The sequence below is a fragment of the Pseudoxanthomonas mexicana genome, from assembly GCF_046736355.1.
Classification (GTDB): Bacteria; Pseudomonadota; Gammaproteobacteria; order Xanthomonadales; family Xanthomonadaceae; genus Pseudoxanthomonas_A; species Pseudoxanthomonas_A mexicana_B.
Genome location: NZ_CP157201.1, coordinates 3,459,892 through 3,517,562, shown reverse-complemented (window position 1 = coordinate 3,517,562; position 57,671 = coordinate 3,459,892). Strand labels below are relative to the sequence as shown.

The following is a 57,671-nucleotide window of genomic DNA, read 5'->3' as shown; positions in this document are numbered from 1 at the left end:
GCACGTGCGCGACGATGGTCTTGCCGATGTTGGCCTGCCAGATGCGCACCACGCAGGTGCCGTTCTCCGGCAGCCGCGCCGGGTCGACATAGCCGGCATGGATCGCGAACGCGCCGGCGGCGGTGGACAGGTTGCCGCAGTTGCCCGACCAGTCGACGAAGTCGGTGTCGATGGACACCTGCCCGTACAGGTAGTCCACGTCGTGATCCGGTTGGCTGGCCGGCGAGAGGATCACGCACTTGCTGGTGCTCGACGTCGCCCCGCCCATGCCGTCGGTGTGCTTGCCGTAGGGATCGGGCGAACCGATCACGCGCTGGAACAGGCGGTCGCGCGCCTGACCCGGCACCCGCGCGGCTTCGGGCAGGTCCTCCAGCCGGAAGAACACGCCCTTGGAGGTGCCGCCGCGCATGTAGGTGGCGGGGATTTTCAGTTGCGGGGCGTGCTTCGTCGTCGTGCTCATGGTTCGTCTCCGGTGCCGCCGGACTTCGGCATCCTGCGGGCTTTCCTGGTCGTGGCTGTCTTGCGCGCGGTCGCGGCTCGCATCGTCTCCGCCGTCGCGCGCAGATCCTGCAGATACCTGGCGTCCGCCGCCTGTTCGGCCCGCAACCGCCGCTGCTCGGCAAACGCGTCGTACTGGCGCTCCGCCCACTGCAGCGCGTCGGCATGCCGGGTCTTGCCGGCATTGTCCAGCACCGGCAGTTCGGTGTCGCGCAGGAACTTGTCGAGGAACGCATGCCAGTCGGTCAGGCGGATGTCCTGCCGGCGCATGGCGCGGAATTCGGCCTGGTCCAGGAACATGACGGTGATGCGGTTGAGGGTGTCGATCTCCTGCGCATCCAGGTAGTTCTTGGCGGCGCCTACGTCCTGCTTGAGCACGCGGCTGCCCTTCCAGGCGGTCAGGCCCATGTTGGGCCGGGCGGCATCGGCACGCCGGTGGACGATCTCCGCCGCGGTCAGGCCGGTGGCGGCGTAGTGCATCTTGTTCTGCATGATCGCGAAGAAGTGCTGGCTGTCCTGCTCGCCCTCGCGGTAGTCCACCGCCATCGCGAAGATTTCGCGGATGCGCTGGTACGCTCGCGCCTCGCTGGCGCGGATCTCGCGGATACGGGCCAGCAGTTCGTCGAAGTGGGAGGCCGGGCCGAGGTTGCCCTTGAGCCGCTCGTCATCCAGCACGAAGCCCTTGACCAGGTATTCCGCCAGCCGCGCCGTGGCCCACTGGCGGAACTCGGTGCCGCGGGTGGAGCGGACGCGGTAGCCGACGGCGAGGATGGCTTCCAGCCGGTAGTGCTTCGGTCGGCGGGAGACCTTGCGCCCGCCCTCCTGGCGAACTTGTAAGTAATCCTTACAGGTTGCCGCCTCCTCCAGTTCCCCTTCTGCATAGATGGCTTTGAGGTGCTGGGTGATGTTCTGCGGCGTGGTCTGGTACAGCTCGGCGATCCGGGCCTGGGTCAGCCATACGGTGTCGCCCGCCAGCAGGACGCGGATGCCTGCCGAGCCGTCGCCGGCCGGGTAAATCAGCAGTTCGCCTTCCGTGGCGGGAGCGAGGTCCTTGGGCATGGTGGGTGGTCTCGTTGCTGGTTTTCTCTCCACTTGCGTGAGAAGCAAATGGTCGGAGAAGCGAATCTGCCGCCAGTGGCACAGGTTGAAGCCGATAGCAGCATCGTTTTGGACCTTGCATATGGCAAGGATTGCTATCGGGAGTGTGCGTTGTGGCGAAGATTGGGGGCAAGCGAATAGCCACCCCCTCGTCCTCCCCTTGCCGATGCGCGGCAAGGGGGGGAAGCCGGGTCAGGCGGTCTTGTTCGCGTCGAGGAAATCCTGCGCGAACCGCTGCAGCACGCCGCCGGCCTCGTAGATGGAGACTTCCTCGTCCGAGTCCAGCCGGCAGGTGACCGGCACTTCGACGGTCTCGCCGTTGGCGCGGCGGATCACCAGGGTCAGGTCCGCGCGCGGCCTGCGCTGCCCAATCACGTCGAAGGTCTCGGTGCCGTCGATGGCGAAGCTGTGGCGGTTCTGGCCGGGCTTGAACTCCAGCGGCAGCACGCCCATGCCGATCAGGTTGGTGCGGTGGATGCGCTCGAAGCCCTCGGCGACGATCGCCTCCACGCCGGCCAGGCGCACGCCCTTGGCGGCCCAGTCGCGCGAGCTGCCCTGGCCGTAGTCGGCGCCGGCGATGATGATCAGCGGCTGCTTGCGGTCCATGTAGGTCTCGATCGCCTCCCACATCCGCGTGACCTCGCCCTCCGGCTCGATGCGCGCCAGCGAGCCCTGCCTGACCTGGCCGTCGATTACCGCCATCTCGTTGACGAGTTTAGGGTTGGCGAAGGTCGCGCGCTGCGCGGTCAGGTGATCGCCGCGGTGGGTGGCGTAGGAATTGAAGTCCTCCTCCGGCAGGCCCATCTTGGCCAGGTATTCGCCGGCCGCGCTGTCCAGCAGGATCGCGTTGGACGGCGAGAGGTGATCGGTGGTGATGTTGTCGCCCAGCACCGCCAGCGGGCGCATGCCGCGCAGGGTGCGCTCGCCGGCCAGCGCGCCTTCCCAATAGGGCGGGCGGCGGATGTAGGTGCTCTGCGGCCGCCATGCGTACAGCGGCTCGGCCGCTTCGCCGTGCTCCACGCGGATATTGAACATCGGCTCGTAGACCTTGCGGAACTGCTCCGGCTTGACCGACGCGCGCACCACCGCGTCGATCTCGGCGTCGCTCGGCCAGATGTCCTTCAGCGTCACCGGGTTGCCGTCGGCATCGAAGCCAAGCGCGTCCTTCTCGATGTCGAAGCGCACCGTGCCGGCGATCGCGTAGGCGATCACCAGCGGCGGCGAGGCCAGGAACGCCTGCTTGGCGTAGGGATGGATGCGGCCGTCGAAGTTGCGGTTGCCGCTGAGCACCGCGGTGGCGTACAGGTCGCGGTCGATGATCTCCTGCTGGATGGCCGGATCCAGCGCGCCGCTCATGCCGTTGCAGGTGGTGCAGGCGAAGGCGACGATGCCGAAGCCGAGCTTTTCCAGTTCCGGCAGCAGGCCGGCTTCCTCCAGGTACAGCTGCACGGCCTTGGATCCGGGCGCCAGCGAGGTCTTCACCCACGGCTTGCGCAGCAGGCCCTTCGCGTTGGCGTTGCGCGCCAGCAGGCCGGCGGCGATCACGTTGCGCGGGTTGGAAGTATTGGTGCACGAGGTGATGGCGGCGATGATCACCGCGCCGTCCGGCATCAGGCCCTGCGCCTCCTCGGCCTTGCCGGCGACCAGCTTGGCCTCGTCGGCGATGCCGCGCTCGGCCAGCGCGCGGGTCGGCAGGCGGCGGTGCGGGTTGGACGGGCCGGCCATGTTGCGCTCCACGCTCGACAGGTCGAAGTGCAGCGTGCGCTCGTACTGCGCGCCGGCCAGCGCGTCGGCCCACAGGCCGGTGGCCTTCGCATACGTTTCCACCAGTGCCACCTGCTCGTCGCTGCGGCCGGTCAGGCGCAGGTAGTCCAGGGTGTTGTCGTCGATGAAGAACATCGCCGCGGTCGCGCCGTACTCGGGCGCCATGTTGGAGATGGTGGCGCGGTCGCCGATGGTCAGCGCGGAGGCGCCTTCGCCGCGGAACTCCAGGTAGGCGCCGACCACCTTCGACTGGCGCAGGAACTCGGTCAGCGCCAGCACGATGTCGGTGGCGGTGATGCCGGGCGCAGGCCTGCCGGCCAGCTCGACGCCGACGATGTCCGGCGTGCGCATCCACGAGGCGCGGCCCAGCATCACGTTCTCCGCCTCCAGCCCGCCCACGCCCACCGCGATCACGCCCAGCGCATCGACGTGCGGGGTGTGCGAGTCGGTGCCCACGCAGGTGTCGGGGAAGGCCACGCCGCCCTGCACGTAGATCACCGGCGACATCTTCTCCAGGTTGATCTGGTGCATGATGCCGTTGCCCGGCGGGATCACGTCGACGTTCTTGAACGCGCGCTTGGTCCAGTCGATGAAGTGGAAGCGATCCTCGTTGCGGCGATCCTCGATGGCGCGGTTCTTCGCGAATGCCTGCGGGTCGTAGCCGCCGCATTCCACCGCCAGCGAGTGATCGACGATCAGCTGCACCGGCACCACCGGGTTGACCTGCGCCGGGTCGCCGCCCTGGTCGGCGATGGCGTCGCGCAGGCCGGCCAGGTCCACCAGCGCGGTCTGGCCGAGGATGTCGTGGCAGACCACCCGCGCCGGGAACCACGGGAAGTCGAGGTCGCGGCGGCGTTCGATCAACTGGCCCAGGTAGGCGTCGCGCATCGCCAGGTCGGCGCGGCGGACGATGTTCTCGGCGTGCACGCGCGCGGTGTAGGGCAGCGCGTCCCAGGCGCCGGGCTTCAGGGCGTCGACGGCGGCGCGCGCGTCGTAGTAGTCCAGCGAGGTTCCGGGGAGCGGCTTGCGGTAGGCAGTGTTCATGGCTGGCGTAGGCTGGGCGTGGGGAGCCGCGCGTGGTGCGCATCGCGCGCAACGGCGCGGCTCGCGGGGATTCCGAAGGACGGCGCGGGCATGCTGCGCATGCGCTCCGCGGCCGTGGCGAACCGTGATCTTGCCCGATCCCGGGGCCCGGGCGCATGCGCCAATAGTCCATAAGTCATGCCGCGGACAGCCGCCGCGCTCGCCTATGATGCAGGCAGCCGTGGTGCGCCCCGGTCCCGCCGAGCGCGGGGTCCGAAGGCGTCGCGCGGACAGGGGATCCCGCCCACGCGGCCCCCGAGCAAGCGATCGATGGCCGTCCTGCCCGCAGGCGCGGCCGAACCCGGCAGTGCGTCGCGGCCCGCCAAGGCGCACGCGCGCACGGCCTTTCCAGCCCTGGAGATAGCGTTGAAAAAGTCACTTCTGTCCGTTGCCACCACCCTCGCCCTGACCCTGGCCGCGCCGCTGGCCGCCCATGAACGGCACGATTGCCTGGATGGCGACGCCTGTACGCTGCTGTCGCTGTTCCAGGCCCCCGCCGCCAGCGGCGCCGGCGCCGCGCAGACGATCGAAGCCAAGCGCTACGGCAGCTGGGGCATCGACACCGCCGGCATGGATCGCAGCGTCAGGCCGGGCCAGGATTTCTTCCGCTACGTCAGCGGCACCTGGGCCGACACCACCCAGATCCCCGCCGACCAGTCCAGCTACGGCTCGTTCCTGATGCTGCGCGAGCTGTCCGAGGCGCGCCTGCGCACGCTGGTCGAGAGCTACCCGGCCGGCGATCCGGCCAGCGGCGACGCAGCCAAAATCGCCGCGCTGTACGCCGGCTTCATGGACGAGGCGGCGATCGAGGCGCTCGGCGCCAAGCCGCTGCAGGCGCCGCTGGACGCCATCCGCGCCGCCGGCGACAAGCAGGCGCTGGCACGGCTGATGGGCGCCAGCCAGGGCGATTTCGGCCGCGCCTTCTTCGGCATGAACGTGGGCGACGACCAGCGCGACCCGGACCGCTACACGCTGTACCTGGGCCAGTCCGGCCTGGGCCTGGGCGATCGCGAGATGTACCTGCGCGACAACTTCGCCCCGCAGCGCGAGCGCTACCAGGCCTACATCGCGCAACTGCTCGAACTGGGCGGCTGGCCGAATCCGGCCGACAACGCCAAGGCGATCCTGGCGCTGGAGACGCGCATCGCCGAGGCGCACTGGACCCGCGCCGAGAGCCGCAACCGCGACAAGACCTACAACCCGGTCGAGCGCACCGCGTTCGCGACCTACGCGCCGGGCTTCCCGTGGGCCGAGTACTTCGCCGCCGCCGGCGTCGAGCAGGCCCCGCGCGTGGTCGTGCGCCAGTCCACCGCGATCCCGAAGATCGCCAAGATCTACGCCGACGCCGACCTCGCCACGCTGCAGGCCTGGCAGGCCTTCCACACCATCGACAACGCCGCGCCGCTGCTGTCGCGCGCCTTCGTCGACGCGCACTACGAGTTCCGCGCCAAGTTCCTGTCCGGCCAGCCCGAGCAGCGCGAGCGCTGGAAGCGCGGCGTGGCCTTCGCCGAAGGCACGATGGGCGAGGCGATCGGCCGCGACTACGTCAAGCTGTACTTCCCCGCCGAGGCCAAGGCCAAGATGGACGAGCTGGTCGCCAACGTGAAGGTGGCGATGGGCACGCGGCTGGACGCGCTGGCGTGGATGGGCGACGCCACCCGCGCCGAGGCCAAGGCCAAGCTCGCCGGCTTCGGTCTGAAGATCGGCCACCCGGAGAAATGGCGCGACTACAGCGGCCTGACCGTGGTCGCCGGCGACCTGTTCGGCAACGCGCAGCGCTCGCAGCGCTTCGAGTGGGACTACCGCCGCGCGCGCATCGGCCAGCCGGTGGACAAGGGCGAGTGGAGCATGACCCCGCAGACGGTCAACGCCTACTACAACTCGGTCAAGAACGAGATCGTGTTCCCGGCGGCGATCCTGCAACCGCCGTTCTTCGACCCGTCGGCGGATCCGGCGGTGAACTACGGCGCCATCGGCGGCGTGATCGGCCACGAGATCATCCACGGCTTCGACGACCAGGGCCGCAAGTCCGACGGCCAGGGCGTGCTGCGCGACTGGTGGACGGCCGACGACGCGGCCAAGTTCGAGGCGCAGGCGGCCAAGCTGGGCGCGCAGTACGAGGCCTACACCTTCCCGCAGCTGCCCGGCATGCACATCAACGGCCGCGTGGCGATGGGCGAGAACATCGGCGACCTCGGCGGCCTGACCATCGCGCTGGAAGCCTACCGCCGCTCGCTCGGCGGCAAGCCGGCGCCGGTGATCGAGGGCTTCACCGGCGAGCAGCGGCTGTTCATGGGCTGGGCGCAGGTGTGGCGCACGCTGTGGCGCGACGATGCGCTGCGCCAGCAGCTGGTCAACGGCACCCACTCGCCGGGCCACATCCGCGCGTTCGCGCCGCTGCGCAACCTCGACGCCTGGTACGACGCCTTCGGCGTGGGCGCGGCCGATCCGCTGTGGATCGCCCCGGAGGATCGCGTCCGCATCTGGTGACACGCGCGTTGGCCATGCCCGGGATTTGTAGAGCGGAGCTTGCTCCGCTGCTCCCGGTTCCGAAGCCCAGACGGAAAAGCAGCCGAGCAAGCTCGGCTCTACAACAATAGGCCGCGCAACCGCCCTGTAGAGCGGAGCCTGCTCCGCCGCCCGGCGTCCCGCACAGGGTCCAAGCGCCGCCGAGCAAGCTCGGCGCTACAGGGCGATGTAGAGCGGAGCTTGCTCCGCTGCCCTGCATCCCGCGCAGGGCCCAAGCGCCGCCGAGCAAGCTCGGCGCTACAGGGATGATGTAGAGCGGAGCTCGCTCCGCTGCCTTGCATCCCGCACAGGGTCCAAGCGCCGCCGAGCAAGCTCGGCGCTACAGGGCGATGTAGAGCGGAGCTTGCTCCGCTGCCCTGCATCCCGCACAGGGCCCAAGCGCCGCCGAGCAAGCTCGGCGCTACGGGGATTGATGTAGAGCGGAGCTTGCTCCGCTGCCCTGCATCCCGCGCAGAGCCCAGGCGCCGCCGAGCAAGCTCGGCGCTACAGGGGTGATGTAGAGCGGAGCTTGCTCCGCTGCTTTGAGCCCACGGATCCCCAAAGATCCCGGCCGGCTTGATCCAGATCAAATCAAAAGCAAATGGGAATCATTATCGTTTCAGGAAGCTTTTGACAGCGCGCCAGGTAATGGCCCAGCCCGCGCTTCTCTCCGAAACCGATCTGGAGTTCCCTCGCGATGCACCGATCCTCCCTTTGGCAGCAGCGTCCGCTGGGCCATCCCGCGCATGCGCGCACCCTTCCTCCCTCCCGCCTGCTGAAACCGGCCGTCCTGCTGGGCGCGCTGCTGGCGACGCCGGCCTTCGCCGCCGCCGACGTCAAGGACCTGGACGCCATCATCGTCACCGCCACGGCCACCGAGCGCAGCGTGGACAGCGCGCCGGCCAGCGTGACCGTGGTGACCGGCGAGGAACTGCGCATGCGCCCGGCGCGCGACGTGCTGGACGCGGTGCGCGATGCGCCGGGCCTGAACGTCCGCGCGGTCGGCAGCCTCGGCCGGCGCGTGGTCAGCATCCGCGGCATGGAGAGCCGGCACACCCTGGTGCTCATCGACGGCGAGCGCATCGCCGCCACCGACCAGGTGTTCGGCCTGAGCGATCTGCAATTCGGCTGGATCCCGCTGGAGGCGATCGAGCGGGTCGAGATCGTGCGCGGGCCGCTGTCCTCGCTGTACGGATCCGACGCGCTGGGCGGGGTGATCAACATCATCACCCGCGGCGACGCCAGGCAGTGGCGCGGCAGCACGCGCATCGGCTACGGCCACCTGCCCGAGGACGACGGCGGCGAACTGCGCCAGGCCAGCGTCTACGCCTCCGGCCCGCTCGGCCAGGACTTCAGCCTGACCGTCAACGGTGCCTGGCAGGAACAGCAGCCGCTGCCGGAACCCTCCGACGCGCGCCTGGCGCAGCGCGAGGGCCAGGAACAGACCACGCTGCGCGCGCGCCTGCAATGGCGGCCGGGCGAGGCGCACAAGCTGGCGCTGACGGTGATGAAGGGCGACGAGGATCGCTGGTACGGCACCCGCAGCGGCGCGCTGTTCTACCGGCAGTCCTACGACTTCGACCGCACCCATGCCGGCCTGTCCTACGACGGCGAGCTGGGCGGCGGCCACCTGCGCCTGCGCGGCTATACCGCCACCATCCACCAGCGCCAGCACAACACCGAGGGCGTGGCGCCCTCGCCCGAGCAGGAAGCCGGCGAGAAGGCGCTGGACGGCCACTACGGCCTCGCGCTGGGCGAGCGCCACCACCTGACCAGCGGCTTCGAGGCGCGCGCCGAGCGCCTGCAGCATCCCTCCTTCGCCGGCGGCGAGGAGGAGGCCAGGCAGTACGCGCTGTTCGGCCAGGACGAGTGGCGCATCGGCGAGGCGTTCGACCTGGTCTATGGCGTGCGCTGGGACAAGCACGAACTGTTCGGCAGCGAGTTCAGCCCGCGCATCTACGCGGTGTGGAAACCGGCCGAGCACTGGACGCTCAAGGGCGGCTACTCGCGCGGCTTCAAGGCGCCCATGCTCAAGCAGATCTCGCCCGACTACCGCTTCGACGGTCCGCACAGCTTCATCGGCAACCCCGACATCCAGCCGGAGATGAGCGACAACGTGGAGCTGTCGCTGGGCTATTCGCGCGACGCCTTCTGGGGCCGGGTGACGGTCTACCGCAACACCGTCGAGGACCTGATCAACAGCGTCTGCGTCGAGCGCTGCACCCTGCCGCTGCGCCGCCTGTACCGCTACGAGAACGTGGACGACGTGCGCATCCGCGGCGCCGAGGCCGAGTTCGGCGCGGAGCTGCCGGCGGGCCTGCGATTGACCGCCAGCCATGCCTACAACGACGTGCGCGACGAGCGCAGCGACCAGCGCCTGGCCGAGCGGCCGTTGCAGTCCGGCAACGCGCGCCTGGACTGGACCAGCCCGGGCCAGGCCTGGCAGGTCGAGACGCGCTACGAATACACCGGCCGGCAACGGGTCTACCCGGCCGCCAGCGGCGCGGCGCTGTTGCAGCAGCCTTCCTACGGCCTGTGGAACGCGGCGGTGCGGCGGCGCTTCGGCGAGCGCGCCAGCGTGCAGCTGGGCGTGGAGAACCTGACCGATCACCGGGTCGAGGACGGCGGCGCGCCGTACAACTATCGCGAGCGCGGGCGCTTCGTCTACGCGATGCTGAGCCTGGGTTTCTGATCATGATGCGGCACGCGTTGCCGACAAGCATCCTGCGTGGCGGCCTGCTGCTGCCCGTCCTGCTGCTGTCTCTCCTGCTCGGAAGCGGGCAGGCGGGTGCGCAGCAGGCCCCCGCGCGGGAACCGGCGCCCGGCGCGGCGCGGCTGGCGCTGGTGGGTAGCGGTTTCTTCCCGCAGGGCAAGCTGGCGCTGTACCGGCAGCAGGCGGCCGCCGCCGGCGTGGCGCTGGACTACCATGCCGCGCCGCTGGCGGCCGACGCGCTGCCGGAGGCGCTGGCGCGCATGCGCCAGGCGGATCTGGTGCTGGTGGAAGTGCCGCCGGTGCAGATGTACCGCGACGATCAATTGGCGCAGCAGCTGGCGGACCTGCCGCGCGTGCTGCTGGTCGATCGCGACGGCGAACGCGCGCGCGGGCTGGACGACGAGGCGGCCACGCGGCTGGCGGCCTACGCGCGCAACGGCGGCGAGCGCAACCTGGCCGCGCTGATGGACTACCTGTCGCGCTGGCGCGCCAGCGGCCGCGCGCCGGCCGACGCGATGCCGCCGCTGGTGATGCCGAAGACCGGCCTCTACCATCCGGACTACGGCGATCTCGCCTTCGCCGATCTCGACGCCTACCTGGCCTGGCTGGGGCCGAAGGTGAAGCCGGGCCAGCCGGTGGTCGGCATCGCGATGTTCGCCTCGGCGATCGGCTCGGATTCCACCGCGCACATCGACGCGCTGATCCGCGGCGTCGAGGCGCGCGACGGCATCGCCGTGCCGTTCTTCCGCGACACCGACGCCGGCGCACCGGTGGAGGCGCTGCTGATGCGCGGCGGCGAAGCCTTCGTCGACGTGGTGGTCAACTTCGAGATCATGTACCGCGGCAGCATCGGCCAGGACTACGCGCGGCTGGACGTGCCGGTGTTGCAGGCGATCACCTACTGGGACGGTCCGGAAGCGGCATGGCGGGCCGATCGCCAGGGCATCTCGCCCGGCGCGACCTCGTTCTACCTGGCCATCCCCGAGCAGGCCGGCTTCATCGATCCGCTGATCGTGGCGGCCGGCAAGTCGCGCACGCCGCCGCAGCCGATCCCCGCGCAGATGGACTCGCTGCTGGCCAAGGCGTTGAACTACGCCGCGCTGCGGCGCACGCCGGCGCCGGACAAGCGCGTGGCGATCGTGTTCTACAACTACCCGCCGGGCGAGAAGAACCTCGGCGCGTCCGGATTGAACCTGCCCGAGAGCCTGGCGCACACGCTGGCGGTGCTGCGCGCGGCCGGCTACGACGCCGGCCACGAGACGGCCGCGATGCTGCTGCCGCGCCTGCAACGGCTGCTGGCCCCGTACTACCGCGACGGCCAGTGGGAGGCGCTGGAAAGCGAGGGCCTGCTCGGCCTGCTGCCGGTGCGCGAATACCGGCGCTGGCTGCAGGCGCTGCCGGAAGCGGTGCGCGCGCCCATCGTCGCGCGCTGGGGTGAGCCGGAGGCCGGCGCATTCGTGATCCGGCGCGGCGGCGAGGACTACTTCGCCATCCCGCGCCTGACCCTGGGCCACGTGACCCTGCTGCCGCAGCCCACCCGCAGCGGGGCCGGCGGCGGCGGCGACAGCGGCGCGTCCTACCACGACACCGGCACGCCGGTGGATCACCACTACCTGGCGACCTACCTGTACCTGCGCGAGCCGCTGGCCAGCCACGCCATCGTCCACTTCGGCACCCACGGCACGCAGGAATGGACCTACGGCAAGGAGCGCGGCCTGTCGGTGCACGACAACCCGATGCTGCTGGTCGGCGACGTGCCGGTGGTCTACCCGTTCATCGTCGACGACGTCGGCGAGGCCCTGCAGGCCAAGCGGCGCGGCCGCGCGGTGATCGTCAGCCACCAGACCCCCGCGTTCGGCGCGGCCGGCCTGCACGGCGAGCCGCTGCGCATGCACCAGTTGATCGAGGAATACCACCAGCTCGATCACGGCGCGGTGCGCGAGCAGGTGCGCAGCGAACTGACCGCGCTGGCCGCCGACGGCAGCATCGCCGGCGACCTGGGCTGGTCGCGCGCGCGCATCGAGGCCGGGTTCGACGACTTCCTGATCGCACTGCACGAATACCTCGATGCGCTGGCCGGGCAGGCGCAGCCGCAGGGCCTGCACACCTTCGGCGCATCGGCTTCCGGCGAGCGCCGCACCGACACCGTGCGGCTGATGCTGGGCCAGCGCCTGGATCAGGCGTTGGGACTGGCGAGCGAACATGCCGCCAGCGTGGACTACCGAGAACTGGCGCAGGAACCCGGCCGCGCCTGGCTGCAACACCACCTGCGCGAGGGCCAGCCGCTGGCCGGCGGCGCGCCCCAGGCCGAGCGCGATCTGCTGCAGGCCGCGCGCCGCGCCGACGCCTCGCTCGACGCCACCCACGAGACGCAGGCGCTGCTGGCCGCGCTGGCCGGCCGCTACAGCGCGCCGGGCCTGGGCGGCGATCCGCTGCGCACGCCGGAGAGCCTGCCGACCGGCCGCAACCTGTACGGCTTCGACCCGATGCGGGTGCCGTCGCGCGCGGCCTGGCAGGCCGGGCAGGCCGCATTGGATCAACTGCTGGAGGCGTACCGCGCCGAACACGGCCAGGCGCCGGAGAAGCTGGCGTTCTCGCTGTGGGGCGTGGAGACCATGCGCCACAACGGCATCCTCGAGGCGCAGGTGTTCGCCGCGCTGGGCGTGCGGCCGGTGTGGGACGAGGGCGGCCGCATCAGTGGCGTCGAATTGATTTCTTCCGCCGAACTCGGTCGTCCCCGCGTGGACGTGGTGTTGTCGGCCACCGGCCTGTACCGCGACCAGTTCCCGGTGGTGATGCAGCGGCTCAACGAGGCGCTGGCGCTGGCCGAGGCCGCCGAGGGCGGCGACAACGCCATCGCCCGCCACACCGCGGCGGTGCGCGCACGGCTGAAGACGCAGGGGCTGGACGACGAGGCGGCGGATCGCTACGCGCGCACCCGCATCTTCTCCAGCGCGCAGGGCAACTACGGCAGCGGCCTGGGCGGCAAGGTGCTGCGTACCGACGCGTGGGACAGCGACGCCACACTGGCCGAGTCCTACCTGCAGCGCATGCAGCACGGCTACGGCCCCGATCCGAAGCACTGGGGCGAGATTCCGAAGGGCGTCAACGCCTACGCCGAGCAACTGCGCGGCACCCAGGCGGCGGTGCTGTCGCGATCGTCCAACCTGTACGGCATGCTGACCACCGACGATCCGTTCTCCTACCTGGGCGGGCTGTCGCTGGCGGTGCGCCACCTCGACGGCAAGGCGCCGGCGCTGTTCATCTCCAACCTGCGCGATCCGGTGCGCAGCAAAGTGGAGAGCGCGGCGCGCTTCCTCGCCGCCGAGTTGCAGACGCGCCAGTTCCATCCCGGCTGGATCCGGCAGATGCAGCAGGAAGGCTACGCCGGCACGCTGGAGGTGGTGTCCTCGCTGGACAACTTCTGGGGCTGGCAGGCGGTCGACCCCGGCATGGTGCGCGATCGCCAGTGGCAGGAATTCCACGACGTCTACGTGCAGGATCGCCATCGACTCGGCATGCGCGAATGGTTCGAGCGCAGCAACCCGCACGCGCTGGCGCAGATCGTCGAGCGCATGCTGGAGGCGCACCGCAAGGGCTACTGGCAGGCCGACGAGGCGACCCTGCGCAGCCTGGCGCGCACCTGGAATGAACTCGAATCGAAGCTGGACCTGCTGCCCGGCAGCAGCCAGCTGCGCCCGCACGTGGCGCGGCTGTCGGCCGGATTCGGCCTGGCCGCGCCGGCGCGCGCTGCGCCGGCCGCGGCATCCGCGCGCCCGCAATCGCGCGCCGCCGATGTCGCCGCGCCGCCACCGCCGCAACGACAACAGCAACAACCCGCCGATACGCCGCCGCCCGCACCGGCGATGGCGCGCGTGCAGGGCCTGCGCCTGCGCGCCAGCACGCCCGCGCCCACGCCGGCCCCTTCGCCGTGGCTGTGGTGGGGGCTGCTGCCCGCCGCGCTGGCGTTCACCGGCGGCGCCTTCGCGCAGGCGCGCGGCGTCCGCGCCCAAGTCCTCCTTACCGTCAACGCTTCCCGTCTGGAAACCGCATGAACCCCATCGAGAACTTCCTCTATCACCTGTCCGGCTGGTTCCTCGCGCCGGTGCTGGCGATCATCGTGTTCCTGTTCCTCTACGCCTGCTACGCGCTGGGCGCCTTCCTGGTCGAGGCCGTGCAGCGATACGGAGACAAGCGCACGCACGCGCTGGAGCGCCACTGGCGCGGCAGCGGGGACGGGATGGAGGATCTGGAACTGTGGATCCTGCGCAGGCTGGAGCCGCTGCGCATCGGCACCCGCACCGCGCCGATGCTGGGACTGGTGGCGACGATGATCCCGATGGGACCGGCGCTGGCCGGCCTGTCCGACGGCCGCATGGACGAGGTCGCGCGCCACGTCAGCGTCGCCTTCGCCGCGGTGATCGTCTCGCTGCTGGCGGCCTCGGCCATCTACACCGTGCTGGTGGTGCGCCGGCGCTGGCTGCTGCAGGACCTGCGCCGCATCGAGAAGCTGATGCAGGAGGCGCGATGAGCGCGCGCCATCGCTACCTGGGCGAGGAGGACCAGGACGATCCGATCCTGTCGGTGGTCAACCTGATCGACGTGTTCCTGGTGATCATCGCGATCCTGCTGATCGCGCTGATCCGCAACCCGTTCAATCCCTTCAGCCAGGAACGCGCGGTGATAGTGGTCAATCCCGGCGAGGCGCAGATGGAGATCGTGGTCAAGGACGGCAAGAAGCTGGAACGCTACAAGGCCAGCGGCGAGATCGGCGAAGGGCAGGGCATGCGCGCCGGCGTGGCCTACCGGCTCAAGGACGGCAGTATGATCTACGTGCCGGAAGGCGAGGGCGCGCCGTGAACCGCGATGCGCGGGCGCGGCATCGGCGATAATGCCGGCGTGAACGATCGCCCGCGCATCCAACCCGTCCCCGCCGCGCCGCCGCGGCCCGGCCCCGAGCTATGCAGCGAGGAGGAAGTCGTGCGCCTGGTGCACGATTTCTATGCGCGCGTGCGTCTCGACGCGCGGCTGGGTCCGATCTTCGAGGCGCGCGTGCACGACTGGCCGGAGCACCTGGACCAGCTGGTCGCCTTCTGGTCGGCATTGCTGCGCGGCACCCGCCGCTTCCGCGGCGCGCCGATGCCCAAGCACATGGCCATCCCCGGCCTGTCGGCGGAACTGTTCCTGCGCTGGCTGGAACTGTTCGCGCAGACCACCGCCGAATCCGGCAACCCGGCCCTGCGCGCCGAGGCCGACGAGGCGGCATGGCGCATCGCCGACAACTTCTGGCAGCGCTACCAGATGCAGCAGGATCCGTTCGCCACGCCGTCGCCGCTGCGGCAGCGCAGCGTGCTGCCGATTCTCGGCGGGTAGCCCGGGCCGGCGCGGGATTTCCCTCATCCGGCCTTCGGCCACCCCGTATCAGGTACGGGGCAGGCCCTTCTCCCGCAAGCGGGAGAAGGGAGGTTGTGGAGACGTCTCTGGGTTCCCCTCTCCCGCCTGCGGGAGAGGGGTAGGGGCGAGGGCACGCGGCGAAGCCGCATCCAGTAGACGTTACGGGCATATAGCCTGGTTCGGCGCGGGGATTTCCCTCATCCGGCCTTCGGCCACCTTCTCCCGCAAGCGGGAGAAGGGAGGTTGTGGAGACGTCTCTGGGTTCCCCTCTCCCGCCTGCGGCAGAGGGGTAGGGGTGAGGGCACGCGGCGAAGCCGCATCCAGTAGGCGTTACGGGCATATAGCCTGGTTCGGCGCGGGGATTTCCCTCATCCGGCCTTCGGCCACCTTCTCCCGCAAGCGGGAGAAGGGAGGTTGTGGAGACGTCTCTGGGTTCCCCTCTCCCGTTTGCGGGAGAGGGGCAGGGGTGAGGGCACGCGGCTAAGCCGTGACACAGCCCGTCCCCGACCAGGCCCGCCCCGCGGTGCGGCGGCAGGAGGCGGGCTCCCCCCGCCGGGCGCCCCCCACTTGATCCAAGTCAAACTACATATGGTTGTTTTGTGGGATGGTTTCCACAACATATTGTGGATAAGTGGAAAGGTATGGAAACGACTTCCTCCCCCCGCAAGACCTCCCCGGCGGCCCTGATCGACCCGGTCGCGTCGATAGACGAGTACCTCACCCGAGCCGACTGGCGGGTCAACGCCAACGCCAACCAGGGCTACTCGCTGGGCGGGCTGATCCTGAACGTGTCCGGCAAGGTCACCGCCAACTACTGGCTCTCGCAGGTCTACCCGCCGGAGGTGGGCCGCGCCCACCGCGAGGGCGACCTGCACATCCACGACCTGGACATGCTGGCCGGCTACTGCGCCGGCTGGTCGCTGCGCACGCTGCTGTACGAGGGCTTCAACGGCGTGCCCAACAAGGTCGAGGCCGGCTCGCCCAGGCACCTGTCCTCGGCGGTGGGGCAGATCGTCAACTTCCTCGGCACCTTGCAGAACGAATGGGCCGGTGCGCAGGCGTTCTCCTCGTTCGACACCTACATGGCGCCGTTCGTGCGCAAGGACGGGCTGTCCTACGACGAAGTGCGGCAGTGCATCCAGGAGCTGATCTTCAACCTCAACGTGCCCTCGCGCTGGGGCACGCAGACCCCGTTCACCAACCTCACCTTCGACTGGGTCTGCCCGGCCGACCTGCGCCAGCAAACCCCGTTCATCGGCGGGCAGGAGATGCCGTTCACCTACGGCGAGCTGCAGGCCGAGATGGACCTCATCAACCGCGCCTACATCGAGGTGATGACCACCGGCGACGCGCGCGGGCGGGTGTTCACCTTCCCGATCCCGACCTACAACATCACCGCCGACTTCCCGTGGGAATCGGAGAACGCGCAGCGGCTGTTCGAGATGACCGCCAAGTACGGCCTGCCGTACTTCCAGAACTTCATCAATTCCGAACTGGACCCGGGCCAGATCCGCTCGATGTGCTGCCGCCTGCAACTGGACCTGCGCGAGCTGCTCAAGCGCGGCAACGGCCTGTTCGGCAGCGCCGAGCAGACCGGCAGCCTGGGCGTGGTGACGATCAACTGCGCGCGCCTGGGCTACCTGCACCGCGGCGACGAGGAAGGGCTGTACCGGCGGCTGGACGAACTGCTGGAACTGGGCATGCGCAGCCTGGAGATCAAGCGCGAGGTGATCCAGAAGCTGATCGACGACGGCCTGTTCCCGTACACCAGGCGCTACCTGGGATCGCTGCGCAACCACTTCTCGACGCTGGGGGTGAACGGGGTCAACGAGATGATCCGCAACTTCACCCGCGACGCCCACGACATCACCAGCGAATGGGGCCACGCCCTCGCGCTGCGCATGCTCGATCACATTCGCGCGCGGATGGTCGAGTTCCAGGAGGACACCGGCCACCTCTATAACCTCGAAGCCACGCCGGCCGAAGGCACCACCTACCGCTTCGCCAAGGAGGACCGCCGGCGCTGGCCGGACATCCTCCAGGCCGGCAGCGGACAGCAGCCTTACTACACCAACTCCTCGCAGCTGCCGGTCGGCTTCACCGACGATCCGTTCGAGGCGCTGGAGCGGCAGGAGGCGCTGCAATCGCGCTACACCGGCGGTACCGTGCTGCACCTGTACATGGGCGAGCGCGTGTCCAGCGGCGAGGCCTGCCGCGAGCTGGTACGGCGCGCGCTGGGCCGCTTCCGCCTGCCGTACATCACCGTCACGCCCACCTTCTCGATCTGCCCGGTGCACGGCTACCTGGCGGGCGAGCACGAATTCTGCCCGCGCTGCGACGAGCGGCTGCTGGCGGAACAACAGGCGGCCGCCGCGCCGCGACCCGTCGCCGTTCCATCACCCAAGGAGATGCACGCATGAGCAACCCGGCTTCCCACACCCACAATGCGCACGCCACGCTGGACGACGCGCAGCGCCAGCGCTGCGAGGTCTGGACCCGCGTGATGGGCTACCACCGCCCGGTGTCCAGCTTCAACATCGGCAAGCAGGGCGAGCACGCCGAGCGCCGCTTCTTCAGCGAACGCGCCTGCGCCGCGCCGGTGGCCGCCGCCGCATGATCCGCGTCGGCGGGATGACGCCGCTGACCAGCATCGACTTTCCCGGCCGGCTGGCGGCGGTGTTGTTCCTGCAAGGCTGCCCGTGGCGCTGCGGCTACTGCCACAACCCGGAACTGCTGCCGGCGCGCGCCGCCGGCGGCATCGCCTGGACGGCGGTGGAAGCCTTCCTCGAACGCCGCCGCGGCCTGCTCGACGCGGTGGTGTTCTCCGGCGGCGAACCGACCTCGCAGGCCGCGCTGCCGGAGGCCATCGCGCGGGTGAAGGCGCTGGGCTACCGGGTCGGCCTGCACACCGGCGGCATGTACCCGGCGCGGCTGCGCCGGATCCTGCCGCTGCTGGACTGGGTGGGCCTGGACGTCAAGGCGCCGCGCGACCTGTACGACCAGGTGACCCGGCGCGACCGCAGCGCCGCGCCGATCGATGAATCGCTGCAAGCCCTGCGCGACAGCGGCGTCGATCACGAATGCCGCACCACCTGGGAGCCGGGGTTGTTCCCGCTGGCCGATCTGTACCGGCTGGCCGACGAACTGGCCGCGCGCGGCGTGGAACGCTGGATCGTGCAGGAGTGCCGCGGCGAGGGCTGCCTGCCGATCGCCTCGGCCATGCCGGATCTGGCGCGGCTGCATCGCCAGTTCAGGCATTTCTCGCTGCGCCGCGGCTGAAGGGCGCGGCGCGGGGGCAGGGCCGCCTGCAAGGGTGTAGCATCGCCGACGCAAGCCGGAATCCGCCGCTGCCGCTGCCGGCGCGGGTTCCTCCATCCCCACTGCAACGGGAGGCGCGAGGCGATGTCCAACCCGGATCCGCACAAACAAGGCAGTCCGCTGTGGAGGGTGTTCTGGCTCTACGGCGTGGCCGCGAGCAGCCTGCTGTGGGCCTTGCTGCTGTGGATGCTGGCGCGGCCGGCGCAGGCGGGCGTGATTGTCGCGTTGCTCGGCCTGCTGCTGGCCTACACCGCCTGGATCGTGATCGCGGTCTGGCGCGCGGCGCCGCGCGCCGCCGATCCCCGCTATGGCCTGCTCGCCCGGGCGCTCACGGTGACCTGGGCGATCAACACGGTGCTGCTGGTCTTCTTCCTGGGATTGCAGCGGCTGGCCTGAACGGCGCGGCTCCGTGCATGCGGCCGTGGCCTGCCCGAATGGGGTGGGGTTGATTTCGATCAAACCCCGCCGGCAAGCCGGCCGATAAGCTGCCCGCCCATGAAAGGCATACCAGCGATGGCACTCCGGTGCGATGCGGCGGGCATGCGCCCCGCCACCGTCCCGGACCCGTCGACCATCGGCATGCCGATATCCCCGGGCGCCGGACCGGTGCCGGGCGTGCTCGCCGACAGCCACGGCCGCCGCTTTCCCTACCTGCGCCTGTCGCTGACCGAAGCCTGCAACTACCGTTGCAGCTACTGCCTGCCCGACGGTTACCGCGCCACCGGCGGGGCCGGCTTCCTGTCGCTGGAGGAAATCGTCCGCCTGGTCCGCGCCTTCGCCGCGCTGGGCATGACCAAGGTCCGGCTGACCGGCGGCGAACCAAGCCTGCGCAAGGATCTGGTGCCGATCATCGCCGCGATCTCGGCGGTGCCCGGCATCGCCCGGATCGCGCTGACCACCAACGGCTGCCTGCTGCCGGCGCGCGTGCGCGGCTGGCGCGACGCCGGCCTGACCGCGCTCAACGTCAGCCTGGACAGCCTGGACGGCACGCGCTTCCACGCCATCACCGGCCACGATCGCCACGCCGAGGTGGCCGAGGGCGTGGATCTGGCGCTTTCGCTCGGCTTCGAGGCGGTCAAGATCAACACCGTGCTGCTGCGCGGCCTGAACGACGACGAGCTGCCCGCCTGGGTCGACTACCTGCGCGATCGCCGCACCGCGGTCCGCTTCATCGAATTGATGCGCACCGGCGACAACCGCGAATACTTCCTGCGCCACCACCTGCGCGCGGAAACGCTGGAGCAGGCGCTGATCGAACAGGGCTGGCAACTGCGCCCGCGCCCGGCCGATGGCGGCCCGGCCCGCGAATACGGACGCCCGGGCCATGCCGGGCGCATCGGCATCATCGCACCGTACTCGCGCGACTTCTGCGCCGGCTGCAACCGGCTGCGGGTCACCGCGCGCGGCGACCTGCGGCTGTGCCTGTTCGGCGAATGGGGCATCCCGCTGCGGCCGCTGCTGCAGGCCGACCGCGATCACGACGCGCTGGTGGCGCGCATCGCCGGGCAACTGGGCGCCAAGGCCGACGGCCATCGCCTGCACCAGCAACAGACCGGGCTGCTGTCGCACATGGCGGCGGTCGGCGGATGAACCTGCCGCTGACGAGGCCGTCGGCGGGCCGGCCACGCCGCCATGATGCAGGTCGGACTATGCTGGCGGCCCCTGCCGCCACCGCCATCGAAGGAGAAGCGATCCCATGATCGGCCACGAGCAAGCCCTGGCCATCCTGCTGGCGCGTTCGCGCCGGCTGGAAAGCGTGAGCCTGCCGGTCGCCGAGGCGCTGGACGCCGTGCTGGCCGAAGCGGTGGCAAGCCCGCAGGCGCTGCCGCCGTTCGACAACGCGGCGATGGACGGCTTCGCCGTGGACAGCGGCGGCCGGGCGCTGGAGGCGGGACTGGAAGTGGCCGTCGGCGGCGAACAGGCGGCCGGCGACGGGCGCGCGCGTGCCGAGGGCGGCGCGTGGGAAATCATGACCGGCGCGCGCATCCCCGACGGCCTGGACACGGTGGTGCCGGTGGAACAGGTGGAAGTCCTCGGCGCGGAGCAGGGCGGCGCGCTGCGCACCCGCATCCGCCTGGCCGCGGCCGCGGTGCCGGGCCAGCACGTGCGCCGGCGCGGCGAGGACGTGGACTGCGGCACGGTGGTGATGCGCGCCGGCGAAAGACTGCAGGCGCCGCACCTGGCGATGCTGTCCGCGCTGGGCGTCTCCCACGTGCAGGCGGTGCGCCGGCCGCGGGTGGCGATCATCGCCACCGGGCGCGAGCTGGTGGCGGACCCGGCGCAGGCGCTGGCCAGCGGCCAGATCCGCGACAGCAACAGCCCGTTCCTGCATGCCCGGCTGGCCGCCGCCGGCGCGCAGGTGATCTGGCGGGTGGTGATCGGCGACGACACGATCGCCTTCCAGGGCGCGCTGGACCAGGCGCTGGCGATGGGCGCGGACGTGATCGTCAGCACCGGCGCGGTGTCGCAGGGCCGCTACGATTTCGTGCCTTCGGCCCTGCGCGAGTGCGGCGCCGACATCGGCTTCCACAAGGTCAGGATCCGCCCCGGCAAGCCGCTGCTGTTCGCCACCCTGCCGGGCGGGCAGCTGTATTTCGGCCTGCCGGGCAATCCGGTCTCGACGGCGGTGGGGCTGCGCTTCTTCGTCGAGCCGGCGCTGGCGGCGATGCTGGGCCTGCCGGCGGAGGTTCCGCTGCGGGCGCGGCTGGAAGCGCCCTGGCACGCGCGTTCGGGCCTGCGCATGCACCTGCACGCGCGGCTGTGCTGCGATGCCGAGGGAAGGCTGGTGGCGACGGTGCTGCCGCAGCAGCAGTCGTTCCGGCTGCTGCCGCTGCTGCAGGCCAATGCCTGGGTGGTGGTTCCCGAGGCCGGCGGCGAGCTTGCCGCCGGCCAACTCGTCGATGTCTATGGGCCGGGCCATTGGCAGCCGCCCATGCTGGAGGTGTGCACATGAAGGTGAAGGTCCGTCTTTTCGGCGCGTTCCGCGATCTCGGCGCCGTCCCGCTGGTCGAGGTCGAACTGCCGCAGGACGCGGTGGTGGCGGATCTGCGCGATGCGCTGCACCGCCGCTGGAGTGCGGAACAGGCCGGCTTCAATCCCGGGCTGCTGCGCTGCTCGGCGTTCGCCGACGAGACCCAGGTGCTGCGCGAGCGCGAGCCGCTGGCCGACGGCGCGACGGTGGCGATCCTGCCGCCGGTGAGTGGAGGCTGAGATGGAACGCAACCGTTGTCTCGTCGTCGACGTCCAGGACGGCCGCCTGGATCCTCAGGACGCGCTGGAGTTCGTTTCCGATCCTGGGCATGGCGGCATCGCGATGTTCGTCGGCCGGGTCCGTGACCTCAACAAGGGGCAGGTGGTGACCGGGGTGAGCTACGACATGTTCGAGCCGCTCGCCCTGGCCGGTTTCCGGCGCATGGCCGAACAGACCCAGGCCGAGTTCGGGCCGGCGGCGAAGCTGTACGTCGCCCATGCCAGGGGAAGGCTGGGCGTGGGCGATCTCGCGGTGATCGTGGCGGCGGGAACGCCGCACCGCGACGAAGCCTTCCGCGCCTGCCGGCAGTTGATCGAGGCGGTCAAGCACGGCAGCCCCATCTGGAAGCGCGAGCATTACCAGGACGGCAGCAGCGAATGGAGCGAGGGCTGCTCGCTGTGCGGCCACGACGACGACGCGGCCGCGCCGGACACTCACGCTCCCCGCGACGCATAGCGCGCACGAAGCCGCCGGCGCGGTGCGTTGACGTGGGCCACCGCCCGCGCCCGCGCCGCAGTTGCGCAGGATTGGCCGTCGCCGGCACTCGCGTTTCCGCGCACCTGTGCCCATCACGCGTCCGCACGCCGTGGCCAGGCGTACCCGTCGGCGTAGCAAGGATTACGTAATCGCGCGTCGCACGGCTTGCGCGGCCGAACGTTAGTGATTCCCAATGCGTTTGCGCGCCCGACACGCCTGGCCGCGCGGCGGCAAGCCCGCCAGATACCGGATTGCGGCTCCTTGACTTGGATCAAGAACGAGGCTGATCCGGGAACCGGATTGATTTCAATCAATTCGCATGCGTGAACGCCTATCTAGATTCACCGCCTACAGCATTGTCGGCGGCTCGCTGGGTGCCGGCAGCAACCCTTCCTCCAGGAGAGCGACATGAGCGTCCCGGCCCCCGGCGCCACCCGCAAGCGTTCACCGTTGATCCATGACTGGCATCCGGAGGACATGGCGTTCTGGGCCGACTCCGGCAACCGCATCGCCAACCGCAACCTGATGATCTCCATCCCGGCGCTGCTGCTGGCGTTCGCGATCTGGATGATGTTCTCGGCGGTGACGGTCAACCTGCCGCAGATCGGCTTTGCCTTCAGCACCGACCAATTGTTCTGGCTGGCCGCGCTGCCGGGCCTGTCCGGGGCGACCCTGCGCATCTTTTATTCGTTCGTGATCCCGATCTTCGGCGGCCGGCGCTGGACCGCCATCGCCACCGCCTCGCTGCTAATACCGGCCATCTGGCTGGGCGTGGCGGTGCAGGATCCGACCACGCCGTACTGGCACTTCGTCACCATCGCCATCCTGTGTGGACTGGGCGGCGGCAATTTCGCCTCGTCGATGTCCAACATCTCCTTCTTCTATCCCAAGTCGCGCCAGGGCTATGCGCTGGGCATGAACGCCGGCCTGGGCAACCTGGGCGTGTCGGTCACCCAGTTCGTCATCCCGCTGGTGATCACCGGCGCGCTGTTCGGCCCGCTGCTGGGCGGGCCGCAGGCCAAGGTGGACGGCGGCTCGATCTACCTGCAGAACGCCGGCTTCGTGTGGGTGCCGTTCCTGGTGCTGTGCACGCTGGCGGCGTGGTTCGGCATGAACGACCTGGCCTCCACGCGCTCGTCCTTCAACGAGCAGGCGGTGATCTTCCGCCGCAAGCACAACTGGCTGATGTGCTGGCTGTACATCGGCACGTTCGGCTCGTTCATCGGCTTCTCGGCCGGCTTCCCGATGCTGATCAAGACCCAGTTCCCGGACGTCAACCCGATGGCCTACGCCTTCCTCGGGCCGCTGGTGGGCGCGCTGTCGCGCTCGCTGGGCGGCTGGCTGTCCGACCGCGTCGGCGGCGCGCCGCTGACCTTCTGGGTGTTCGCGCTGATGATCGCGTCGGTGTTCGGCGTGCTGCACTTCCTGCCCGACCACGGCAGCGGCGGTGATTTCCGCGGCTTCCTGGCCTGCTTCCTGGCGCTGTTCGTGCTGACCGGCATCGGCAACGCCTCCACCTTCCGGATGATCCCGGTGATCTTCCGCACGCTGCACGAGCGCTGGTCGGCCGGCGGCGACGAGGCCGCGCAGACGGCGGCGCGCCGCCAGGCCGGCATCGAGTCGGCCGCGGTGATCGGCTTCAGTTCGGCCATCGGCGCCTACGGCGGCTTCTTCATCCCCAAGAGCTACGGCAGCTCCATCGCCATGACCGGCGGGCCGGAGATGGCGCTGTACGGCTTCATCGTCTTCTACGTCACCTGCCTGGCCATCACGTGGTGGTGGTACTTCCGGCGCGGCGCCGAGGCGCCCTGCTGAAGGCAACCACGCAACACCCGACACCCAAGCCAAACCAACACGAACAGCCAAGGGGAGATCCACCCATGAGCCATCTTCTGGACCGGTTGCAATTCTTCCGGCAGGACGCGACGACCTTCTCCGGGGGGCATGGCGTCACCCGGACCGAGAGCCGCCAGTGGGAGGATGGCTACCGCGCGCGCTGGCAGTACGACAAGATCGTGCGCTCCACCCACGGGGTGAACTGCACCGGCTCGTGCAGCTGGAAGATCTACGTCAAGAACGGCCTGGTGACCTGGGAAACCCAGCAGACCGACTACCCGCGCACGCGCGCCGACCTGCCCAACCACGAGCCGCGCGGCTGCCCGCGCGGGGCCAGCTATTCCTGGTACCTGTACAGCGCCAACCGCATCAAGTACCCGCTGCTGCGCGGCGCGCTGGCGAAGATGTGGCGGCAGGCGCGCAAGACGCTGGCGCCGGTGGAGGCCTGGGCCAGCATCGTCGAGGATCAGGCCAAGGCGCGCGAGTACAAGAGCCGGCGCGGCATGGGCGGCTTCGTGCGGGTGAGCTGGGAGGAGGCCAACGAGATCATCGCCGCCTCCAACCTGTACACGGTCAAGCAGTACGGTCCGGATCGCGTGATCGGCTTCTCGCCGATCCCGGCGATGTCGATGGTGTCGTACGCGGCCGGCGCGCGCTACCTGTCGCTGCTGGGCGGCGCCTGCCTGTCGTTCTACGACTGGTACTGCGACCTGCCGCCGGCCTCGCCGCAGGTGTGGGGCGAGCAGACCGACGTGCCGGAATCGGCCGACTGGTACAACAGCCGCTACATCATCGCCTGGGGCTCCAACGTCCCGCAGACGCGCACGCCCGACGCGCACTTCTTCACCGAGGCGCGCTACAACGGCACCAAGACGGTGGCGGTGACGCCGGACTACTCCGAGGTCGCCAAGCTCACCGATCACTGGCTGCATCCCAAGCAGGGCACCGACGCGGCGCTGGCGCAGGCGTTCGGCCACGTCATCCTGCGCGAGTTCCACGTCGAGAATCCCTCGCAGTACTTCACCGACTACTGCCGCCAGTATTCGGACATGCCGCTGCTGGTGCGGCTGGAGAAGCGCGACGACGGCCGCCTGGTGCCGGAGCGCTTCCTGCGCGCCAGTGATCTCGGCGGGCTGGGCGAGAGCAACAACCCCGAGTGGAAGACGCTGGCCTGGGACGAGGTCAGCGGCGAGCTGACCGTGCCCAATGGATCGGTCGGCTTCCGCTGGGGCGAGAAGGGCAAGTGGAACATCGAGGAGAAGGACAGCGCCGGCCGCGCCACGCGCCTGCGCCTGAGCCTGAAGGATCACCACGACGCCATCGAGGCGGTCAGCTTCCCTTATTTCGGCGGCATCGAGCACGACAAGTGGACGGCTTCCACCGGCTTCGACGAGGTGCTGGAGCGCAACATCCCGGTGCGCAGGCTGCAGCTGGCCGACGGCCGCGAATGGACCGTGGCCACCGTCTACGACCTGCTGCTGGCGCAGTACGGCGTGGACCGCGGCTTCGGCGGCGGCAACGTCGCGTCCAGCTACGACGACGACGTGCCGGGCACGCCGGCCTGGCAGGAGCGCATCACCGGCGTGCCGCGCGCCGACGTGATCGAGATCGCGCGCGAGTTCGCCCGCACCGCCGACAAGACCCGTGGCCGCAGCATGATCATCGTCGGCGCGGCGATGAACCACTGGTTCCACAACGACATGAACTACCGCGGCCTGATCAACATGCTGGTCATGTGCGGCTGTGTCGGCCAGACCGGCGGCGGCTGGGCGCACTACGTCGGGCAGGAGAAGCTGCGCCCGCAGACCGGCTGGCAGCCGCTGGCGTTCGCGCTGGACTGGAGCCGGCCGCCGCGGCACATGAACGGCACCTCGTACTTCTACTTCAACTCCGACCAGTGGCGCTACGAGAAGCTGGACACGCGCGAGATCCTCTCGCCGCTGGCCGACGCGTCCAGGTACAGCGGCAGCCTGGTCGACTTCAACCTGCGCGCGGTGCGCATGGGCTGGCTGCCGAGCGCGCCGCAGCTGGACCGCAATCCGCTGCAGGTGGTGCGCGAGGCCGAGCAGGCCGGCATGGCGCCGGCCGACTACGCGGTGGCGCAGATGAAGCAGGGTACGCTGGACTTCGCCTTCGCCGATCCGGACGCGCCGCAGAACTTCCCGCGGGTGATGTTCATCTGGCGCTCCAACCTGCTCGGTTCCTCCGGCAAGGGCCACGAGTACATGCTGCGGCACCTGCTCGGCACCCGCCACGGCTTGCAGGGCAAGGACCTGGGCGAGCGCGGCGCGATCAAGCCGGAGGAAGTGAAGTGGCGCGACGAGGCGCCGGAAGGCAAGCTCGACCTGCTGGTCACGCTCGACTTCCGCATGTGCACCACCGCGCTGTACTCGGACATCGTGCTGCCGACCGCGACCTGGTACGAGAAGAACGACCTCAACACCTCGGACATGCACCCGTTCATCCACCCGCTGTCCAAGGCGGTGGATCCGGCGTGGGAATCGCGCAGCGACTGGGACATCTTCAAGGGCATCGCCCGCACCGTCAGCGGCATGGCGCCGGGCGTGCTCGGCGTGGAGAAGGACCTGGTGCTGGTGCCGACCCTGCACGACACGCCGAACGAACTGGCGATGCCGCTGGGCGTGACCGACTGGAAGAAGGGCGAGTGCGAGCCCATCCCCGGCCGCACCATGCCGTCAATGGCGGTGGTCGAGCGCGACTATCCCAACCTGTACAAGAAGTTCACCTCGCTCGGCCCGCTGCTGGACAAGCTCGGCAACGGCGGCAAGGGCATGAACTGGGATACGAAGGAGGAGGTCGAGTTCCTCGGCGATCTCAACCACCGCGTGCGCGAGGAAGGCGTCAGCCAGGGCCGCCCGTGCATCGAGACGGCGATCGACGCCTGCGAGGTGATCCTGCACCTGGCCCCTGAGACCAACGGCCACGTCGCGGTCAAGGCGTGGGAGTCGCTGGGCGGCTTCACCGGCCGCGAGCACACCCACCTGGCGGTGGGCAAGGAGCACGAGGCGATCCGCTTCCGCGACGTGCAGGCGCAGCCGCGCAAGATCATCTCCTCGCCGATCTGGTCGGGCCTGGAGGACGAGCACGTCAGCTACAACGCCGGCTACACCAACGTGCACGAGCTGATCCCCTGGCGCACGCTGACCGGCCGCCAGCAGTTCTACCAGGACCACGAGTGGATGCTGGCCTTCGGCGAGGGTTTCATGGGCTACCGCCCGCCGGTGGACACCAAGACCATCGCGCCGATCCTGGGCAAGAAGCCTAACGGCAACAAGGAGATCGTGCTGAACTGGATCACCCCGCACCAGAAGTGGGGCATCCACAGCACCTACAGCGACAACCTGATCATGCAGACGCTGTCGCGCGGCGGGCCGATCGTGTGGCTGTCCGAGGACGACGCGCGCGAGGCCGGCATCGAGGACAACGACTGGATCGAGCTGTTCAACGTCAACGGCGCCATCGCCGCGCGCGCGGTGGTCAGCCAGCGCGTGATGAACGGCATGGCGATGATGTACCACGCGCAGGAACGCATCATCAACACGCCCGGTTCGGAGGTGACCGGCACCCGCGGCGGCATCCACAATTCGGTCACCCGCGTGGTGGTCAAGCCGACCCACATGATCGGCGGCTACGCGCAACTGAGCTACGGCTTCAACTACTACGGCACCACCGGCACCAACCGTGACGAGTTCGTGATCGTGCGCAAGATGAACAAGGTCGACTGGCTGGACGGCGAACCCGTGCCCGCCGGGTCCGCCGCCAAGGAGGTGCTGTGATGAAGGTCCGTGCCCAGATCGCGATGGTGCTGAACCTGGACAAGTGCATCGGCTGCCATACCTGCTCGATCACCTGCAAGAACGTCTGGACCAGCCGCGAAGGCGTCGAGTACGCCTGGTTCAACAACGTCGAGACCAAGCCCGGCGTCGGCTACCCGAAGGAGTGGGAGAACCAGGACAAGTGGAACGGCGGCTGGGTGCGCACCGCGGCCGGCAAGCTGGTGCCGCGCGCCGGCGGGCGCTGGCGGATGCTGTCCAAGATCTTCGCCAACCCCGACCTGCCGCAGATCGACGACTACTACGAGCCGTTCGACTTCGACTACCAGCACCTGCACGAGGCGCCGGACGGCAAGCACCAGCCGACCGCGCGGCCGCGCTCGCTGATCAGCGGCCAGCGCATGCAGAAGATCCACTGGGGGCCGAACTGGGAGGAGATCCTCGGCACCGAGTTCGCCAAGCGCGCCAGGGACAAGAACTTCGACGACGTGCAGAAGGAGATCTACGGCGCGTTCGAGAAGACCTTCATGATGTACCTGCCGCGGCTGTGCGAGCACTGCCTGAACCCGGCGTGCGTGTCGGCCTGCCCGTCGGGCGCGATCTACAAGCGCGAGGAGGACGGCATCGTCCTGATCGACCAGGACAAGTGCCGCGGCTGGCGCATGTGCGTGTCGGCCTGCCCGTACAAGAAGATCTACTACAACTGGAAGAGCGGCAAGTCGGAGAAGTGCATCTTCTGCTACCCGCGCATCGAGATGGGCGAGCCGACGGTGTGCTCGGAGACCTGTGTGGGCCGCATCCGCTACCTCGGCGTGATGCTGTACGACGCCGACCGCATCGAGGCCGCGGCCTCGGTGCCGGCGGAGAAGGACCTGTACCAGGCGCACCTGGACACCTTCCTGGATCCGTTCGACCCGGCGGTGATCGAGGCCGCGCGCAAGGAAGGCATCCCCGAAAGCTGGCTGGAGGCGGCCCGCGAGTCGCCGGTGTACAAGCTGGCCATCGACTGGAAGCTGGCGCTGCCGCTGCACCCGGAATACCGCACGCTGCCGATGGTCTGGTACGTGCCGCCGCTGTCGCCGATCCAGTCCGCCGCCGAGCGCGGCCGCATCGGCATGAACGGCGAACTGCCGGACGTGGCCTCGCTGCGCATCCCGGTGCGCTACCTGGCCAACCTGCTGACCGCCGGCGACGAGGCGCCGGTGATCCGCGCGCTGGAGCGGATGATGGCCATGCGCGCCTGGCGCCGCGCGCGCAACGTGGACGGCGTCGAGGACCTGGCGGTGCTGGAGCAGGCCGGGCTGACCGTGGCCCAGGCCGAGGACATGTACCGCTACCTGGCGATTGCCAACTACGAGGATCGCTTCGTCGTTCCCAGCGCGCACCGTGAGTACGCCAACGACGCCTTCGGCGAGCGTGGCGGCTGCGGCTTCAGCTTCGGCAACGGCTGCAGCGGCGACAGCCCGGCGGATCTGTTCGGCCAGCGCAAGTCCACCGCCTACGCGGTGCATCCCAACCGCCAGGAAAAGCACGACGAGGTGGCCGGATGAGCCTGCTCAAGCTGCTCAGCGTGCTGCTGGACTATCCGCGCGAGGAACTCTGGGAGCACGGCGCCGAACTGCTGGAAGCGGCCGACGAGCCGGCCCTGTCCGGATCCCGCCGCGCCGAGCTGGAATGGTTCGTGCGCGACCTGCTCAGGACCGATCCGCTGGAGGCGCAGGACCGCTGGCTGTCGCTGTTCGATCGCGGCCGCTCGATGAGCCTGCTGATGTTCGAGCACATCCACGGCGAATCGCGCGATCGCGGCCAGGCGATGGTCGACCTGGTCGAGGCCTACCGCAGGAACGGCTTCGAGCTGGCGGCCAGGGAACTGCCGGACTACCTGCCGCTGCTGCTGGAATACCTGCAGCAGCGCCCGCAGGAGGAAGCCCGCGACTGGCTGCAGCATCTGGGTCCCATCCTCGGCCTGCTGGCCGCGCGCGCCGAGGAGCGCAAGAGCCCCTACGCGATGCTGTTCGAGATGCTGATCGAATACGCCGACGGCAAGCTCGACCTGCGGGTGATGCGCCAGCGCGCCAGCGAGGAATCCCGCGACGACACCCCCGAGGCGATGGATCGGCTGTGGGAGGAGGAGGCGGTCCGCTTCGGCGCCGAGGCGCCCGGCGAGGACTGCCCGCCCGCCGCCCGCACGATCGCCCGCCCCGCCGCCACCCGACAGGTGCAGCCATGAACCCGCTCAACCAGTTCGCATTCCAGATCTATCCCTACATCGCGCTGGCGGTGCTGTTCATCGGCAGCTGGGCGCGCTTCGACAAGTCGATGTACACCTGGCGCACCGGCTCCAGCCAGCTGCTGTCGGACAAGGGCATGCGCGTGGGCAGCAACCTGTTCCACATCGGCATCCTCGCCATCCTCGGCGGCCACCTGGTCGGCCTGCTGACCCCGCACGCGCTCTACGAGCACTTCATCACCGCGCCGCAGAAGCAGTTGATGGCGATGGCGGTCGGCGGCCTGTTCGGCGCGATGTGCTTCGTCGGCATCTCCATCCTGCTGGTGCGCCGGCTGGCCAACCCGCGCGTGCGCGCCACCGGCACCCGCGGCGACGCCCTGGTGCTGCTGCTGCTGTTCGCGCAGCTGGTGCTGGGCATGATCAGCATCGTGGTCTCGGCCGACCACATGGACGGAGGGGTGATGATGCAGCTGGGCGAATGGGCGCAGCGCATCGTCACCTTCCGCTGGGGCGCGGCCGACTACATCGCCGACGTGCACTGGGTCTACAAGGCGCACGTGTTCCTCGGCATGACGCTGCTGCTGATCACGCCGTTCACCCGCCTGGTGCACGTGTGGAGCATCCCGCTCGGCTACCTGTGGCGGCCCTACCAAGTGGTGCGCCGCCGCCAGCGCCCGCTGCGCTACGGCCCCAGGAGCTGAAGCCATGCGCCGCATCGAGCCGGAACGCCGCAGCCTGCCCATCACCGTCGTCGACCTGCCGGCGCCCGCGCCGGCCGCCGCCCACCACGGGCATCAGCATGATGAGGAGGCCGGCGAGGGCGAGCGCACGCTGGGCCAGCCGGCGCCGTGCCTGCTGTTCGTCGGCGACGCCGGCATCAGCGAGGCCGAGATCGCCCGCGAGATGCAGTTCCACCGCGCGCCGCGGCCGGAACAGGCGCGCGCCGACGCGGCGCGCGCGCTGGTGGTGCGCGAACTGCTGCGATGCGAGGTCGAGCGGCTGGGCCTGGACGGCCAGGTCCGGCCGGCCGCCGGCGAACCGATCGAGGAAGCCCGCATCCGCGTGCTGCTGGAGACCCAGGTCGAGGATCGCAGGCCGGACGAAGCCGACTGCCTGCGCTACTACGAGCACAACCGCGCGCGCTTCCACGCGCCGGATCGCATCCGCGTGCGCCACATCCTGCTGGCCGCGCCGGCCGATGACGCCGCCGCCCGCTTCAAGGCGCGCGCCGAGGGCGAGCGCCTGATCGCCGAACTGCAGGCCAACCCGGTGCTGTTCGCCGACTTCGCCCTGCGCCATTCGCAGTGCCCGTCGAAGGACCAGGGCGGCGAGCTGGGCTGGCTGCAGCGCGGCCAGACCACGCCGGAGTTCGACCGCCAGGTGTTCCGCCTGCGGCAGGGCCTGGCCGGCTTCCCGGTGGAATCGCGCTGGGGCTACCACGTGGTCAGCGTGGACGCGATCGAGGCGGGCGAGCCGCTCGGCTTCGAGCAGGTGCGCGAACAGATTTCCGACTACCTCGAACTGCAGGTGCGCCAGCAGGAACTGCAGCACTACCTGCTCGCGCTGCAGGAGCGCTACGGCGTGCGCGGCCTGCAGGAGATCGAGGCGCTGGCCGCCTGACGCCGCCGCGGGCGGCGGGGCGGTTTTCCTTTCCAGATTCGCTACGGGGACACGAACATGCAGGACCTCACCGGCGTCACAGGCGGCCAGCAGCAACGGGCGCTATGGCTCAGTACCTTCGCCTTCACCGTCTGCTTCGCGATATGGATGATCTTCTCGATCATCGGCATCCAGATAAAGCAGCAGCTCGGCCTCAACGACACCCAGTTCGGCCTGCTGATCGCCACGCCGGTGCTCAGCGGATCGCTGATCCGCATCTTCCTCGGCGTGTGGGCCGACCAGTTCGGCGGCCGCAAGGTGCTGACCGGGGTGATGCTGTGCGGCGCGGTCGCCACCTGGCTGCTGACCTACGCAAGCACCTACACGCAGTTCCTGATCGCGGCGCTGTTCGTCGGCATCGCCGGCGGCTCGTTCTCGGTCGGCGTGGCCTACGTGTCCAAGTGGTTCCCGGCCAGCAAGCAGGGCACGGCGCTGGGCATCTTCGGCGCCGGCAACATCGGTTCGGCGGCGACCAAGCTGCTGGCGCCGATGGTGATGGTGGCCTACGGCTGGACCACGGTGGCCAAGCTGTGGGCGGTCGGGCTGGCGGTGGCGGGCGTGCTGTTCTTCCTGCTCAGCCAGGAGGATCCGTCGCTGGAGGAGCGCCGCCGCACCGGGGTCAAGCCGATGCCGTTCTCCGAGCAGATGGCGCCGCTGCGCAACCTGCAGGTGTGGCGGTTCTCGCTGTACTACTTCTTCGTGTTCGGCGGCTTCGTGGCGCTGGCGCTGTGGCTGCCGCGCTACCTCATCGGCGCCTACGGCATGGACGTCAAGACCGCCGGCATCATCGCCGCCTGCTACTCGATCCCGGCCAGCCTGTTCCGCGTCGTCGGCGGCTGGATGTCGGACCGGATGGGCGCGCGCACGGTGATGTACTGGACCTTCGGCGTGTCGGTGGTCTGCACCTTCCTGCTGGCCTATCCGGACACCCAGTACGTCGTGCGCGGCATCGAGGGCGACATCGCCTTCCGCCTGGCCATCGGCGTGGTGCCGTTCACCGTGCTGGTGTTCGTGCTCGGCTTCTTCATGTCGCTGGGCAAGGCGGCGGTGTACAAGCACATCCCGGTCTACTACCCGCAGCACGTCGGCGCGGTCGGTGGCGTGGTCGGCATGATCGGCGGCCTCGGCGGCTTCATCCTGCCGATCGCCTTCGGCGCGATGAACGACCTGATCGGCGTGTGGACCAGCTGCTTCATGCTGCTGTTCCTGGTGGCCGCCGCCGCGCTGGCGTGGATGCACTTCGCCATCCGCCGCATGGAGCGCCGCCGCCATCCCGGCCTGGTTCAGGAGACGGACCTGCCGGAGATCATCGAGGCGGCGGGCAGCGTGGCGCGGCGATGAAGCTCACCGGTTCCCAGGCCCTGCGGCGATTGCGCGAGGGCAACCGCCGCTTCCACGACGGGCTGATCAGCCTGGATTCGCTGGCCAGCCACGTCAGGCGGCGCGAGCTCAGCGAATCGCAGGATCCGATCGCGATCGTGCTGGGCTGCTCGGACTCGCGCGCGCCGGCGGAGATGGTGTTCGACCAGGGCCTGGGCGACCTGTTCGTGATCCGCGTGGCCGGCAACATCGCCGCGCCCTCGCAGATCGCCAGCATCGAGTTCGCCGCCGCCGCGTTCGGCACGCGGCTGGTGGTGGTGCTGGGGCATTCGGGCTGCGGCGCGGTGCGCGCCACCCTCGACTGCCTGTGCAGCGACGCCTGCTGCTCGCCGGCGCTGCACGCCATCGTCGATCGCATCCGGCCGGCGGTGGAGCCGCTGCTGGACGCGGAGGGCATGGAGCAGCGCGCCCGGTTGATGGCCGCCTCGGTGCGCGCCAACGTGCGCGCCTCCATCGCGCAGATCCGCAACGGCTCGGCCATCCTGCAGTCGATGATCGACGCGGGCGAGTTGCTGATCGTCGGCGCGGAGTATTCGCTGGACAGCGGGCAGGTGGATTTCTTCGAGAATCCCGAGGGCGATGATGACGGCGCGCGGCTTGCCGCGTTGCACGCGCCCGCCCCCCAGGCCACGCGCGCCTTGTCGGCCTGAGAGGCTGATCGGCGCCGATTTGGTCTTCGCGTCATCCCCGCGAAGGCGGGGACGACGTCAAGGTTTTTCCCAGCCGATGAAGGCCCAGCGCCGCGCCGGCATCAGGATCGGTCCCCGGCCGATGCGCTCGTCGTGCCACCGGTGCAGCCGTGCGATCTCGTCCGCGTCCAGCGCGCCCAGCGACCAGGCGACCCGCCGCAGCAGTTCGTCGAAACCGGTGATCGCGGCCGGCTCGCCGCCGTCGATGTAGTCCACCCGCGCGTGGATGCCCATGCCGTGCAGGATGTTGAGGATGTAGATGTAGTCGGGCAGCGGCAGCTGGCGGCGGCCGAGCACCGGCAGGATTTGCGGATCGACGAAGTGGCCGCCGACGCGATGGGTCAGGTAGACGCGCCGGCGTGCCTTGGCGTGCAGCTTCGCCAGCGCGGCGGCCATGTCCTCGACCTGGGTCGAGCGCGATGCGATGGCGATGTCGCACTCGGGCACGTCGTTCCAGTCGTCCTCCCAGGCGCACAGGCGCGCGTCGATGTTGCCGGCGCCCTGCGCGCGCGCGCCCTCGCGCAGCGCCTCCAGCATCGCCGGGCTGTAGTCCAGCGCGACGATGTGGCGCAGCCGCGCCGCCAGCGGCAGGCTCAGCGCGCCGTTGCCGCAGCCCACGTCGAGCAGGCTCTCGCAGCCGGACAGATCCATCCGCGCGATGAAGGCCTCCGCGTAGCCGCCGTGCGCCAGGCGCTTGCCGACGCTGCCGGCGCGCGCGTTCCAGTCGCCAGCGGCCTTGGGACCGCGGGCGGTGGCGGCCATGTGGTCGCGGTAGAGGCGGGCGAAATCGATGGCGGCGATGGTCATGGCGCGGCCGCCGGTGCCGCCTAGGCGGATTCGGCGGCCGCTTGCCTGCCGGGCTGCGGCACGGCGGCCGATGGGGCCGGGTCGATGCGGAACACCGACACCACCTCCTGCAATGCGTGCGCCTGATCTTCCAGGCTGTGCGCGGCGGCGGAGGCTTCCTCGACCAGCGCGGCGTTCTGCTGGGTGGTCTCGTCCATCTGGGTGATGGTCTGGTTGACCTGCTCGATGCCGACCGACTGTTCCTGCGAGGCGGCGGAAATCTCGGCCATGATGTCGGTGACCCGCTGCACCGAGGCGACGATTTCGCCCATCGTGGTACCCGCCTGGTTGACCAGCACCGAACCCTCGGCGACCTTGCCCACCGAGTCGTCGATGAGTTGCTTGATTTCCTTGGCGGCGCTGGCGCTGCGCTGGGCCAGCGTGCGCACCTCCGAGGCGACCACGGCGAAGCCGCGGCCCTGATCGCCGGCGCGCGCGGCTTCCACCGCCGCGTTGAGCGCCAGCACGTTGGTCTGGAAGGCGATGCCGTCGATGACCGAGATGATCTCGGCGATCCTGTGCGAGGACTGCTCGATGTCGCGCATGGTGGCGACCACCTGGCCCACCACCTGCCCGCCCTGCGAGGCGACGCCGGCGGCGCCGATGGCGAGCTGGTTGGCCTGGCGCGCGGAGTCGGCGTTCTGGTGGACGGTGGAGGTCAGTTCCTCCATCGAGGCGGCGGTCTCTTCCAGGTTGGCGGCCTGCTGCTCGGTGCGGCGCGACAGGTCGTTGTTGCCGGAGGCAATCTCGCCGGCGGCGGTATTGATCTGTCCGGAGGCGTGCTGGATGCGGCCGACGATGTCGGTGAGCTGGGCGACGGTGGCATTGGCGTCGTCGCGCATGCGGGCGAACACGCCGTGGAAATCGCCTTCCATGCGGGTGGTGAGATCGCCGTGGGCCAGTGCGTTGAGCAGCCGCGAGACTTGTTCGGCGCTGGAGGACACCGTGTCCACCAGTCCGTTGACGCCCAGGGCGAGCTGGCGAAGCATGCCCTGCATGCCTGTCACCGGGACGCGCAGGCCGAAGTTGCCCTTGCGGGCCGCCTCGAGCAGCGTGGTGATCTCGGCTTCGACCACCGTCTCGGTCGTCACGTCGTGCCACTCCACGACCGTGGCGACCCGCTGCCCGGCGGCGTCGAACACCGGATTGATCAGCAGCGAGAACGCCTGCGAGCCGAAGCGCAGGCGCGCCTGGTGGGTGCCGGTCAGCGTGTCCAGCACCGCGATCTGCCGCTCGGGCTGCACATGGAACTGATCCACGCAGCCCCCTTCCACCTTGCCGGCATCGAAATCGGGCAGCGTCTTGCGGATGTCGTCCTGTGCCTGTTCGAGCAGCGCCCGCATCGCGGGGTTGAGGTAGACGATCCGCCTTTCGCGATCGGCGATCATCACGTTGGCCTTCACCGCATCCAGCGCATTGCGGATGCGCAGGTTTTCCTCGGCCTGCATCTTGAGTTGCTGGACCTCGTAGCCCTGCCGGATCTGCATCGACTTGATGACCCGCGCCAGGTGTCCCTGCATGCCTTCGCCGGCGATGTCGATCTCGCGGGTGTAGTCGCCGCTGGTCATCGCCTGCAGCGTCGCGGCGAGGGAGGCCAGTTCGCCGTCGCGGCGGCGCAGCTCGCGGACGGCGAAGAAGGCAAACGCGCCGGTCAGCAGGAGCGCCGGCCAGATCGTCGATCCGATCGACCCCTTGGCCAGGCCATAGCCGGCCAGTGCCGCCGCCAGGACGATGGCGACCATTCCCGCGGCATACGAGGCTTCATGCCGCCGCGCCCCGGCCAGCAACCGCTGCAGGCGCGCGAACGGCGAGGTGCGGACGACCTGGCCGTGCTCCACCGCGAGCCCGGGATCACCCTGGTTGATGGCCGCATAGGCCTGCTCGGCGGCCGCGATGGCCTCCCGCGAAGCCTGGCGCCGGACCGACATGTAGCCGACCAGCTTGCCATCCGTATGGCAGGGCGTGGCATGGGCGTGGACCCAGTAGTGGTCGCCGTTCTTGCAACGGTTCTTGACCATCCCCACCCACGGCAGGCCCGCCTTCAGGTCCCGCCACAGGTCCGCGAACGCCGCCGGCGGCATGTCCGGGTGGCGGACGATGTTGTGCGCCGACCCCAGCAGTTCGTCGGTGGAAAAGCCGCTGATGTCCAGGAAGTCCCGGTTGATTTCCCGGATCACCCCCTTGCCGTCCGTCTTGGAGACGATGGTGGTGGTGTCGGAAAGGAAGACCTCGTGCCCCGTAATGGGCAGGTTCTTGCGCATAAAGAAGGGACCCCTGATTGAAAGGCGAGGCTTTCATTTCACCCGGGCACCGACCTCCCGGCGCGAGGCGGGGCGTGGCATGCTCCCGGACGCAGCCGCATCGCATCGCGCATCTTGTAGGGCAGAAAACCTTGGGGACATTGATCTTGATCAAGCCGGCATCATTGGAATCCGGATGACGTCAGGGCTCTCTTGTCTGCCCACAGCACGGCATGGCGACCCTGCGCGACACGACGCTCGGCCAGGGGCCCAGAGAGGCAACAAAAAACCCATAAAATCATGGACTTGCCTGTATATTCCGGTACAGATATTTAGATTCTTTCCAAGGCCTTGGTCATGAAGTGTCTCTTTGTCAAAGCCGCATGCAGCGGTATTCACCAGGTTAGTTAATGGTGTCGGTGGCGAAGATTGCAGTTGGCGTATTGGCTTGCGCACGAACGACGGGCCAGTAGAATGGAGCGTCACGCCACCCCTTCACTGCCTTACCTTCCTGTCGGAGCAAGAACAGGATCGGGTGATTGACGGCGTACTTCTTCGCCATCTGACCTTCCGTCTTCTCAGAGTCCGGGGTTTCGATGTAGGTTGCGTGCGAATCTTCGCCCGCTAAGCGCGCGGAGTTGCGTCCGGAAGCGGCCCATAGCCAGACCTTTCCGCGCTGATCCTTGTCCGGGTGCTGAGCGCTCAGATGTGCCAGCGCTGCATGTGCCGCGTCCCATTCAAACGGAGTGGCGTCGTTCTCGTCCTCGAACAGCAAGGTTGGCTGGATCAGTCGCAATAGCTCCTGAGCGACAGATACCGGAACCAACTTCGGCTCGTCTGCGTCGAAGCCGACGAGCTGCTCGATCTCTTTATCGATCTGTTCGATGGCCTTGCTGATACCGTTGGCCCCGGTGCGGTAGCCGGTCTGAAAGCCGATTGGCAGCAAGCGCTTGTGCGGCCGCAGGGTTTGTGTGGTGGAAACCAAGATCTTATTGGGGCTGCATGGGACGATGGCACCGTCCTGCGCCTTGCGAATGAACTGAACAGCCTGGTCCCCGCCTTCGTCGATGGTTGCGCGTAGCGAAGAGTCAAACTCTTCCATCTGCTGCATGGCTTTTCGGATTGGCCACGAGGTGTAGAAGCGTGTCACCGCCAGATCATCACGTCGGTAGCCATACATGCGCGAGTGCTGTAGCACGGTGTCTTGTTGAAACTTGTTGGGGCGACGGCCGTAGTAGAAGCCGATCAGGTTGACCAACGTGACGCCACGATCTAGTACCTGGCCACCGAGGAAAATATTGAGTGGGCTACGGAGCTTGAGTTGGCCGGTATCGTCGAGCAGATCGGCGACGTTTTCTTCCGAGTTAACCTTGGTAATGGTGACGTGATCGTCAGCGAGGCCTTCGACAACGCCAGCGAATACACCCTCAAAGGCAGGGACTGGCTTCTTGTCCAAGATCAATGAGCTTGCCAGGTCATCGTATGCGGCCCGCGCCAGCTCGCGTAGAACAGGCGCACCGTCGTCGGCTGCCTGTTTGAGTTGGTCAACAATTGCTCGCGTCAAACGCTCTTGCCATGCGTGTGCCTCCTTGCCAGCTTCGGAATGGAGCAAGAAGGAGTAACGCAACTTTTTCGGCCTTTTTCCAGCACTGATGCCGTTGATGCGCTGAATGCTGCCGCCGACGATAAATGTGACCAACGCAGAGCGGTAGCCTTTAATCTGCTTGGCAGTGAGTACGTTCTCCAGCTTGAATGCACGCCCGTCTGGCTTCTTGAGTCGGTCAAATTCGTCATGATCAACGCAGAAGTGGATCAGGCTTTCCACAGTATTCTCGGTACCTCGAGCCGACGTGCCAAAGTAAGTGTCTCCGCCAACATATTCCAATGGCACTGGCACCAGTTTAGTGAAGGCCGGGCGCATGGGTTTGAATTCCACCACATTGTCGACTTCCACCTCCGTAGGCTGGAGATAGAGCGAATAGGGAGTGGCGGTAACTTGGAGGAATGAAACGTTCGGGATGACCGAGCGCAAGGTGCTGATTTGAGCAGCGATTTTGTTGGCTTCGTTGATGTCACCTTTTTTTGAGTAACCGATGGAAGCGCTGTCGGCTTCGTCATCCACAATGATGACTCGTTTGGTAGCCATCTTCGGATGGTTCTGGAACAGTTCGATGAGGCGTCGTAGGTTATCGTCTTGCTTTTTGGCGACGAAGATCAGTTTTGAGTCTAACTCGAACTTACCAAACACCTTAGGTGCGCTCATGATGTCGTAGATGTCGAGCTCACCATCTTCGACGAACATCGCGAATTCGCTGCGCAGGCGCTTGTAAGTTTGTTCGATCAGCGCCTTGGAGTTCTTGCTCAGTACAATCGCGATGTCAAATCCGTTGTCGAAGGCCAGCGCCAATACGCTTATGAATGTGCGGGTTTTGCCGCTTTGGACTTTTCCGAGCAGCATGCCTGGTCGCTCGGATGTGGTAGCAGTTGTCAGCAAGGAAGACACCGTTTCTTCTGCACAGCGGAACGTGTCTTCGCTGAAGGACTGATTGGCGCTTCTGTAATTCTGGTAGAAGGATCCGGAGGTGTTGAGTTTGCGTGTCATCAAGGTAGACTCTAGGGTTGTCTCGGATGGTGCGATGCATCAAGGAGGTGAGACAGATCGCCCCGAAAAGCACTGTGCGCGGATGGAACATAAACCAGATGCGATGAGATCCAGCAATCTGTCACGACACTCGGTATTACTTTTCCTGTTAATAAGCATACTTTGCTGCATTCAATAATTCACCCGGTGAACCGTTATCCCCCGCCCCAACTCTCCCTTGCTTATGGAGGAGGGAGTCGCGCATCTTCGCGCAGCATTATCGCCTCCGTGACACCCTTGGCCGCGGCCTGATCCAGTAGGCGAATGGTATCGGGTACCCATGCGTGCATTCGCTCACGCAACATCAGGGCTAGTTCATAAGCGGCTCGGCCATGCCCGTACTGTGCGGCACGCTTAAGCAAATATATGGCGGTGTTGGGATTCTTACGCGTCAGACTACCGTCCCGATAGGCCATTGCTACCAAATAGCATGCAGTGGCGTTACCAATTTTGGTCCCTGCATTGAGGTAAACCAAGCCCTGCTGGCGGTCTTTGCGTGAGCCGTCGCCCAGCTCCCCAGCAAGCAATAAACGCCCTAGGCGCACGCATGCAGGCACATGCTTCCCATGTGCAGCACGCTCCAGCCAGTACTGGGCTGCCTGCATGTTGGGTGCTGCGCCGATACCATCCTGTAGCTGCTTGGCCAGCTGGTATTGTGCATTCAGATCGCCTGTCTGGGCCTTTGATACCAAGACTGAGATACTGTTGATGGTGGCGGCCGGCTTTGGAATATCCTGTGGTGCGACTACGGAAGGCACGGTATCAGCTGCATCTGGCAAGATCAGCTTCGCCAACTCTTCAGCCTCAACTACGTCATGGCTGACCGTGCTGGCCACAGCTTCCTCTGTCAGTGCCCCGGGCGCAGTAAGCGCATCGACAAAGTCCCTGGAAACATCCAGGCCATCGCTATCTGTCGCAGTACCACATGCCTCATCTGATTCAATAGCATCAGTCGCCGTGGCTTGCGCTGATTTGAATTCAACGCCTACTTCAGCTGCCCAGTTGCTGATGCGTTGCGTCCATTCAGGCCCACATGCCCACCCAGTGCCAGGGCTTGAAGCAGCTTCTTGAACCATTTCAAGGCAAGCACCCTTGGTCCAGCTGAGCTCGCCATACTGCAGGTATTCGTCGGCCAGCATTGCGTACCACCGTGCGGCTTCAGGACCGATTCGATGCTTGGCCCACCAAGTGTCCGCATCCTGCTGCAATGCCCCCACACGTGCCAGGATGGCGAGTAGAGTTCCATTGACCTGCTGAAGTACGCCGCGTGGTCGGGTAACCCGATTGGCCATGACTGCGCTGAGTCCATCAGTTTGGCGAATGACTAGCAGGAAGCGAAGCAGGCGCACCGGATCGGGTAAACGGCTTCCAACTGGCAGTGAAACAGCCTTTGGCCGCTGAGCGATTGCAGTCTTCCGCTCGCACCAGTAGGTCTGATCAGTTGGCGGCAACGGCCATGTTTTGGGCTTGCAGACCCAGAGTAGTTGAGGCAGGCAGTCCCAGCCATCGCGCTCGGCCTGTTTGCAGAGCGCGAATTCGAAGGCAGGCGTCCAGCCTTGGTACACCGACTCCGGCTCCTCCCCACAAAGGCGACAACCGATGATCTCGAGGGCATCCTCCTTGATCAGGTCCATCGTTCGCCAGCCTGGCGCTTCCGGACTCGAAGTCGGCCCTGCCAGTCCGTAGTAGCGTGGGGTTACAGAGATCACGTTTGGGCGTTGCCCCAACTGGGACATTGCACTCACGAGAGGCATGTCGATACTTTCTGCAAGAGTTTCGGCCGTGGCTGGGCCATGACGCAGCTCATTCATCAACTGCCCAACATCTCCCCGGAGCACTTCCGGATCGGGAGTCGGGAACCGAGGTTCCAAGTCGAGTCCGTGCTGCGCACTTGAGAAACCAAGGGCAAATAATGAGTTGTTGTTGTCAAGCACGAACAGATGTGGTGCACCGCGTTTGTCGGAGGCCGCTATCCGCAGATCGTTGGACGAACAGGCATCAATATCCTCAAATCGTCTGCGGTACTCCTGCCACAGTACGAATTGCGAAATCGGTACTGAATCCGGGGCAAGATGCACGGCAAGGACATGCAGCCGGATCGCACGTCGCACATAGGCTGACGGCTCATCCCGGCACACGTAGCCGGCGTAAACAGTGAACTTCTTGTGCGCTGACACCACGGCCAGGACATCCGCGATACCGACCCCCAGCAAGGACGCAAACGTATCGGCAGGAAGGGGAAGCGACTGTTTGCTTTCGAGCAACTCGTCCAGCCATTCTTCGATGATGGGATAAGTGGTCCGGGACTTTTCGGGGTCGGTCACCCAGCAGAACATGGAAAATGGCGAGTACCGGTGGAGCGCATGGTCAGCCAGCGCTGCGAGCTGCTGCACGCGTTTCTGCGCGCCAGTTACTGGGAAAGCCACATCCAGTGCCAATAGGATCCAGCCATCGACCACCGACTTGTCATCGCACAGGCTCTCGATTTTCTGGTTCGTCAGTGATGATCCTGTCTCGGTAAATCCTTCAACCAGCTGGGTTATCCACGACGATAGCGCCTCTCTCGCCTGGTGCCCCAAGTCCGGGAGGAACTGCAATCGGCGAATGACTTTTGCTTCAATCTGCCTGACACGTTCGCGTGTAACGTCATATCGTTGGCCAACGACATCGAGCGTCTGTTCGTCATCATCGCCCAAGCCGTAGCGCGCTATGACAATAGCTGACGCACGCACACCATCCAGGCGTGGATCAATAGATTCGATGATTCTGGCAACCAGGGATTCCATTTCCTCGTTTCGGTTGGGGCGTCGCGCCGCCTGCAATATTGGCTCGGGCAGGTCAAGATCGGCAACAGAGTCAATGTCGTTCAATTCATTCTGCACGCTGTCGTCTGGGTCATCGCCCGTCGCGGTGGCGTCCGACGGCACGGCATCGAGCGAGCCTTCGTCAATCGCTGAAAGATACTCGCTGTTCAGCCTGTCGTCGGCGGCGAAGCAAGCCAGGAGCTGGCGATGCAGCTCGTTGATGTCCACCAGAGTCGGACTGCCCTGAACAATCGCCAGAATGCGTCCGCCGGTGGCAACTTGTAGCTCGATGATGGTGCCGTCATTTGACGCTGGGTCATGCGGAAGCAAACTGCCACCCTGAACGGGGAGGGCGTCTTGCAAAGCTGAGCCTGCACGCATCACGCTGCCGCCTCTACCCCGTCCGATTGTCAGCGCACCGCGCGCAACCAGGCGATCACGAACTGACCAATATTTACCATCAGCCCAGCCCTTGTTTTTCAGCTCTCTCAAAAGAGTGACGTTGCCAACACTTCTATCAAGCGGAATCGCTCCCAGCAGCTGATTCTCGAGGGCCTCGATCTCTGCGTCCGTCAATTCTTCAAGCATGCCTGTCCCCTGTTGTTTCTCTTCATGCATGGCCTTGGCGTATTCAGCCACGGCCATCATGCGTATAGCCAGGCCCTCGTAGCTAGGTAAGGTTGAACCGGAATGCCGGTATCTCATTGCCCTGTCAGCCATTTTCCCCAAGGACATGCTGGAGAAAAAGCACTCGGCGAGGTAAACCGCCACTTAGGCATCGGCAAAGACTCCTTGCAGCCCCTGCCACGCCATTACCATTGCCAGCGTATCCAGCTCGCAGTACCGTAGCAACTGGGCGCGCAACCGCTTGCGATCAGATACAGAAAGCAGGTCGTTCTGTAATAGGCCATAGGCAACCATCGCGGCCCCGCCATTGGCAATGGTTGCGCCATCGTCCTCTAGTTCCTCAAGATCAGGCAGGTCAGGATCATCCACCCGCTGCCCGAGCAGCTTGTATGGATCGATCACATTTCCATCGAGGTCGAGCTGGATCCAGGCTTGCCCCTGGAAGTTGAGGCTTAGGATGCCGCCAGGGGCGCCATAGTTTGGCTTCAAGTAGCGCCCACGCAGTTCTTCCGAGCCCATCAGCAGGGCAGGGAGTACCTTTTTCAACGAGCTGCTTCCTCCCGTCCCGGGAAAGAACGCGCAGTTTTCCACAAGTCGGCCCAGGTCAAACAGTCGTCCCAGCGCATCCGTTGTACCCAGCAGGCTTTGGATAAAGGTGATAAGTGCGTCGCGGTCTGGCACCTCACCCAGCTGCACAGCCTGAAGCTGGTCGCAAACATCTTTCAACACGGTACGCTCATGGTCCCACCAGTGCAGGACACTGCCGTTGTCTCCCTCAAGCGCTTGCTTCAGGGCACGGAGGGTGTCGAAGTTGGGCATCCCATCACCAGCCTCGGCCAGGTACTGGCTTTGGTGGCGGATGCTGCCATCGGCTTCGATCATATGGTGGGAGAACTGGAAGAGCAATTGTTCGTAGGGTCGTCGGCCGGCATGGAAGGGTAGGGCTGGCCGGGAGGTCTCGAAGTCGATGAAATGCAGCGGCCAGATGAGAGAGTCGAGCTTGCCTTTCAGGGTGCGTTCTATGATGTGCGGCGCTTTGATGGCATCACCATCTTCTTTGACCTGAAGCCATTGGCGATGGCTGGAAGAAATCTTGTTGTCTTCTGTCTTGAATTTCAGATCCTCTGTTTCTACATCCTGAAGAAGCAGCTTGCCTTCATCCACAAGCATGTCTGTGCGCCTGAATCGATATAGATCGAACACGGTCGCCTTGCCGTTTTCAGCCATGTGGGCGCGGCGCGGGTCGATGGCCTTTAAACAGGTCATCCTGCCATCAAGGCTGCCGGCGGCTTTTTCGGCTGGCGAGGCGCGGAACTCGCAAGAGCGGCACTGGACTCCTAGTCGGGGTGGGAAATGCTCTCCGTCCATGCTCTGTGAGAGCGCTTCGATGCCCTCCTTGAAACTGTAGAACCTGCGGCCCAGATCCAGTGGCTCGTTCACCAGGCGGTCGAGGAGCGCGTCAACAGAGATAATGCTTAGCAGTTCGCGCGCGCTTGCGCCGTCCTGGAGCGAGGGATCGATGTCAATTGAGACCCGTCCGTTGTTCCTGACGATGCGTAGTTTCTGCGCCATTCCATCCGTCGAACAGACGGCTGACTTGTTGGGCATCACCAGGTGGCTGCGGATCGTCATGTCCGGAAATGTCTGGCGCAGCACATAGCGCTGGAAGGCCACGTCATACAGGTAGGACTTCATGTCGCTGGTGAAGCCATTGCGCTTGCCGATGAAGGAGTAGTGATCGGAGGGGTCGAAACCCTTGGCCTTTACCTCATACAGTTCCAGCATGCTCTCCGATTTGCGCAGCAGGTCGACTCGGATGAACAGGTTGCCGACCCGGATGGCCGCCTCGAACAGCAGCACCTCGCTGCGCTGCAACAGTTCCATGGTCTGCGCGACCTGGGCGTCATGCCCTTGGGCATCCACCTCGATGCCATCCGGGAACAGGCACTTGGCCAGCGCACCTACCTGGTGGCCGCCCTCGGCCAAAGCCATCAGGAAGTCGTTGTGGCGGTTGGCATTGGCGTAGCGAGGGTCATCCAGATAGGCCAGCTTGGTCGGGCATTCCAGGGCCAGGGTGAAACGGCTTTTGGTCAGGTGGCGCAAGCGGGTGCTCTCTACGTGGGAGGTGTCAAAAAGTACCAATGCGCGTAGGCCTTGAGCGGGTCGTCGTGGGGAGGCCTGGGACCGACTCCGATAATCTGACCTTCCAAGTCCATCCGCAAGCTACATCGGTCGATTCGATGATTTAACAGAAAGCCGTCGATTCGGTGCCCGGACTCCATGCGGCCAAGTGACTCTTCCATATGCCGCTGGATAGTCTCTCTGGCCAGATCTATGGCGCGCTCCAGTGGTTGATTGTGCGACTTGATGCCCATATGCAGTATGCGGCCAGCACCGATCGCATAACGCCTGTGCCATCTTTGTTGGCTTGGATCGGCTTCACTGGACTCAAGGCCCAGCCAAGGCCAGAACGCGTCGTTCTGGGATGCGAAGACGTTCAATGATGTCTCCGATGCGTATGGCGCTGGCGCTCCGGTCCATGCCCAACAACGCACAACGACAACAGGAAGTTGTTCTAGCCTTGAGAGTAGGTCCTGGAATGGCCAGTCCCAGCAATGGGTCGGAAAGGACTGCTTTGAGTAAAGAAATGTCGTCTGGCTGTACGGGTGAACAACCCATGCTGGCCAGTATCAACTCGGGCCGGGTCATTTCGACCCGCCTCAGGATTTCATCGCGTAGTAGCATCACGGCCTCTGCGGATTCACCAGTAACGGATTAGCAAGTAGAGCTACGTAGTTTCGGGCCGACTTCCGTAGCTCTGTCTTTCAAGTCCATCCGCAGCGACGGCTGATCCCCCCGATGAAAAAGTAAGTAGCTGTTCACGCGATAGCCGGGATCTACGCGCCCTTGAGTTTCGTGCACATGGCGCTGGATGGTCTCACCTGCCAGTTCGATGAAGCGTTCCAGTGGTTGGCAATTGGCTTCATCTGCCAGCAGCAATTTACGCACGACATGCAAGGCCCAGCGACCGAGTCGGTTCTTATTTCGGATGCTTGTTTAACCTCACTGAATTCCATAAGCACCATGACTGGTATGCCTCCACTTCTTCCTTGAGGCGGGTGGCGATGTCGTCTATGCGCAAGGCGCTGGCTTCACGGTCCATACCCAAGGCCACGCATAGCTCCAGCAGGAAGCCGGTCGAGTCTTGCACATAGTCATACCTCGGAAGGGTCAGTCCAAGTAGGGAGTCGGTCAAAACAGTTTTGAGCCGTAGAACATGGCTGGGCCACGCGTGCTTGTAGCCCATCTTGACCAGTATCTGTTCGGATTGGTTGGGTCAGTGGATTCAAAAGGAGCTACTCGCCCTGGTGGCTTGATTCAACCAGCAGCTGCTTTCGTATTTGGTAGTAGTAGGTGTTGGCGACGTTGGGGGAGAGTCCGAGTTGTTCGACTATCATGCTTTTGATGGTTGCAGGTTCGTTGCCCTCGATATGGTTGCGGACAAGCTCTTTGGCCCGCGCCAGGTTACTGTCGGCGCGAGGCGTGCGGGGACGTCGCTGGTCGGCACCGACCGTATCCGCTTCCGTTTCCGCCGCTTCGAGCAGGTTCTGCGTGTCGATGTTCGCGCTTTCGCCATCGCTGTCCTCTTCATCCTGATTAGGTGTGAAGGAGGCAGGCAGCGACTTCTTGGGCTTGAGCCCCAACTTCCGCAGCATCTCGACCTGGCGGATGACGCTGCCCCGGTTGTGTGCCAGCTTGTTCCGGGCGTTGTCGAAGCTGGTCTGCGCCTGCTTCAGGCGGTCGCCAACAGTTTCGAGTTCCTTGGCGAAGTCGCACAGGCGGTCGTACAACTCGCCACCGCGCTTGGCGATTTCCTGTGCATTCCGGTTGTGCGACTCCTGGCGCCACAGGTACTCCACGGTGCGAAGCACGAACACCAGCGTTGACGGGCTGACCAGCAGCACGCCGCTGTCCCAGGCTTCCTTGAACAGGTTCTCGCCGTGATTCACCGCTGCCATGAAAGCCGGTTCGACGGGAACGAACATGAGCACGAAGTCCAAGGTCTGCAACTGGTACATCGACTGGTACTGCTTGCCCTGCAGGTTGCGGATATGGCCTCGTACCGAGCTAATGTGGTTCTTCAGGGCGGTATCGCGTTCCTGGTCGCCGTCGGCGGACACGTAGGCCTCGTAGGCAGTCAGCGACATCTTGGAGTCGATGACCAAACTGCGACCGCGGGGCAGGTCGACCACCACGTCCGGCTGCAGGCGACGACCGTCCTCCTGAGTGTGCGAGGCCTGCGGCCGGTATTCGTGGCCCTCACGCAGGCCACTGGCCTCCAGCACGCGGGTCAGCACCAGTTCGCCCCAGTTGCCTTGGGCCTTGTTGTCGCCCTTCAAGGCGCTGGTCAGGTTCCTGGCGTCCTCGCTGAGTTCCTGGTTCAGCCCCATGAGCTGCCGGACCTGTTCGGCGAGCGCGCTACGGTCCTTGCCTTCCTTGACGTACACGTCCTCCACCTTGGTCTGGAACTCGACCAGTTTCTCCCGCAACGGATTGAGCAGGCTGCCCAGGCTGGTCTGGTTCTGTTCGGCAAACCGCTTGCCCTTCTCTTCGAGGATTTCGTTGGCCAGGTTCTTGAACTGGTCGGCCAGTTGCACCCGGGCTTCCTCGACGAAGGCCACCTTTTCGGCGAACTGCTGTTCCTTGGCCTGGAATTGCTGGTTCAGCCCTTCGAGCCTGGCGACCAGCGCGGCGGCGTTGTTCTCGGCAGCGATGCGCGCCTGCTGTTCGACCTCCAGGCTTTTCTCCAGGGTCTCGATGCGGGTAGCGCGTTCCCTGAGCTGTGTCTGCACCACCGCCAACTCGGTGCCCGCCTCGGCACGGGCCTTGGCCGCGGAGAGGGAGGCGCTGTTGCGCATGGCCAGCCAGGTGAGGCCTGCGCCGGCGATGAGGGAGAGAAGGGAGAAGACGAGGAGGAGGGCGGGCTGGGTCATTGAGGTCCTGGCTGGTTGAGGTGGTGGAGGCCGCATGGGAACATGGCGCATACAAAAAATGTCGCGCGCAAAAGAGGATGGTTGGACGCGGGATCGGACTGTATGGCCGCCGCGTCTCTTGTTTGGAGACGGACGGCAGGTATAAGAACTGTCGGTTTCAAGTGATATGGGCGTAGATGGCGGGTAGTTGGATGCAAATTCCCGGGGCGTTGGTTGGATTGGCTCTGTAGATCGATGGGTGCCGACAATAAATGTCGGTCCATCCCTAGGCTATGTTCCATCGAAAACGACCACGGAGACCGACATGCAGACCACCCAAACCCGTCCCGCCCCACCCACTCAGGTCAGGAATCTGAACGGGTCAGCCCTCATCCGCCGGGGCTTCCTGGCCTGCCGCGCCAGTAGTGGCAACATCGCAAGCATTCCTGGCATCGCCAGCGACGCTACCCTGCGTCGTCACGTTCTGGCACTGGTCCAGGCCGTGGAGACCGGGCTGCATGAGGCCGCCCAGTTGGCCATCTCCCATCCGACGCCCGCCACTCTGGGGGATGCCTTCAACGCTACCGATGCGGTGCAGGCCATCTGCCGGAAGGCCGGTCGACGCGCGGGTGTCGTCGGCAAGGCCCGCACCCAGGCCCGCCTGCAGGTGTTCCTGGCAGGCGTGAAGACCGGCCTCGCCGAACTCGAGGCCGGGCTGGAGTGCATCCCGCTGCTTCCCTGCACCGCACCGGACTATCCGGAGGTGGAGGAATGAATAAGGTCGTCCAGTTTCCCGAGTCGGGTGCATCTGCCGTGGGCCGGCATGCGGGCATGCCTGCTGAAGAAGGTATGGGCATCGATGCCCGGCTGATGTGCCTGCGGGTGATGCGTGAGGTGCTGAAAACCCTCAAGGATAAGAACGACGAGGAAGAGGCATTCGGCACCCCCCTCATGCGCAGCCTGTTGCGGGAGTTTGGCCTGCTCGGCAAGGATGAATCGGCCATCGATGGCGACCTCGTCCGGGGTCGCCTGCATGAAATGCTGGATGAACTCGAAAACTCAACCAGCACCATCTGCATGCCAATGGCCGACATCGCGCGAGGCTTGTCTCGCGTATTCGAGTACGACGCACCCACCCGCGACCTGCTGGAACTGGCCCTGCACGCCAACCGGTGCAAGCCGCTGCGCAAGTTGCTGAGTGTCTTCAGGGACGTGGACGAAGACGAGGTGGCCGAGTTCTTCGGTCGGGTTTTGGGCTACGACATGGAGACGATGTCCGAATCGCTGCGTCGGCAAATCCCGTTTCGTACCAATGAGCCGTTCAACATCGGGTTCTACCATGGCACCACGATGTTCTTCTATCTGGAGTTCAACCGTGCGGCGACCAAGGCCCTGCGCGGCCAGCCTACGCTGGAAAAGATGCTGGGGCTGTTCTTCCGGCTGAGTGACAAGGCCAAGCTCGGCATCGCGGACTTTGACCATCAAGGGACGGAAGTGGGCCTGTTGGTGCAATACGTGCGCCAGGCAATGCTTGTTGGTCGCAAGGGGGCCAATATCCTGCTGTACGGTGCCCCCGGCACCGGCAAGACCGAGCTGGTGCGGACGGTAGCCGAGGAGGTCCAGGCCAGCTTGGTGGAGGTGCCGTCCATGGACGAGGACAAGGACCCGCTGCCTCATTGGAAGCGGTTGACTGCCCTGACGGCGGTCCAGGACATCCTGCGCACCCAGGCCTCTTCGCTGGTGCTGTTCGACGAGGTGGAGGATGTGTTCCCGGTTGAGCCGCCCTTTGGTCGGTCTAGGCATAGCAACAAGGGGGGTGACCGCCACAAGGGCTGGCTGGTGCGCCTGCTGGAGGAAAACGAACGCCCGACGTTCTGGGTGTGCAATGAAATCGCCCACATCGACCCGGCATTCCTGCGGCGTTTCGACTTCGTGATGGAGTTGTCCTCGCCCAAGGCCGAGGCACGTGCCCGCGTGGTGGACAAAGCATTCGCCGGTACCAGGGTCGGTGCCGAACGTCTGGAAGCGCTCAAGACAGACAAGGACATGGCGCCGGGACACTTGGAACGGATGGGTGAGGTGCTGCGGATACTGGACCCGCCGTGCGGCTTCTCGGCCGAAGTGATGCTGGACACGCTGGAACGCAATACCCGCAAGGCATTGGACCTGCCGGCGCGCCAGGTCTCTTCCATCAAAGGGCTGCCCTACCGGATTGAGTGCATCAATGCGGAAGTGGACATGGCCGGGCTGGCCGATTCGATTGCAGAGTTTCCGGCGGTGCGCGTTTGCCTGTACGGTCCGCCGGGGACGGGCAAGACCGAGTGGGCCAGGCAGTTGGCGGCGCGCATCGACCATCCATTGCATGTACGACGCGCCTCGGACCTGCTGGGGAAGTATGTCGGAGAAAGCGAGAAGCTCATACGCAGGGCCTTCGAGGAGGCGGCCAGCGAAGGGGCTGTGCTGCTGATGGACGAGGCCGACAGCCTGCTGTACGACCGCTCGCGGGCACAGCGCTCCTGGGAGGTCAGCATGGTCAACGAGATGCTCACCTGCATGGAGTCGTTCGAAGGCGTGTTCATTGCTTCGACCAACCTGCAAGAAAACCTGGACGAGGCCAGTGCCAGGCGGTTCGACTTCAAGGTGAAGCTGGATTACCTGAAGCCGGAGGGCGTGTGCATGATGTATGCCGACTTGTTGGCTGTACTTGGTGTGGAGGGACAGCCCCTGGACGAGGCCTGGCTGCGGAAGCTCAAGATGCTGGTGCCAGGCGACTTTGCCAATGTCCTGAGGCAGGCACGCGTGGTCAAGGACAATCGTACTCCCGACAGGCTGCTGGCCTTGTTGCTCAAGGAGCAGTCGGGGCGTAGTGGTGTGAACCGAATGAATATCGGGTTCATCCAGCCGGCCGGCGGATGACGACAGGACAAGATTACTCATGGCACGACGCGACGAAATTCAGGCACGGCTGGAAGCCGTGAAAGAGTTCTTCTACGACAAACAGGGGGAGAAATTCACCTTGAGGGAGGTGATGGACGCTCTGGTTGAACGTGGGGATGCCCACTTGTTCGCGGCTGAGGCCCAGGCCAACAAGCGAAAAGAGAGGGCAAGAAACAAGCCGCAAGCCGAGGAGGGTGCTTCTGAGGAAATGGGTCTTGGGGGCGCGGCGGCGGCTGAGAGGAAACGCAGGAAGCGCAGGGTGAAGACGGATGAGGAATTGATGGCCCTAGCCCAGTTGCAGCAGCTGAAGCGAAGCTTGGAAGAGTTGGAAGGCAAGACTTCAAGCAAATCGAAGCTTGGAGGTGACCAGATGAGGCCGTGTTACCTCGTCAAAACCAGCAGGAAGATTGGGAGCCTGGCTGAGCCGGTCTGGAAGGCGAGCAAGCAGCTTGTTGCCGAACGTGAGGATCTGGACGTCGAAAAGTTCTCCGGTTGGACAGCGCTGAAGGCTGTTAGTGGAGTGCTTGATTGGACCATGCCATTGAAGGTCCAGGAAGACGTGAAGGAATACCGGCGGGAGGCTGAAGAGAAGTTCAAGGACCTCCGTACGACAAGTCCCACGGTGCGATGGCTGGACGCATTGTTGCTCCGCCCATCCACGTATCACTTCTTCATGTCACAGCAGATCGATGACCACGTCCGGAGTGTGGTCGAGGACGCGATCATGCTCAAAAGAAAAGTCCGGTTGTTGTTGGACCCGGCAGATGAGAATGAGCCGTTCGGCGGCGAGGCCGTGAAAGTGAGCATCTCGCGTTACATCCTGACACTGCCAAACATTCCGGAAATACTCGTATATCCGCACTATGAAGGGGTGGATCGGTACGGAGACCGCTCCGAGATCGTGGAATGTCTGCGTATTCCCTTGTCGAAGATCAAGGAAGCCACACTCCTTGACGAGGAGGCTGAATTTCGGCCCATCTATCTGTATCGGGAGAAAGGGGAACTAGAAAGTGTGCTTACGCAGTACGGGCGCGCCCGGGAGTGGACGGAAGGTTCTGATGTGGCCGAATTGCGAGTCGAACCTGGATTGATGAGCCGTTGGTCCGGTACATGGATCCACAAGAACATGGAAGTCATCGGTACGGACCTGGAAGGCTGGGTGGTTTGCCGTCTCAGGTACCCCAAAGTACGTGAGAAGTATCACGGATGGAGTGACTTCGGGGATGATCTTTTCGATTTCCTTGCCCAGTACGCCTTCAGTGTGGAAATCCTGTCACCGGAAAATCAGAGGCGTCGGTTTTGGCGAGACTCCTTGAGAAGGGCTGCCATGTACAACGATGCACAAGTGGACTTCGTCCCCGGCGATGACGATTGACTGAATGTCCTTGTGCCACCGGGTTTGATGCGAGAAATTCGCCGGCAGTTCCGGTGGCAGTGGCATGGGATCCATGGCGCGCCGCATTGGGATCGCGTCAGGTTCCATGGCGTGGCTTTGGCCCGTGCCGAGAACATGGATGCTCCGATGTACTTCGCGGTCCTGCACGACTCGCAGCGGATGAACGATGGGTCTATCCGGATCATGGTCCACGTGCGGCCGAGTACGCCACATGGCTGCGTGGCCGCGGACTGATGATCGACCTGGAGGCCCCAGTGTTCGCCTTGCTGCAACAGGCTTGCCACGGGCACAGCAATGGGCAGATGGAGGCTGATCCGGTGGCCTGCTCGGATGCTGATCGGCTCGACCCGGGGCGAGTGGGCATCTACCCCAACTTCCGCCGGCTTTGCACCGCAATGGCCAAGCAGCCCGTGTACATCGAAAAGGCTTGGCGCTGGTCTAGGCGAGAGGCAAGACAAAAAATGTAACGCCATACATAAGCTCTCTTCCAGGTTGGCAATGACGCCCACCCACAACGGAAGGAGAGGTTACATGGCGCAGTACGAAGTGAGGATGAGTCGCCCGGGCGGTGGCAGCATCAATTTCAAGGTGGTGGTCCACGCGGGTACGCCCGACGAGGCCAAGCGCGCGGCCGAGGCGCAGAACCCCGGCTACCGGGCCCAGGCCGTGAGGCGGCTGCCCAATGGTGGCTGAGGCCCCGGGTGTGGAGGCGGCCCGGTCGGTGGCAACCCCGCCGACCGGGCGCGACCCACGACAGTTTCCGTACGGGCTGCTGCTGGTGGCCCCGGGCATCTTCGAATCCGCCAGCGGGTTCAACTGGTTCGCCAGTGAGGCCGAGGCCGTGTCGTTTCTGGTCGAAGGCGTGTGGTCGGCCATCGACTTGCCCGCGAACCGCAAGGCCGCCTGCAGGCAGGTGTTTTCGGAGGTGCTGGCCGTTTGTCCTGCCCTGGACGAAGACGTGCTTGGGCGCCTGGGTGCCGGGCAGGAGGAGTTGCTCGTGGTCTGGGCCGGAACTTTCGAACAGGTGTGCGCGGGCACGGACGAGTTCCTGGCCGACACGCTCAGGGACACCGCCGAACAATTGGAAGCGCCGGGTTTGCTGGACTCACCGAAAGGCCTGGTGGAACTGATGGCGGCCTATCGGTGGCAGTACACCTGTGGGGTCCTGGGGGTTCAGCAGGCCGTGACAGAGATGTCGCCTGGCGACCGGCTGAGGGTCGCCGAGGGATTCAAGAGTGCACTTCACGACAGCAGGAGTAGCGAATGACCAATCCCATCGTCGTTGCCAACCGAAGCCAGCGGGTTGAACGCCTGGCCATGGTCCTGGCGCTGTTTCTGTGTGGATTCGTGCTGGCCGTCGACCTGGTGGCTGTGTGGTTGCTCAGCATGGAGTTCGCCTCGTACGGGAACCTGAAGTTCGTCCTGTTCCTGGTCTTCGCCATTGGTGCCTGTGGGCTGTATCAGTACCGCCGACTTAGTGGTTCGGGCGAGAAGGTTGCCCGCGCCCTGGGGGCGGACCTGGTGTCGCTGGAACCGAAGGATGAGGCATGGAAGCGATACAGGAACGTGGCCACGGAAGTCGCTATCGCCGCAGGTGTGAGGATGCCCATGTTGTTCGTGATGAAACGCAGCCCCGAAATCAACGCTTTTGCTGCCGGCAGGCCGGAACTGGGTACGGCCATTGCGGTCACGCAGGGTGCCCTGGACAAGTTGACGCGGGATGAACTGCAGGGGCTGGTGGCGCATGAGATGGCGCACCTGAAGCACGAGGACATCGACCAGACCCGGTGGCTTGCGGCTGGGCTCTTCGGGTTGGTCTGCTTTGCGTTGTTTGGCGGAATCATCCTGCTGCTGGCTGGCAAGGCTGGGTCTGGATCCAAGGAGGGGCTGGGCGTAGCCGTCGCGCTGGGATTGATTGGACTAGTCATCGCAGCACTGGGTGCCATGGGGTGGTTTGCGGCGGCGGTCATTGACTCCGCAGCCAGCCGCGAGATGGAGTTCAGGGCCGATGCGGACGCGGTGCGGATGGTGTCCAACAGCGATGGCCTGGTGGGCGTGCTGATAAAGATTGGCCAGGAATCGAACGAGTTCCCTTCCGACATCGGGGATCTCGTCCAGTCCGTCAATCCGATGTTTTTCCGCTCGGGGGCCAAGGGCTTCTCGTTCAGTACCCATCCGCCCCTGCTGGACCGAATCCGTGCGCTGAACCCTGGCAAGGCGGCGGAACTGCAGATGATGATGGGTCGGTAGTCCGGCCTCGCCAGGCAAGGCTAAATTCAAAGGGGGAGTTCTAGTGCAAGGTGAATGGATGGATGGGCCCAGGGAGTTTCCGCTTCCGGCATTGGAAAGCAGCACGCCGCTTCCCGACGACCTGCCTGTTGCGGGCGGGCGGGGATACACGAAGGAGGAAGTCTGCATCATCCTGGACGACGAGGTGAGTGAGGATGATGGGGAAGTGCATGGCAAGAGCCATGCGGGTTCGATGATTTCCCTGCGCCTGCAGAAGGAACTGGATGCGATCTGCTGGATCCGGTTTTTGTCGGAGATTGCAATGATCCTGACTCCGGCAAGGCCGTGGCATGCGAATACGCCTTCATGCCCGAGCGAATCGAAAGGGAGCTTCAGCGCATGCCGATGCGGGAGCAGTTCGAAGATGTCCGCATGGAGGTAGTGCGGCAGGAGCTTCGCTTCGACAAGAACAGGAGGAGGTTCGACCGGATACTCGTCTCGGTTACCGCGCTGAAGACAGGGGATGCCGCCAAGCTCCGCGAGACGTTCCCCGAACAGGACTGGGAGGAGGACTACATGGCCGCGCGGGAAAAAGTCGCGTATGAGGCTATCAGCGAGTTCTGGTTCGACCTTGAATTCAATCCGTGGTGCGGTAGTGCGGAATCAACCAGTGGTGATGGCGAGAGCTAATCCCTATACAAGAATCAAAGGACAATCATGTTCTCTCTCACAATCTATGTATTTCTCCTGATAAACGGCCAGCCTGTATCGTCTCCGTCTGCGGTAGTCATCTACGGCATGACCAGCGAATCCCATTGCGCCAGGGTCACCATGCAACATGAAAAGAAATTCCAGAAAACCGGAGTCAATGTCCTCGTGAAAGGGGGGTGCACCAGGGATGAAGGCGGTGGTTGATCCTTATCGTCATTCGGTGCGCCCCGAAGACCTGGACCTGGCGGCATCCCTGCTGGCTGCCAGCAAGCGGCCTGCTGCGCTGACCGGCGCAGGCATGTCGGCCGAGAGTGGCCTGGCTACCTTCAGGGGCACCCACAGCAGCCTGTGGTCTCGGTGGGAGCCGGAGGAACTGGCCACGCCGAGGGCCTACCGGGAGGACAAGGAACTGGTCTGGGGCTGGTACATGTGGCGCATGGGCGCGGTCGCCCGGGCGCAGCCGAATGCCGGTCACAAGGCATTGGCAGTCATGAGCCGGCGCTGGCCGTATTTCGCGATCGTCACCCAGAACGTGGACAACCTGCATGAGCGGGCCGGGTCTACGCGGATCACGCACCTGCACGGCGGGCTGTTCGAGCATCGCTGCTTTGCCTGTGCCCGCCCACATCCCGAATTCGTGGTCCCGGCTGACGCGGCTGACGGCCCGCAACTGCGGTTGGCACCCCCACGCTGCCTCCACTGCGGTGGCTACATCCGCCCCGGCGTGGTCTGGTTCGGGGAGCAGATGCCGGAGGAACCTTGGAATCAGGCGACCGCCTGGCTTCGGGAGTGTGACCTGCTGCTGGTGATCGGCACCTCGGCGATGGTTCAGCCGGCAGCCTCACTGGTCGGATTTGCCCGGCAGCACGGAGCCAAGGTCGTACTGGTCAACCCGGAGGACACCGGGCACTCGAGCCTGGCGGACGTGCATCTGAAGGCCGGAGCTGCGGAGGCGCTACCATTGTTGCTGGATCGGCTGGATCGATCCTGAGCCGCTTACAGTGTCGGGGTCAGCGCCGCTTGACCCTCGTAGGGTGCATGTCGGGGTCGTTTGCTCTTCAAGTTCACCGGGGGCGAGCTCGGGGCAAGGGAAGCCAGGCAGCCTCCTGATTGACTCCATTTGGGCGAGCGGGACGCCAAGGATGGCTGAGAAACCCGCCAAGTTGATCAGCCGGACATACGTGCAATTTCTCCTGCGTGACATCACTGCTCGTGGTTGCTTCCTCGATAAGGCAGTGTGTGTTGTTGAGGGACGAACAAGCTCGCCTAACTCCGTCGTTATCGCGCTGAATTACGCTTCCAGGGCGTCCTGTTGACCGACTGGGGACGACTTTCGATGTCTGCCTGATCGACTCTGATGGCAAGGGGCTTAGGTACGATCAGCCCGGCATCGCCGCTTCTTGGTAGCCCTCGCAGCGTCTGTGAGACTGGCACCGGGAACGGCACCGATGAAGCAATGCGGTCGGACAGGTAAGATCGAGGTCTCGCGGGAAGAGACTAGGGGACCTCAGGAATGGCCAAGGCGTCGGCAGCGGACATCCGCGCAGCGATTCTCGACACGTTGCCGGAAGATGGCAGCACGATCGGCAATGGGCGCCTGAGGGAGCTGATCGCCGCCGGCCTGGGTGTCGAGGTCGATGAGGACGCCTACTTCTCCGTCCGTGACGCCCTGGTGCAAGCCGGGCAGGTCGGGACGGGCCGTGGGCGTGGCGGTTCCGTCCGGCGCGTGCTGGAGGCTGGGACGCCGCTCACTCTGGAGGCGCAGGCCGTGCCTGAAGAGGCGAAGGCCCCCAAGGTCAGGCAGGCCAAGGCCGGCAAGAAGGCCACCGGACGCCGGGGCGAGGACGCCTCGGCAAGCATCATTGCGTATCAGCACGCCGACAAGCGCCGCAACAACCCCGACGTGGGCGTGGTCACCCCCGAGACCGACCCCGACCAGCCGAAGACCACCTGGGCTTACGACCCGCATATCGATCCGGCGCTGCAGTTCGACATAGGCCGCGCCCAGATCGAAAAGCTGATCGACGACGCGCTGGCCAGCGGCGACGAGGCGGTGATGCGGGAGGCCCTGGAGCAGCTCAGGCGCCAGGCTGAGCCCTACCTCAACTGGACCGGCAAGGCCGAGCGCACCAGTTTCGACGTAGACACCGTCAGCCTGCACGTACACGAGCGCATCGACCCGGCCAGCGTCCTGGCCGTGGTGCGCAAGCGCCTGCGGAAGGAGAAGGGCGAGCACGGCGGCACTGGCGACATGTTCCGCGCCTGGTTTGAAGAACCGCTGCCATACCGGGAGGCGATCGAGTTCTACAAGCACGACCGCGGCTGGGCCAACCGCCTGGTGACCGGCGACTCGCTGCTGGTGATGAACAGCCTGGTGCAGAAGGAAGGCATGGCCGGGCAGGTGCAGATGATCTACATCGACCCGCCTTACGGTATCAAGTATGGGAGCAACTTCCAGCCTTTCGTCAACAAGCGCGACGTGAAGGATCGCAAGGACGAGGACCTGACCCAAGAACCGGAAATGATCAAGGCGTTCCGGGATACATGGGAGCTAGGCATCCACTCTTACTTGACGT

General features: G+C 66.0%; 41 protein-coding genes (2 of these 41 only partly in view). 31 read left to right on the top strand and 10 right to left on the bottom strand.

The annotated features are described in order from the left end of the window. From prpF to acnD, 3 genes are all read right to left on the bottom strand, one after another. On the bottom strand, nucleotides 1–460 hold the 5' end (the start) of the coding sequence (gene prpF / locus AAG688_RS16135; RefSeq protein ID WP_411833206.1) for a 2-methylaconitate cis-trans isomerase PrpF. The gene continues 746 nt to the left of window position 1, outside the view; only the first 460 of its 1,206 coding nucleotides appear in the window; its start codon is at nucleotides 458–460; its stop codon lies off the left edge, out of view. Then, nucleotides 457–1,557 (bottom strand): virulence RhuM family protein, encoded by a 1,101-nt coding sequence (locus AAG688_RS16130; RefSeq protein ID WP_411833205.1) that lies wholly within the window; start codon nucleotides 1,555–1,557, stop codon nucleotides 457–459. The genes prpF and AAG688_RS16130 overlap by 4 nt, the downstream gene beginning before the upstream one ends. A 231-nt stretch (nucleotides 1,558–1,788) precedes the next feature. Continuing rightward, complete coding sequence (gene acnD / locus AAG688_RS16125; protein ID WP_411833204.1) at nucleotides 1,789–4,404, bottom strand: Fe/S-dependent 2-methylisocitrate dehydratase AcnD; 2,616 nt, start codon at nucleotides 4,402–4,404, stop codon at nucleotides 1,789–1,791. Nucleotides 4,405–4,809: 405 nt separating this feature from the next. Here acnD and AAG688_RS16120 point away from each other — a divergent pair, with 405 nt between their 5' ends. The 22 genes from AAG688_RS16120 to AAG688_RS16015 all read left to right on the top strand — a co-directional run bounded on the left by AAG688_RS16120 (nucleotide 4,810) and on the right by AAG688_RS16015 (nucleotide 33,652). Then, on the top strand, nucleotides 4,810–6,933 hold the full coding sequence (locus AAG688_RS16120; RefSeq protein ID WP_411833203.1) for a M13 family metallopeptidase: 2,124 nt from the start codon (nucleotides 4,810–4,812) through the stop codon (nucleotides 6,931–6,933). Between the two features lie 715 nt (nucleotides 6,934–7,648). Continuing rightward, on the top strand, nucleotides 7,649–9,643 hold the full coding sequence (locus tag AAG688_RS16115) for a TonB-dependent receptor plug domain-containing protein (RefSeq protein WP_411833202.1): 1,995 nt from the start codon (nucleotides 7,649–7,651) through the stop codon (nucleotides 9,641–9,643). Nucleotides 9,644–9,660: 17 nt separating this feature from the next. Then, nucleotides 9,661–13,719 (top strand): cobaltochelatase subunit CobN, encoded by a 4,059-nt coding sequence (gene cobN, locus AAG688_RS16110; RefSeq protein WP_411833201.1) that lies wholly within the window; start codon nucleotides 9,661–9,663, stop codon nucleotides 13,717–13,719. Then, nucleotides 13,716–14,195 carry a MotA/TolQ/ExbB proton channel family protein gene (locus AAG688_RS16105; RefSeq protein WP_411833200.1) on the top strand — a complete coding sequence of 160 codons (480 nt, stop codon included), beginning with the start codon at nucleotides 13,716–13,718 and terminating at the stop codon, nucleotides 14,193–14,195. The genes cobN and AAG688_RS16105 overlap by 4 nt, the downstream gene beginning before the upstream one ends. After that, nucleotides 14,192–14,524 (top strand): DUF2149 domain-containing protein, encoded by a 333-nt coding sequence (locus tag AAG688_RS16100; RefSeq protein WP_411833199.1) that lies wholly within the window; start codon nucleotides 14,192–14,194, stop codon nucleotides 14,522–14,524. The genes AAG688_RS16105 and AAG688_RS16100 overlap by 4 nt, the downstream gene beginning before the upstream one ends. Before the next feature lie 39 nt (nucleotides 14,525–14,563). Continuing rightward, nucleotides 14,564–15,037: a group III truncated hemoglobin gene (locus AAG688_RS16095; protein ID WP_411833198.1), complete on the top strand. Its 474-nt coding sequence runs from the start codon at nucleotides 14,564–14,566 to the stop codon at nucleotides 15,035–15,037. Nucleotides 15,038–15,699: 662 nt separating this feature from the next. Then, nucleotides 15,700–17,478 carry a ribonucleoside triphosphate reductase gene (locus AAG688_RS16090; RefSeq protein ID WP_411833197.1) on the top strand — a complete coding sequence of 593 codons (1,779 nt, stop codon included), beginning with the start codon at nucleotides 15,700–15,702 and terminating at the stop codon, nucleotides 17,476–17,478. Beyond that, nucleotides 17,475–17,675 carry an anaerobic ribonucleoside-triphosphate reductase gene (gene nrdD / locus AAG688_RS16085; RefSeq protein ID WP_411833196.1) on the top strand — a complete coding sequence of 67 codons (201 nt, stop codon included), beginning with the start codon at nucleotides 17,475–17,477 and terminating at the stop codon, nucleotides 17,673–17,675. Before AAG688_RS16090 ends, nrdD begins: the two co-directional genes overlap by 4 nt. A gap of 14 nt (nucleotides 17,676–17,689) precedes the next feature. Further along, the gene (locus AAG688_RS16080; RefSeq protein WP_411833195.1) at nucleotides 17,690–18,337 is read left to right on the top strand and encodes an anaerobic ribonucleoside-triphosphate reductase activating protein; all 648 of its coding nucleotides are present in this window, start codon (nucleotides 17,690–17,692) and stop codon (nucleotides 18,335–18,337) included. Nucleotides 18,338–18,460: 123 nt separating this feature from the next. Continuing rightward, entirely contained in the window at nucleotides 18,461–18,772 is a 312-nt protein-coding gene (locus tag AAG688_RS16075; RefSeq protein ID WP_411833194.1) for a hypothetical protein, read from the top strand. Nucleotides 18,773–18,955: 183 nt separating this feature from the next. Beyond that, complete coding sequence (gene moaA / locus AAG688_RS16070; protein ID WP_411833193.1) at nucleotides 18,956–19,966, top strand: GTP 3',8-cyclase MoaA; 1,011 nt, start codon at nucleotides 18,956–18,958, stop codon at nucleotides 19,964–19,966. A 106-nt stretch (nucleotides 19,967–20,072) separates the two neighbouring features. After that, nucleotides 20,073–21,329 carry a gephyrin-like molybdotransferase Glp gene (glp, locus tag AAG688_RS16065; RefSeq protein WP_411833192.1) on the top strand — a complete coding sequence of 419 codons (1,257 nt, stop codon included), beginning with the start codon at nucleotides 20,073–20,075 and terminating at the stop codon, nucleotides 21,327–21,329. Beyond that, entirely contained in the window at nucleotides 21,326–21,586 is a 261-nt protein-coding gene (locus AAG688_RS16060) for a MoaD/ThiS family protein (protein WP_411833191.1), read from the top strand. The genes glp and AAG688_RS16060 overlap by 4 nt, the downstream gene beginning before the upstream one ends. A 1-nt stretch (nucleotide 21,587) precedes the next feature. Next, nucleotides 21,588–22,082 carry a molybdenum cofactor biosynthesis protein MoaE gene (locus AAG688_RS16055; RefSeq protein WP_411833190.1) on the top strand — a complete coding sequence of 165 codons (495 nt, stop codon included), beginning with the start codon at nucleotides 21,588–21,590 and terminating at the stop codon, nucleotides 22,080–22,082. A 429-nt stretch (nucleotides 22,083–22,511) separates the two neighbouring features. Beyond that, nucleotides 22,512–23,918 (top strand): NarK family nitrate/nitrite MFS transporter, encoded by a 1,407-nt coding sequence (locus tag AAG688_RS16050; protein WP_411833189.1) that lies wholly within the window; start codon nucleotides 22,512–22,514, stop codon nucleotides 23,916–23,918. Between the two features lie 65 nt (nucleotides 23,919–23,983). Next, nucleotides 23,984–27,736 (top strand): nitrate reductase subunit alpha, encoded by a 3,753-nt coding sequence (locus AAG688_RS16045; RefSeq protein WP_411833188.1) that lies wholly within the window; start codon nucleotides 23,984–23,986, stop codon nucleotides 27,734–27,736. Continuing rightward, a complete protein-coding gene (gene narH / locus AAG688_RS16040; protein WP_411833187.1) occupies nucleotides 27,736–29,283 on the top strand; it encodes a nitrate reductase subunit beta in 1,548 nt (515 codons plus the stop codon). Before AAG688_RS16045 ends, narH begins: the two co-directional genes overlap by 1 nt. After that, the gene (gene narJ, locus AAG688_RS16035; protein WP_411833186.1) at nucleotides 29,280–29,963 is read left to right on the top strand and encodes a nitrate reductase molybdenum cofactor assembly chaperone; all 684 of its coding nucleotides are present in this window, start codon (nucleotides 29,280–29,282) and stop codon (nucleotides 29,961–29,963) included. The genes narH and narJ overlap by 4 nt, the downstream gene beginning before the upstream one ends. Further along, nucleotides 29,960–30,664, top strand: coding sequence for a respiratory nitrate reductase subunit gamma (narI, locus tag AAG688_RS16030; protein WP_411833185.1), 705 nt, complete (start codon nucleotides 29,960–29,962; stop codon nucleotides 30,662–30,664). The genes narJ and narI overlap by 4 nt, the downstream gene beginning before the upstream one ends. Nucleotides 30,665–30,668: 4 nt before the next feature. Next, a complete protein-coding gene (locus AAG688_RS16025) occupies nucleotides 30,669–31,583 on the top strand; it encodes a peptidylprolyl isomerase (RefSeq protein ID WP_411833184.1) in 915 nt (304 codons plus the stop codon). A gap of 57 nt (nucleotides 31,584–31,640) precedes the next feature. Further along, nucleotides 31,641–32,963, top strand: a complete 1,323-nt coding sequence (locus tag AAG688_RS16020; protein ID WP_411833183.1) for an MFS transporter — start codon at nucleotides 31,641–31,643, stop codon at nucleotides 32,961–32,963. Continuing rightward, complete coding sequence (locus AAG688_RS16015) at nucleotides 32,960–33,652, top strand: carbonic anhydrase (protein WP_411833182.1); 693 nt, start codon at nucleotides 32,960–32,962, stop codon at nucleotides 33,650–33,652. Before AAG688_RS16020 ends, AAG688_RS16015 begins: the two co-directional genes overlap by 4 nt. Nucleotides 33,653–33,709: 57 nt before the next feature. On the opposite strand, the gene AAG688_RS16010 is transcribed toward AAG688_RS16015, so the two are convergent. From AAG688_RS16010 to rmuC, 7 genes are all read right to left on the bottom strand, one after another. Further along, a complete protein-coding gene (locus tag AAG688_RS16010; RefSeq protein WP_411833181.1) occupies nucleotides 33,710–34,498 on the bottom strand; it encodes a class I SAM-dependent methyltransferase in 789 nt (262 codons plus the stop codon). Between the two features lie 20 nt (nucleotides 34,499–34,518). After that, on the bottom strand, nucleotides 34,519–36,798 hold the full coding sequence (locus tag AAG688_RS16005; RefSeq protein ID WP_411833180.1) for a methyl-accepting chemotaxis protein: 2,280 nt from the start codon (nucleotides 36,796–36,798) through the stop codon (nucleotides 34,519–34,521). Nucleotides 36,799–37,180: 382 nt separating this feature from the next. After that, complete coding sequence (locus AAG688_RS16000; protein WP_411833179.1) at nucleotides 37,181–39,379, bottom strand: Z1 domain-containing protein; 2,199 nt, start codon at nucleotides 39,377–39,379, stop codon at nucleotides 37,181–37,183. A gap of 221 nt (nucleotides 39,380–39,600) precedes the next feature. Then, nucleotides 39,601–42,861: a sigma factor-like helix-turn-helix DNA-binding protein gene (locus AAG688_RS15995; RefSeq protein WP_411833178.1), complete on the bottom strand. Its 3,261-nt coding sequence runs from the start codon at nucleotides 42,859–42,861 to the stop codon at nucleotides 39,601–39,603. Between the two features lie 132 nt (nucleotides 42,862–42,993). Next, complete coding sequence (locus AAG688_RS15990) at nucleotides 42,994–44,952, bottom strand: DUF2779 domain-containing protein (RefSeq protein WP_411833177.1); 1,959 nt, start codon at nucleotides 44,950–44,952, stop codon at nucleotides 42,994–42,996. A gap of 672 nt (nucleotides 44,953–45,624) precedes the next feature. Then, nucleotides 45,625–45,858 carry a hypothetical protein gene (locus AAG688_RS15985; protein ID WP_411833176.1) on the bottom strand — a complete coding sequence of 78 codons (234 nt, stop codon included), beginning with the start codon at nucleotides 45,856–45,858 and terminating at the stop codon, nucleotides 45,625–45,627. A gap of 347 nt (nucleotides 45,859–46,205) precedes the next feature. After that, nucleotides 46,206–47,843 (bottom strand): DNA recombination protein RmuC, encoded by a 1,638-nt coding sequence (gene rmuC / locus AAG688_RS15980; RefSeq protein WP_411833175.1) that lies wholly within the window; start codon nucleotides 47,841–47,843, stop codon nucleotides 46,206–46,208. A 304-nt stretch (nucleotides 47,844–48,147) separates the two neighbouring features. Between rmuC and AAG688_RS15975 the strand changes: the two genes are divergently transcribed. The 9 genes from AAG688_RS15975 to AAG688_RS15935 form a co-directional block, all read left to right on the top strand. Then, a complete protein-coding gene (locus tag AAG688_RS15975; protein ID WP_411833174.1) occupies nucleotides 48,148–48,597 on the top strand; it encodes a hypothetical protein in 450 nt (149 codons plus the stop codon). After that, a complete protein-coding gene (locus tag AAG688_RS15970; protein WP_411833173.1) occupies nucleotides 48,594–50,738 on the top strand; it encodes an AAA family ATPase in 2,145 nt (714 codons plus the stop codon). The genes AAG688_RS15975 and AAG688_RS15970 overlap by 4 nt, the downstream gene beginning before the upstream one ends. 19 nt (nucleotides 50,739–50,757) lie before the next feature. Further along, entirely contained in the window at nucleotides 50,758–52,134 is a 1,377-nt protein-coding gene (locus AAG688_RS15965; protein ID WP_411833172.1) for a hypothetical protein, read from the top strand. 552 nt (nucleotides 52,135–52,686) lie between these two features. Further along, complete coding sequence (locus AAG688_RS15960; RefSeq protein ID WP_411833171.1) at nucleotides 52,687–52,848, top strand: hypothetical protein; 162 nt, start codon at nucleotides 52,687–52,689, stop codon at nucleotides 52,846–52,848. Beyond that, nucleotides 52,838–53,422, top strand: a complete 585-nt coding sequence (locus tag AAG688_RS15955) for a hypothetical protein (RefSeq protein WP_411833170.1) — start codon at nucleotides 52,838–52,840, stop codon at nucleotides 53,420–53,422. Before AAG688_RS15960 ends, AAG688_RS15955 begins: the two co-directional genes overlap by 11 nt. Next, nucleotides 53,419–54,405, top strand: a complete 987-nt coding sequence (locus AAG688_RS15950) for a M48 family metalloprotease (RefSeq protein ID WP_411833169.1) — start codon at nucleotides 53,419–53,421, stop codon at nucleotides 54,403–54,405. Before AAG688_RS15955 ends, AAG688_RS15950 begins: the two co-directional genes overlap by 4 nt. Before the next feature lie 345 nt (nucleotides 54,406–54,750). Next, nucleotides 54,751–55,074: a hypothetical protein gene (locus AAG688_RS15945; RefSeq protein WP_411833168.1), complete on the top strand. Its 324-nt coding sequence runs from the start codon at nucleotides 54,751–54,753 to the stop codon at nucleotides 55,072–55,074. Between the two features lie 208 nt (nucleotides 55,075–55,282). Further along, on the top strand, nucleotides 55,283–56,086 hold the full coding sequence (locus tag AAG688_RS15940; RefSeq protein ID WP_411833167.1) for an SIR2 family NAD-dependent protein deacylase: 804 nt from the start codon (nucleotides 55,283–55,285) through the stop codon (nucleotides 56,084–56,086). 522 nt (nucleotides 56,087–56,608) lie between these two features. Beyond that, on the top strand, nucleotides 56,609–57,671 hold the beginning of the coding sequence (locus AAG688_RS15935) for a site-specific DNA-methyltransferase (protein ID WP_411833166.1). Its footprint extends 2,168 nt past the window's final position; the window shows 1,063 of its 3,231 coding nt (coding positions 1–1,063); it begins with the start codon at nucleotides 56,609–56,611; the stop codon falls past the right edge of the window.

Excerpts from the sequence above, each read along its gene's own strand:
- AAG688_RS16130 (WP_411833205.1), bottom strand. The coding sequence starts at position 1,557 with ATGCCCAAGGACCTCGCTCCCGCCACGGAAGGCGAACTGCTGATTTAC.
- acnD (WP_411833204.1), bottom strand. The coding sequence starts at position 4,404 with ATGAACACTGCCTACCGCAAGCCGCTCCCCGGAACCTCGCTGGACTAC.
- AAG688_RS16115 (WP_411833202.1), top strand. The coding sequence starts at position 7,649 with ATGCACCGATCCTCCCTTTGGCAGCAGCGTCCGCTGGGCCATCCCGCG.
- AAG688_RS16105 (WP_411833200.1), top strand. The coding sequence starts at position 13,716 with ATGAACCCCATCGAGAACTTCCTCTATCACCTGTCCGGCTGGTTCCTC.
- AAG688_RS16100 (WP_411833199.1), top strand. The coding sequence starts at position 14,192 with ATGAGCGCGCGCCATCGCTACCTGGGCGAGGAGGACCAGGACGATCCG.
- AAG688_RS16090 (WP_411833197.1), top strand. The coding sequence starts at position 15,700 with ATGGAAACGACTTCCTCCCCCCGCAAGACCTCCCCGGCGGCCCTGATC.
- nrdD (WP_411833196.1), top strand. The coding sequence starts at position 17,475 with ATGAGCAACCCGGCTTCCCACACCCACAATGCGCACGCCACGCTGGAC.
- AAG688_RS16080 (WP_411833195.1), top strand. The coding sequence starts at position 17,690 with ATGACGCCGCTGACCAGCATCGACTTTCCCGGCCGGCTGGCGGCGGTG.
- AAG688_RS16075 (WP_411833194.1), top strand. The coding sequence starts at position 18,461 with ATGTCCAACCCGGATCCGCACAAACAAGGCAGTCCGCTGTGGAGGGTG.
- moaA (WP_411833193.1), top strand. The coding sequence starts at position 18,956 with ATGCCGATATCCCCGGGCGCCGGACCGGTGCCGGGCGTGCTCGCCGAC.
- glp (WP_411833192.1), top strand. The coding sequence starts at position 20,073 with ATGATCGGCCACGAGCAAGCCCTGGCCATCCTGCTGGCGCGTTCGCGC.
- AAG688_RS16060 (WP_411833191.1), top strand. The coding sequence starts at position 21,326 with ATGAAGGTGAAGGTCCGTCTTTTCGGCGCGTTCCGCGATCTCGGCGCC.
- AAG688_RS16055 (WP_411833190.1), top strand. The coding sequence starts at position 21,588 with ATGGAACGCAACCGTTGTCTCGTCGTCGACGTCCAGGACGGCCGCCTG.
- AAG688_RS16050 (WP_411833189.1), top strand. The coding sequence starts at position 22,512 with ATGAGCGTCCCGGCCCCCGGCGCCACCCGCAAGCGTTCACCGTTGATC.
- AAG688_RS16045 (WP_411833188.1), top strand. The coding sequence starts at position 23,984 with ATGAGCCATCTTCTGGACCGGTTGCAATTCTTCCGGCAGGACGCGACG.
- narH (WP_411833187.1), top strand. The coding sequence starts at position 27,736 with ATGAAGGTCCGTGCCCAGATCGCGATGGTGCTGAACCTGGACAAGTGC.
- narJ (WP_411833186.1), top strand. The coding sequence starts at position 29,280 with ATGAGCCTGCTCAAGCTGCTCAGCGTGCTGCTGGACTATCCGCGCGAG.
- narI (WP_411833185.1), top strand. The coding sequence starts at position 29,960 with ATGAACCCGCTCAACCAGTTCGCATTCCAGATCTATCCCTACATCGCG.
- AAG688_RS16025 (WP_411833184.1), top strand. The coding sequence starts at position 30,669 with ATGCGCCGCATCGAGCCGGAACGCCGCAGCCTGCCCATCACCGTCGTC.
- AAG688_RS16020 (WP_411833183.1), top strand. The coding sequence starts at position 31,641 with ATGCAGGACCTCACCGGCGTCACAGGCGGCCAGCAGCAACGGGCGCTA.
- AAG688_RS16015 (WP_411833182.1), top strand. The coding sequence starts at position 32,960 with ATGAAGCTCACCGGTTCCCAGGCCCTGCGGCGATTGCGCGAGGGCAAC.
- AAG688_RS16010 (WP_411833181.1), bottom strand. The coding sequence starts at position 34,498 with ATGACCATCGCCGCCATCGATTTCGCCCGCCTCTACCGCGACCACATG.
- AAG688_RS16005 (WP_411833180.1), bottom strand. The coding sequence starts at position 36,798 with ATGCGCAAGAACCTGCCCATTACGGGGCACGAGGTCTTCCTTTCCGAC.
- AAG688_RS16000 (WP_411833179.1), bottom strand. The coding sequence starts at position 39,379 with ATGACACGCAAACTCAACACCTCCGGATCCTTCTACCAGAATTACAGA.
- rmuC (WP_411833175.1), bottom strand. The coding sequence starts at position 47,843 with ATGACCCAGCCCGCCCTCCTCCTCGTCTTCTCCCTTCTCTCCCTCATC.
- AAG688_RS15975 (WP_411833174.1), top strand. The coding sequence starts at position 48,148 with ATGCAGACCACCCAAACCCGTCCCGCCCCACCCACTCAGGTCAGGAAT.
- AAG688_RS15970 (WP_411833173.1), top strand. The coding sequence starts at position 48,594 with ATGAATAAGGTCGTCCAGTTTCCCGAGTCGGGTGCATCTGCCGTGGGC.
- AAG688_RS15965 (WP_411833172.1), top strand. The coding sequence starts at position 50,758 with ATGGCACGACGCGACGAAATTCAGGCACGGCTGGAAGCCGTGAAAGAG.
- AAG688_RS15960 (WP_411833171.1), top strand. The coding sequence starts at position 52,687 with ATGGCGCAGTACGAAGTGAGGATGAGTCGCCCGGGCGGTGGCAGCATC.
- AAG688_RS15955 (WP_411833170.1), top strand. The coding sequence starts at position 52,838 with ATGGTGGCTGAGGCCCCGGGTGTGGAGGCGGCCCGGTCGGTGGCAACC.
- AAG688_RS15950 (WP_411833169.1), top strand. The coding sequence starts at position 53,419 with ATGACCAATCCCATCGTCGTTGCCAACCGAAGCCAGCGGGTTGAACGC.
- AAG688_RS15945 (WP_411833168.1), top strand. The coding sequence starts at position 54,751 with ATGCCCGAGCGAATCGAAAGGGAGCTTCAGCGCATGCCGATGCGGGAG.
- AAG688_RS15940 (WP_411833167.1), top strand. The coding sequence starts at position 55,283 with ATGAAGGCGGTGGTTGATCCTTATCGTCATTCGGTGCGCCCCGAAGAC.